Source organism: Atlantibacter sp. MEI4A-1023, assembly GCF_056155425.1.
This window is the reverse complement of record NZ_CM149568.1, coordinates 3,106,076-3,163,746: the sequence shown is the minus strand read 5'-3', so window position 1 is coordinate 3,163,746 and position 57,671 is coordinate 3,106,076. Positions and strand designations below refer to the sequence as shown.

Below are 57,671 nucleotides of genomic sequence, written 5' to 3'. Positions count from 1 at the left end.
AGGTTGCTGATGAAGATGTGTTTTTCGTGATCCGGCAACGCCTGGTAATCGATACGGTCGCGGGAAACGTCCACTTCTTCAGGACGCCAGAAGAAGGAGAGTTGCTTTTCGATCAGCTTTTCGAAGATGTCATATTTTTGCTGATCGTAGCGGGCCACGTTAACCGACTGGCCAAAAAACATCGGCTCCAGTAGCTGGTCGTTTTTGGTCTGTGAAAAGGTGGTGTATGCCATGAATAAGAGTCCTGTCTTACGGAATAAAGGCGGGGAAATCCCCGCCCTGATTTTTTAGATTTTGCACGCGCCGCTTTCGCAGCCGTCGTCCTGAATCGACGGGGCCAGATCGTCCTGCGCATCTTCCGCACCGTCGCGGGTGTTTTGATAGTACAGGGTTTTCACGCCGAATTTATAGGCGGTGAGCAAGTCTTTCAGCAGTTGCTGCATCGGCACTTTACCTGACGGGAAGCGGGTCGGATCATAGTTGGTGTTCGCCGAAATCGACTGGTCGATAAACTTCTGCATGATGCCAACCAGTTGCAGGTAACCGTCGTTGCCCGGCATTTCCCACAGCAGCTCGTAGTTATTTTTCAGCAGCTCATAGTCCGGCACCACCTGACGCAGAATGCCGTCTTTGGAGGCTTTAATGCTCACGTGGCCGCGCGGCGGCTCAATACCGTTGGTGGCGTTGGAGATCTGCGATGAGGTCTCAGACGGCATCAGCGCGGAAAGCGTGGAGTTACGCAGGCCGTGGGTTTTGATTGACTCACGCAGGGCTTCCCAGTCCAGATGCAGTTTCTCGCTGGTAATACCGTCGAGATCCTTTTTATAGGTATCGATCGGCAGAACGCCCTGGCTGTAAGTGGTTTCGTTGAACCACGGGCACGCGCCTTGCTCTTTCGCCAGCTCGTTAGAGGCTTTCAGCAGGTAGTACTGAATGGCTTCAAACGTTTTGTGCGTCAGGTTGTTCGCGCTGCCGTCGGAATAACGCACGCCGTGCTTCGCCAGGTAGTAAGCGAAGTTAATCACGCCGATACCCAGGGTACGACGGCCCATCGCACCGCGTTTGGCCGCCAGAATCGGGTAGTCCTGGTAATCGAGCAGGGCATCCAGCGCGCGCACCGCCAGGGTCGCCAGCTCTTCGAGATCGTCCAGAGAATCGATCGCGCCGAGGTTGAACGCCGACAGGGTGCACAGGGCGATTTCGCCGTTTTCGTCGTTAACGTCTTCCAGCGGTTTGGTCGGCAGGGCGATTTCCAGGCACAGGTTGGACTGGCGCACCGGCGCGACAACCGGGTCAAACGGGCTGTGGGTGTTGCAGTGGTCAACGTTCTGGATGTAGATACGGCCAGTCGAGGCGCGTTCCTGCATCATCAGGGAGAACAGTTCGACCGCTTTAATACGCTGCTTGCGGATGCTGTCGTCTTTTTCGTATTTAGTGTACAGACGCTCGAACTCGTCCTGATCGGCGAAGAACGCGTCATACAGGCCCGGGACGTCGGACGGACTGAACAGGGTGATCTCTTCGCCCTTCAGCAGACGGGTGTACATCAGTTTGTTGATCTGCACGCCGTAGTCCATGTGACGTACGCGGTTGCCTTCCACGCCACGGTTGTTTTTCAGCACCAGCAGGCTTTCGACTTCCAGATGCCACATTGGGTAGAACAGTGTTGCCGCACCGCCGCGCACGCCGCCCTGGGAGCAGGATTTCACCGCCGTCTGGAAGTGCTTATAGAACGGGATACAGCCGGTGTGGAACGCTTCGCCGCCGCGGATCGGGCTGCCCAGCGCACGGATACGGCCCGCGTTGATGCCGATACCGGCGCGCTGGGAAACGTATTTCACAATGGCGCTGGAGGTGGCGTTGATAGAGTCCAGGCTGTCGCCGCACTCGATCAGCACACAGGAACTGAACTGGCGGGTTGGGGTGCGCACACCGGACATGATCGGCGTCGGCAGCGAAATTTTGAACAGCGATACCGCGTCATAGAAACGCTTCACGTAGTCCAGACGAGTTTCACGCGGGTAGTTGGAGAACAGGCAGGCTGCCACCAGGATATACAGGAACTGGGCGCTCTCGTAGATTTCACCAGTAACGCGGTTCTGCACCAGGTATTTGCCTTCCAGCTGCTTCACGGCGGCGTAGGAGAAGTTCATATCGCGCCAGTGGTCGATAAAACCGTCCATCTGCTGGAACTCTTCTTCCGTGTAGTCTTCCAGCAGATGACTGTCGTATTTGCCGAGCTCAATCATCTTCACAACGTGGTCGTAAAGTTTCGGCGGCTCGAACTGGCCGTAGGCTTTTTTACGCAGGTGGAAAATCGCCAGGCGGGCAGCCAGGTACTGGTAGTCCGGCGCGTCGCGGGAGATCAGATCCGCTGCCGCTTTGATGATGGTTTCATGGATATCGGAAGTCTTGATGCCGTCATAAAACTGAATATGGGAGCGTAACTCAACCTGCGAGACCGACACGTTGCTTAACCCTTCCGCAGCCCAGTCGAGGACGCGGTGGATTTTATCCAGATTGATACGCTCCTGACCGCCGTCGCGTTTTGTAACCAGCAGACTCTGATTCATGTTTACCTGTCCGTGAATGTCCGTGAAAAAAGAAATATCCCCCCGTTTATCCACAATCTGGCTTTTGTGGCTAAGCCTGTGGATAAATACTATATATGGGGGCTATGAGATAAGTGAGACGCTATATGGTGAGTATTCTAGTAGGGAATCTTTTCAGAACAAGGGTTGATTTTGATGTTAATTTGCGGTTACGAAACGCAGTTTTTGGCTAAGTGCAGGTGTCATAAGGCCTAAGGGTTCTGTCAATAACTTAGAAAAAAAATTCAAAATTTGATCGAGTGCCGATTTCCTGGTCGCTAAAGTGAATTGCGCAACGGGATGCTGCGCAATCATGAGATCAAAAAACGATTACTGATTCTGATTTTTCGCCTGGGTGTGCAACATATAATTCACATCTACCCCTGGACCAAGGCTAAAACGGTTGGTCAACGGGTTAAAATGTAACCCGGTCATGTGGCGTTCCTGAAGCGGTGTGTTATCCACCCAGTTCAGCAGTTCGGCAGGCTTGATAAATTTCTTAATATCGTGGGTGCCTTTGGGCACCATGCGCAGAATGTATTCAGCGCCAACCACCGCCATCAGCCAGGATTTGCCGTTGCGGTTGAGTGTGGAAAAGAACACGTGGCCGCCGGGTTTCACCAGTTGGGCGCAGGCGTGAACCACCGAGGCCGGGTCCGGCACGTGCTCCAGCATCTCCATGCAGGTCACCACGTCATATTTCTGTGGGTGCTTTGCGGCATGTTCTTCCACGGTTTCCTGGACGTAATCCACCGCCACGCCGCTTTCCAGCGCATGTAAACGCGCCACCTGTAGCGGTTCTGCGCCCATATCCAAACCGGTCACGGTCGCGCCCTGGCGCGCCATGCTCTCGCTCAGGATGCCGCCGCCGCAGCCGACGTCCAGCACGGTTTTGCCAAACAGGCCGCCTGCGCGCTCGGTGATATAGCCCAGGCGCAGCGGGTTAATGCGGTGCAGGGGCTTGAACTCGCCTTCGGTGTCCCACCACTGGGAGGCCACGGCTTCAAATTTGGCGATTTCGCCCCGATCGACGTTATGTGCAACCGGCGGTTTTTCGGCATTCATCAGCGCTACTACTCCTTTGTTCTCAATTAGGTCGAGTATAACAGGCGAAGGCGGCTAATAAACCCTTCGCGCCGGTCATTCGACTTACCGGAATCAGGCGTACTGTGTTATAATTTCCGACCTTTGATTCCGGGACACAGTAGAGGGATAACGGTCAGATGAGCGACCTTGCCAGAGAAATTACACCGGTCAACATTGAGGAAGAGCTGAAAAGCTCCTATCTGGATTACGCGATGTCGGTTATTGTCGGCCGCGCGCTTCCGGATGTCCGAGATGGCCTGAAGCCGGTACACCGTCGCGTACTTTACGCCATGAACGTTTTAGGCAATGACTGGAATAAAGCCTACAAAAAATCCGCGCGTGTCGTGGGTGACGTCATCGGTAAATACCACCCCCATGGTGACTCCGCGGTTTATGACACTATCGTTCGTATGGCGCAGCCGTTTTCCCTGCGTTATATGCTGGTCGACGGCCAGGGTAACTTCGGCTCCGTGGACGGCGACTCCGCCGCAGCGATGCGCTACACCGAAATCCGCATGTCGAAAATCGCCCATGAATTAATGGCCGATCTCGACAAGGAAACCGTTGATTTCGTTGATAACTATGACGGCACGGAAAAAATCCCTGACGTCATGCCGACCAAAATTCCGAATTTGTTGGTTAACGGCTCCTCCGGTATCGCGGTGGGCATGGCGACCAACATTCCGCCGCACAACCTCACCGAGGTGATCAACGGCTGCCTGGCCTATATCGACGATGAAGACATCAGCGTTGAAGGCCTGATGGAACACATTCCGGGCCCTGATTTCCCGACTGCCGCCATCATCAATGGCCGTCGCGGTATTGAAGAAGCGTACCGCACCGGTCGCGGCAAGATTTATATTCGCGCCCGCGCTGAAGTCGAAGCGGATGCGAAAACTGGCCGTGAAACCATCATCGTGCATGAAATTCCGTACCAGGTGAACAAAGCGCGCCTGATTGAGAAGATTGCCGAGCTGGTGAAGGACAAACGCGTTGAAGGCATCAGCGCGCTGCGTGACGAGTCTGATAAAGACGGGATGCGCATCGTGATTGAAATCAAACGCGACGCGGTGGGCGAGGTTGTCCTGAACAACCTGTATTCCCAGACTCAGCTTCAGGTCTCCTTCGGCATCAACATGGTGGCACTGCACCATGGCCAGCCGAAGATCATGACCCTGAAAGAGATCCTGTCGGCGTTTGTACGTCACCGCCGTGAAGTGGTGACCCGCCGTACCATTTTTGAACTGCGTAAAGCCCGCGACCGTGCGCACATCTTAGAAGCACTGGCGATTGCGCTGGCGAACATCGACCCGATTATCGAGCTGATTCGCCGTGCGCCGACCCCGGCGGAAGCGAAAGCAGGCCTGATTGCCCAGCCGTGGGATTTGGGCAACGTGAAAGCGATGCTGGAAGGCGCGGGCGATGATGCCGCGCGTCCGGAGTGGCTGGAGCCGGAATACGGTATTCGCGACGGCAAATACTGGCTGACCGAGCAACAGGCCCAGGCGATCCTCGACCTGCGTCTGCAAAAACTCACCGGCCTTGAGCATGAAAAACTGCTCGACGAGTACAAAGAGCTGCTGACCCAGATCGCCGAGCTGCTGCACATTTTGGGCAGCGCCGACCGTCTGATGGAAGTGATCCGTGAAGAGCTGGAGCTGGTGCGCGATCAGTTCGGCGACAAACGCCGTACCGAAATCACCGCCAACACCGCTGATATCAACATTGAAGATCTGATCAGCCAGGAAGACGTGGTAGTCACCCTGTCGCATCAGGGCTACGTGAAGTATCAGCCGCTGACCGATTACGAGGCGCAGCGCCGTGGCGGTAAAGGCAAGTCTGCCGCACGCATTAAAGAAGAAGACTTTATCGACCGCCTGCTGGTGGCCAACACCCACGACACCATCTTGTGCTTCTCAAGCCGGGGCCGTCTGTACTGGATGAAGGTTTACCAACTGCCGGAAGCGAGCCGTGGCGCGCGTGGCCGCCCGATCGTCAACCTGCTGCCGCTGGAAGCCAACGAACGTATCACCGCGATCCTGCCGGTGCGCGAGTATGCCGAAGGCGTCAACGTGTTTATGGCGACCGCCAGCGGCACCGTGAAGAAAACTGCGCTTAAAGAGTTCAGCCGTCCGCGTACTGCGGGCATCATCGCCGTCAATCTTAATGAAGGCGATGAGCTGATCGGCGTGGATCTGACCTCCGGTAGCGATGAAGTGATGCTGTTCTCCGCGCAGGGCAAAGTGGTGCGCTTCAAAGACGACGCGGTGCGTCCGATGGGCCGTACCGCCACCGGGGTACGCGGTATCCGTCTGATGGACGGCGACAGCGTGGTATCACTGATTGTGCCGCGCGGCGAAGGGGCCATCCTGACCGTGACGCAAAACGGCTACGGTAAACGCACGGCGGCGGATGAATATCCCACCAAGTCGCGCGCCACCAAAGGCGTTATCTCGATTAAAGTCACCGAGCGTAATGGCCCGGTGGTTGGTGCAGTTCAGGTTGATGATTGCGACCAGATCATGATGATCACCGATGCCGGTACTTTAGTCCGTACCCGCGTATCGGAAATCAGCGTGGTGGGCCGTAACACCCAGGGCGTGATCCTGATCCGTACCGCGGAAGATGAAAACGTGGTGGGCCTGCAACGTGTTGCCGAGCCGGTGGATGACGAAGAGCTGGACAGCATCGACGGTAGCGTCGCAGAAGGCGATGATGAAATCGCGCCGGAAGCGGACAACGACGATGATGCGGCTGACGACGCTGAAGAGTAATCGTTAGCAGCCAGTAACAACAGGGCCGGATAATCCGGCCCTTTTTTATTAGTTCATCCTTTCAACAATCATCGCAATGCCTTGCCCGCCGCCGATGCACAACGTCGCCAGGCCGAGAGTCTTATCCCGCGCCGCCAGGGCGTGGAGCAGGGTGACCAGAATCCGCGCGCCGCTGGCTCCGATGGGGTGGCCCAGCGCAATCGCGCCGCCGTTGACGTTCACCTTCTCCATATCGACATCCAGCAACTGGCCGACGGCAAGGAACTGCGCGGCAAAGGCTTCGTTGGCTTCGATTAAATCGATATCCGCCAGCGTTAACCCGGTTTGCTGCAACACGTTTTGCGTCGCAGGCACCGGACCGAGGCCCATCATCGACGGCGCAACGCCGCCGCTGGCAAAGCCACGAATACGCGCTAACGGCGTTAAGCCCGCCGCGCGTGCGGCGTTTTCGTCCATCACCACCAGCGCCGCCGCGCCGTCGTTTATTCCCGAGGCGTTTCCGGCTGTCACGGTGCCATTTTTATCGAATGCCGGGCGTAGCGACGACAGCCCGTCCAGCGTGGTGCCCGCTTTGGGGAACTCATCGACGGCGAACTGGCTTTCCGCTTTACGGCTTTTCACCGTCACCGGCACGATTTCCCTGGCGAATGCGCCAGATTCAATCGCGGCCTGCGCTTTTTGTTGAGAATGCAGCGCGGCTTGATCCTGCATCGCGCGCGTGATGCCGTGGGCTTTCGCGACGTTTTCTGCCGTGATGCCCATATGGTAGCCTTCCGTGGCGCACATCAGGCCATCACGCAGGATCACATCCGAAAGTTCGCCGTCGCCCAGCCGGTAGCCCCAGCGCGCTTTCGCGTTCAGCAGATAGGGCGCCAGGCTCATGTTTTCCATCCCGCCGGCTACCAGCGCCTTCGCGTGGCCTGCCTGAATCGCCTGCGCCGCCAGCGCCACGCTTTTCAGCCCCGAACCGCACACTTTATTCACTGTAAAACCGCAGACCGATTCCGGTAAACCCGCTTTCAGCAGCGCCTGACGCGCCGGGTTTTGCCCCAGCCCGGCCTGTAATACGTTACCCATGATGGCTTCGTCAATCGGCTGCCCGTCCAGCCCGGCGCGGTGTAGCGCTTCCCGAATGACGGTTGCCCCTAAATCTACCGCGCTGACGCCTGCCAGCGCACCATTGAAGCTGCCCATCGCCGTACGTACGGCGCTGACAATAACGGCATTTTTCATGTTCGATTCCTTTTTAAAGTGACGTTAAAACAGCGTCAGCCCGATGACGAAGATGACACCAGAGAACAGCAGGGCGGTGATGCAGTAACCCATGATGTCGCGCACCCCGAGGCCCGCAATAGCCAGTGCCGGTAAAGCCCAGAATGGCTGCGCCATGTTCATCCACTGCTCGCCGTAGGCGATAGCCATCACGGATTTACCCAGGTCGGCACCCAGCGCCTGGGCGGCAGGCATCACAAACGGTCCCTGGATCACCCAGTGACCGCCGCCTGACGGCACGGCAAAGTTGATCAGCGCGGAGCTGAAGAAAGTCATTACCGGGAAGGTGTCTTTATTAGCGACGTTGATGAAGAACTCGGTAATCAGACCGCCGAGGCCGGAGTGTTCCATCATCAACTGGATCCCGGCATAGAACGGGAACTGCACCAGAATGCCTGCGGTGCTGCGGGCGGCTGCGACGATGGCGCGCATATAGGCCATCGGGGTTTTGTGCAGCAGTAAACCGACAATCATAAACATCATGTTGACGGTGTTGATGGTGATGTTGAACCCTTTCTCAGCGAAGTAGAAACCGAGGTAAACAATCCCCAACGCACCGATAATCAGCGCCAGAATGCGGCTCTCTTCCAGGCGTTCCGACGGCGGCGCGTCTTTCGGCAGCGCTTTCTGAAAATCCGGCTCTTCTATCAGCAGTTTCGGATCGACAGACACCACATCGCCCGCTTTCGGCATCATCAGGCGGGTAACGAACGGCATCACCGCAATCAGGCCCAGGGTGATGAAAATATTGAAGCCTGCAAACAGCGTCTGGCCGACCGGCACCAGCCCGGCGATATGCTCAACCGGGTTGCCCGGCGTGGCGGCGAGTAAGGGCATCGAACCCGAAAATCCGCCACCCCAGGTCAGAAAGCCGATATAGGCGCAGGCGATTAACAGCGGATAGTCTGAACCCGGTACGCGGCGGGCCACTTCCCGGGCGAACATCGCGCCGACCACCAGGCCAAAGCCCCAGTTAATCACGCAGGCGACGGAACCGAAAAAGGTCACCAGCATCACGCCCTGTACCGGTGTACGGGCCGCTGACGCGGCGGTACGCAGGATTTTTTTCACCGGGCCGGAGCTGGCCAGCGCGTGGCCGGTCACGATAATCAGCGCCATCTGCATACCAAAGGCCAGCAGATTCCAGAAGCCGTCGCCCCACATTTTCACCATATCGAGCGGGGTGTGCGGCGTCAGCCACAGGGCGATGCCAAAGGTAATTAACGTCAGCAGCATGGCGAAAATCAGCGGGTCCGGCAGATAGCGGCTGACCAGGCGTGTCATCAGGCGGGAAATACGGCCAATCATGACGCACCTCGCTCAGCCATGGTTTTCAGGCCGCTGGATACAGAGAACTCCGCTTCGGTACGGGCGCGAACGGTGTCGACATCCACGCCCGGCGCGGTTTCGATAAGCCACATTTTGCCGTCGATAAACTCAAATACAGCCAGTTCGGTAACCAGCATATTGACCGCATGTTGCGCGGTAAGCGGCATAGTGCAGTGACGCAGGATTTTTGCCGAGCCGTCTTTGGCGCAGTGCTCCATGGCGATAATCACTTTGCGCGCGCCGGTCACCAGATCCATCGCGCCGCCCATACCGGGCACCATTTTCCCCGGCACGACCCAGTTCGCCAGGTTGGCTTCCTGATCGACCTGTAACCCGCCCAGTACGCAGGCATCCACATGGCCGCCGCGGATCAGGGCAAAGGACATGGCGCTGTCGAATATCGCCGCGCCAGGCAGAATGCCGCACGGCTGCCCGCCGGCATTCACCAGGTCCGGGTGCTGTTCAGTCACCGGGCCGAGGCCAAGAAAGCCGTTCTCCGATTGCAGCGTGATATGTACATCGCCAGGTAAATAGTTCGCGACCAGCGTGGGTAAACCAATCCCCAGGTTAACGATGTCGCCATCGTTGAGTTCCAGCGCCACGCGGCGCGCAATACGTTGTTTAGCATCCATGATTAGGCTTCCTGGGAAATGATGTGGTCGATAACCGCGCCTGGCGTGACGACGTGATCGGGGGCGATAGCGCCGACCGGCACAATCTCGTCGGCTTCTACCAGGGTGATATCCGCCGCGAGGGCGATAAGTGGGTTGAAGTTGCGTGCGCTAAGTTGATAGGTCAGATTGCCGAGGGCATCGGCCTGATGGGCGCGGATCAGCGCCAGGTCGGCGCGCAGGGCGCGTTCCAGTAAATATTGTTTGCCATCGAGGGTGAGGAGGTGTTTGCCTTCTTCCACTACGGTACCGACGCCGGTTGGGGTCAGTACGCCGCCCAGGCCCGCGCCGCCGCAGCGGATCTGTTCGATCAGTGTGCCCTGGGGCACCAACTGCACCTCCATTTCTCCCGCGATCATCCGCCGTCCGGTTTCCGGGTTAGTGCCGATATGGGAGGCGATGACTTTCTTAACCCGACCATTAACAATCAACGGGCCAATGCCGACATCCACAAACGCGGTGTCGTTAACGATAAGCGTTAAATCGCGCACGCTGGAGGCCAGCAGCGCATCCACCAGACGGGGCGGGGTGCCTACCCCCATAAAACCGCCGACCATAATTGTCATGCCATCGCGGAAGAAGCGACTGGCCTGCTGTAGCGTGAGTTGTTTCTCTTTCATATGACTTCCCTATGATGACTCCGTAATGGGTACGTAGCGGTAATAGCAAGGGGAGTGCCAGAGAGGAGAGTGGATTCAAATTAATTACAACATACTGTTATAAAAGGGTTTTTATCAGGCGTTGGCGGGCCGTAAGCTGGAAGGAACCAGGCAAGAAATTGCACAGTGTGCAAATAATTGCCTGGCAAAAAACGGTGACTGGCGGGGTTAGTCGATGCCGTATTCCTGCAATTTGTACATCAGCGCGCGGCGGCTGATGCCCAGCTCCAGGGCGGTATGGGTGCGGTTTCCGTCGTGCCTTGCCAGCGCGCTTAGCAGTAGTTGTTTTTCATAGGCTTTCACGGCTTCTTTCAGGCTGCCCTGCATGGCGGTGGGGAGCGTGGCACCTTCCTGCACCATCGAGCCACGCTGAAATTCCAGCGGCAGGTCTTCTGCAAATATCACCACGCCGGTACTCATGATCACCGCGCGTTCCATGACGTTGGCCAGTTCCCGAACGTTGCCAGGCCACGGCCAGGCGTTCAGTAGCGCCAGCGCCTGCGGATCGATTTCGATGATGTCGCGCTGGTTTTCCGACGCGAATTTTTGCGCAAAATGATTGGCGAGCAGGGGAACATCGCCTGGCCGCTGGCGCAGCGGGGGGATTTCCAGATGAATCACGTTGAGCCGGTAAAACAGATCCTCGCGGAACTGGCCCTGCGCCACGCTCTCCGCCAGATTACGGTTGGTGGCAGCCAGAATGCGGATATCGACTTTAATCGTCTGGCTGCCGCCAACCCGCTCAAACTCCCGCTCCTGCAATACGCGTAGCAGTTTAACCTGCAAATTAAGCGGCATTTCGCCAATTTCATCCAGCAGCAGCGTGCCGTGATGGGCGCGTTCAAACAGACCCTGGCGCAGCCCCTGCGCGCCGGTAAACGCTCCTTTTTCATGGCCGAACAGCTCGCTTTCCAGCAGTGAATCGGGCAGGGCGGCGCAGTTAATTTTGATAAACGGCCCGCTGGCGCGGCGGCTGTGGTAGTGAATGGCGCGGGCAATCAGCTCTTTGCCTGTGCCGCTCTCCCCGGAAATCAGCACGTTGGCGTTGCTCAGCGCAATTTTCGCGGTATCCCGGCAGATTTCCATCATGCACGGCGTATTGGTGAGAATATGTCCCCACTGCCAACTTTCGCTCAACGCCTGGTGCAGTTCGCGGATCTCCTCTTTCATCGACTGGAGCTGGAGCGCACGGTTAATCACCATATTCAGCTCTTCGAGATCGAAGGGTTTGATCACATAATCAAACGCGCCCTTACGCAGCGCTTCAACCGCCGTTTCTACGGCGGCATAGGCGGTCATCAACACCACTGGGATTTTCGGGTTGATGGCATGCATTTGCTGAAGGGCCTCAAGGCCGTTTAATTCCGGCATGCGGATATCCATCAACACCACGTCCGGCTGGCTGTCGCGAAACAGTTGCAGCGCTTCGACGCCGTTTCGGGCGCACAGGGTGTGATGACCGGACAGCGTAAAAGCGGTGTTGAGCATCAGACGCACGTTTTCTTCGTCGTCGACAATCAGAATGCGATACATCGGTTTCATAACGGCTGCGTTCCCTGAAAGTGAAGCGGCAAAATTAAGGTAAAGGTCGCGCCATGACCGGGCTCGCTCACCAGGTGGATATCGCCGTGATGGGCATTGATGATCCGCTGGCTAAGCGCCAGTCCAAGCCCAGTCCCCGAGGCTTTGGTCGTGAAAAAGGGATCGAAGATTTTTTTCTGGTGTTCCGGGGCGATGCCGCAACCGTCATCCTGGATCTCAATGGCCTGATGACCGTCATCCCAGCGCAGGGTGCGGATCGTGATGTTGCCGCGGGCGCTGATGGCCTGGACGGCGTTGATCAGGATATTAAGCAGCACCTGTTTAAGCAGTTCGCCGTCAGCGTCAATGGCATCCAGCGACGTGTCGTAGTGGGTAGAGAAATGAATCCGCGCCTCCAGACCGGAGGTTTGAATCAGCACCAGGCATTCGTCAAGCAGCTGATTAAGCCGGACCGGCTGCCAGTGCCCGTGGCGCGGACGGGCGAAATCGAGTAGCTGCTGAATCACCCGGTTAATCGAGTCGATCTCTTTGAGGATCACCGCCAGATACTGCTGATGCTCCACCTTCAAATCATGCTGTTTCAGGATTTGCGCGTAGCCTTTAATCGCGGTCAGCGGGTTGCGCACCTCGTGGGCGACGCCCGCCATCAGCTCGCCCAGGGTGGCCAGGCGTTCAGTCTGGGCCAGCCGCCGCTGGGTCTCTTTACGCGCGGTTAAGTCAGAAAATATCACCAGCGCACCGATGAGTTCGCCCTGGGCATTATGGATTTGGCTGGTGGTCACGCTGATTTCAATGGTGCGTTCCCGCGCCGGAAAGCTGATTTCCAGCGCCACATGGCCGGTGCCCTGTTGCAGCGTTTCCAGCACCGGGCTGTCAAAGCCGGTATCTATAAAAATACTGGAATAGGGTTTGCCGAGCAGCTCCAGTAAGGTGTAGCCGGTAATGTGCTCGGCGGCCGGGTTCATGGTGGTGACCCGTCCCTGTTTATCCACCGCGATCACCCCGTCGGCGGCGTTTTCGATAATCAGATCGTTCAGGGTCTGGGTTTCGCGCAGCGTCTGGGCCAGCATATTGACGCTGTGGCTGATTTTGCCCATCTCGCCGGGCAATTCAGGCAGGCGGGTAGAGTGATCCTGGGCAAGGTTATCCAGGCCGTGGGTAATCACGTCAATACTGGCGCTGAAGCGCCGCGACGCCAGCACGATCAACAGCAGGCTTAACATCAAGCCGACCGACAGCACCACCACAATATTCCAGTCCAGGCGTTCCGCCTGTAGGCTGATATCCTCCGAAAGCTCGTTAGCCCAGATGTAGCCCTGTACCTCGCCGTGGCGAACGACAGGGATCATGGCGTTGAGGATATGGCCGCGCACCTGTTTGCCGGAATAAACGCGCGGCTCGCGGTTCGCCATCACCGACCGGCCCGGATGGTCCGGTGCGATAGTGACGCCGACGTTGCTTTTATACTGGGCTTGCGGCGCATAGGTGATAATGGTATCCAGTTGGCGATGGTAAAATCCCGCGCCGATGCCGGGAAACGCCTGGGCGATGTGTTCGGTTTTCTCGCTGAGCTGCTGATTTAACGCCGCAATTTGCTGCGCGCGGGGCAGCGTCAACGGCTGGCTGAAGGTGTCACCCAGCGCGGCGTCCAGCAGGCGGGTTACCGCCATCAGCTTCTTCTCTTTTTCGGCAATCAACGCCGCCCGCCCTTCGTTATCCACCACGTAGCCCATCGTCAGCACCGGGATCGTGACCATACAAACGGCCATCACGATAAGCTGGTTGCGGAGTTTACGGGGGATGAGTGGCTTGAGAATCTTCCGTAAGTGTGAAAAGCGCACGGCTAAAAATCCCTGTCCCTGAGATACAAAAAACGATTATCGCCGGAATTGCCCGCCGTTTCCCGGCTGGCGTTCAAAATACAGACAAACACTGAAGATTGCGGCTCTGGCGTTTTACGGCTACCTTAACGGCATTATTTCTTTTACTACCTGCCACAGCGACCGGAACCACTTTGAAATACTTCGTCTCCTTTCGCACCACGCTGAAAGTTTCTCGCTATCTTTTTCGCGCCCTGGCGTTATTGCTATGGCTGCTGATCATGCTGTTTTCGGTTTTTTATATTGTCAGCGCCCTGCATGACAAAGAGTCGGAAATCCGCCAGGAATTTAACCTCAGCTTCGATCAGGCGCAGCGCTATATTCAGCGCACTTCGGATGTAATGAAAGAGCTGAAGTACATTGCTGAAAACCGCCTCAACACCCCGGACGGCGCAATATTAAGCGCGGGCAAGCGGGACAACAGCGCCGAAATCCCGGCGTTTATGCCGCTGTGGTCGGATTCCGATTGCAACGCGATGAGCAACGCCTGGCGCGGCTCGCTGCAATCTATGTCCTGGTTCTTACGCTACTGGCGGGATAATTTTTCTGCGGCCTATGATTTAAACCGCGTGTTCCTGGTGGGGACCGAGGACATGTGCCTGGCGAACTTCGGCCTGCGCGACCGCCCGGTAGAGCGTGACAGCATTCTGAAGTCGTTCCATGACCGGATCGTGAAATACCGTAACCAGCCGCAGGAAGAGCACACCAACGGGCTGTACTGGATAGGGCAGGGGCCGCGCCCTGGCGTGGGCAATTTCTACGCCATTACCCCGGTTTACCTGGCTAATCGCTTACAGGCGCTGTTAGGCACCGAGCAGACCATTCGCGTGGAGAACTTTTTTACCCCCGGCAGCCTGCCGATGGGCGTGACGATCCTTGATGAAAACAGCCATCCGCTGATTTCACTGACCGGCCCGGAAACCCGTATCGTTCCCGATCCGCGCTGGGTGCAGGATCGTGCCTGGTTTGGCTATACCGCCGGTTTTAAAGAGCTGATCCTGAAAAAGAACCTGCCTCCGTCCTCCCTGAGCATCGTTTATTCGGTGCCGGTGGATATGGTGCTGGAACGTATTCGGATGCTGATTTTAAACGCCGTGCTGCTGAACGTGCTGGTGGGGATTGTGCTGTTCACCCTGGCGCGGATGTACGAGCGGCGGATTTTTATTCCGGCGGAAGTGGATGCCCAGCGGCTGGAAGAGCATGAGCAGTTCAACCGTAAAATTGTCGCCTCCGCACCGGTAGGGATTTGCATTCTGCGCACCCAGGACGGCTCGAATATTCTCAGTAACGAGCTGGCGCATAACTATCTCAATATGCTGACCCACGAGGACCGCCAGCGGCTGACGCAAATTATCTGCGGCCAGCAGGTTAACTTCGTCGACGTGTTAACCAGCAACAATACCAATTTGCAGATTAGCTTTGTGCACTCCCGCTACCGTAATGAAAACGTGGCGATCTGCGTGCTGGTGGACGTGTCGGCGCGCGTCAAAATGGAAGAGTCATTGCAGGATATGGCCCAGGCCGCAGAGCAGGCCAGCCAGTCGAAATCGATGTTCCTCGCCACCGTCAGCCATGAATTGCGTACCCCGCTGTACGGCATTATCGGCAACCTGGATTTGCTCCAGACCAAAGCCCTGCCGAAAGGCGTGGACCGGCTGGTGACGGCGATGAACAACTCCTCCAGCCTGCTGCTGAAAATCATCAGCGATATTCTCGATTTCTCGAAAATCGAATCCGAGCAGCTCAAGATCGAACCGCGCGAGTTCTCGCCGCGTGAATTAATGAGCCACGTTACCGCCAACTATCTGCCGCTGGTGGTGCGCAAGCAGCTCGGCCTGTACTGCTTTATCGAGCCCGATGTGCCGCTGGCGTTGCAGGGCGATCCGATCCGCATCCAGCAGGTGATTTCCAACCTGCTGAGCAATGCCATCAAATTTACCGATGTCGGCTGCATTATATTGCATGTCGATCAGGCGGACGGTTATCTGCGCTTCAGGGTGCGGGATACCGGCGTCGGCATTCCAGCCAAAGAGGTGGTCAAACTGTTTGACCCGTTCTTCCAGGTGGGGACTGGGGTGCAGCGTAACTTCCAGGGCACCGGGCTGGGCCTCGCGATTTGTGAAAAACTGACCACCATGATGGACGGCGATATCGCCATTGATACTGAACCGGGTCTCGGCAGCCAGTTTACGGTGCGTATTCCGCTGTATAAAGCGCAGGCTATGCCGGTTGATGGCGTCGAGGGGCTGACCGATAAGCGCTGTTTACTGGCGGTACGCAATGCCTCTTTGCAAACCTATCTGGAATCGTTGCTTGAGCATAGCGGTATCCGCGCGCAGCGTTACGACGGGCAGCGTGCTGATGTCGACGATGTACTCATTACTGACGATGTGTTCGACGACGAGTGGGAAGGGCGGGCGACCATTGTTTTCAGCCGTCGCCATATTGGCGTACCGTTTGAGCAAAGCCCCGGCGTGTGGCTGCAAAGCGTGGCTGCGCCGCATGACCTGATTGCGCTACTGGGCCGTATTTACAGTATCGATATCGGCGCGACAGGGATTAATGGCGCGTTGCCCGCCCCAACCGGCGTTAACGAGCAGAACGATGACATGATGATCCTGGTGGTAGACGATCATCCAATCAACCGACGTTTACTGGCCGATCAGCTGGGTTCGTTAGGCTATCAGTGTAAAACCGCCAACGACGGCGTGGACGCGCTCAGCGTGCTGGCGAAAAACCATATCGATATCGTATTAAGCGACGTCAACATGCCGAATATGGATGGTTATCGCCTGACACAGCGTATTCGCCAGCTCGGGTTGACCCTGCCGGTGGTGGGCGTCACGGCAAACGCATTGGCGGAAGAGAAGCAGCGTTGTATTGAATCCGGGATGGACAGCTGTCTGTCAAAACCGGTGACGCTGGATGTGCTGAAGCAGACGCTGGCGCTGTATGCGGATCGGGTTCGTAAAGCACGTAAATAAAAAAAATGCCCTCCATCGGGAGGGCATTTGAGGACTTACTCTTTATCCGATGGCGCGAGCGTCACCGAAGAGAGGTAGTTCAGCAGGGCAATATCGTTATCCACGCCCAGTTTCATCATCGCCGACTTCTTCTGGCTACTGATGGTTTTAATACTGCGGTTAAGCTTTTTAGCAATCTCCGTCACCAGGAAGCCTTCAGCAAAGAGACGCAGTACTTCGCTCTCTTTCGGTGACAGGCGTTTGTCGCCGTAGCCGCTGGCGCTGATTTTCTCCAGCAGGCGAGACACGCTCTCCGGGGTGAATTTCTTGCCTTTTTGCAGCGCGGCCAGGGCCTTCGGCAGGTCCGTTGGCGCACCTTGCTTCAGCACAATCCCTTCAATGTCCAGCTCCAGCACGGCGCTTAAAATCGCCGGGTTGTTATTCATCGTCAGCACGATGATGGACAGATTCGGGAAATGGCGTTTGATGTACTTGATCAGCGTAATGCCGTCACCGTATTTATCTCCCGGCATCGAGAGATCGGTGATGAGCACGTGCGCGTCGAGCTTAGGCAAATTGTTAATCAGTGCTGTGGAGTCTTCAAACTCGCCGACAACATTCACCCATTCGATTTGTTCCAGAGATTTACGAATACCGAACAGTACAATCGGATGATCATCGGCAATAATTACGTTCATATTGTTCATGTAATAGGCTACCTTGCTACAGCAAGCGATTGACGTAGGCGTCAATGTCACTGATATCTTTTTCAATACCTGGAGCATCCTTCTCACGAATATTATGCTCCAGCGTTTCACATAACTGCTTGCCGGGGACAAGATTGAGCATGGCGAACACACCTTTCAGGCGGTGCGCCGTCTGAGCCAGCGCAGCAAAATCGCTTGTCGCTGCCTCAGTATACAATCTCTTCACATCGTCCGGTACTGTGTCGACAAACAGGGCGTAATAGCCGCTGGCGTGAAGTTGAGCATTTTCATCACCGCCCAGAGGAGATTCCGGGCTGGCTTCCTGCGCCAGTTGCTCTTCTATTAGTTGTAGCACCGCTTCCTGCAAAGCTGCGCTGATATTAAAGTTAACACGCAGTTTACCCGGTGCTAACTGTTGTACGCGGTCCTCATCATCGCTTAAAAGCAGGCCGGTTGCTGTAAGATTTGACGGATTATCAGTTAAGAAAATATCAAACTCTTGACTTATCAGCCGTTCGTCAGGGGTGATGCAACTCGCGCCCCAGCTTTCCAGCAGGCGAACCACCACCGCGCGCACTTCATTAGATGTAACATCTACCATCGCGACGACATCATCCAGCAAACGCTCTTCGTCTTCTTCTTGCTTCGATTCCACCGCCATATTGAGATGCAACGAATAGCGCGTCCCCAGCTCATTACGCGATTTAATATTCAGATAACCACCTAGCTGTTTCGCCAGTTGGTTACACAGGTAAAAGGTGAGCCCATTGGCTTTACCGAAGCGGTCGGCAGAGGTGTCGTTGAGGAACGGGAAATGAAGGTTATCGATTTCCTGCGCGGTCAGCCCCTGTCCGGTATTCAGAATACGCAACGTCAGGCGCTCGTTCGCCGACTCTTCCTGGCTGACTTCGAGGGTGATTTTGCCAATATCGGTGGTGGTCACCGCGTACTGCAACAGCATCAGCAGGATCTTTTTCAGCGCACCGCGATCCCCGTAACGGCTTTCATTGGCGGCCAGTTGGTTCTTGACCAGCAGTTGCAGGCCTTTGCGCTTGGCGGCGGGCAGGACCTGCGGCACAACCTCGTCGATCACTTCCTGGATGGAGAACTCGCTCTGCATGGTTTTCCAGCTTTCGGTTTCCAGCAGATTTAACAGCTGAATTTCATCCACCAGCCGCACGATTTCATCGGCATGATTGACCAGGGCACGGTTGTCAGAACTGGCAGCCAGCCCCGCCTGTTCTGCCAGCTTCATAACCGGCGTTTTTAACGCTTCACCAATATGTTGCATAAACGCCGCACGGCCCTGCTGGTTTTTCTCATACAGGCGCTGCGCCTGTTTGAGTTTCTTATTCACCAGGATTTCCCGATCCTGCTCGCGGATCACGAAAATTTGCGTGCGGGGCACCACCTGGCTGCGGAACTGGCGGATCTCATACAGTTCATTATTGATGGTCGCCTGAATCACGCCCTGGTGCTGATCGGCCATTGCGGTAATGTTTTGCAGGTTTAAATGCGGCAACAGATGATCGGCGATACCGTTGCTGATCAGCGTGCGGTTTGACTCCAGATCGTGCACCAGCAGGCCAAGCGGCAACAGCGTAACGATCTCTTCATTCAGCGCACGCAGCTTTTTCATCTCTCCCTGCCAGGCGTTCGGCACGTTGTTTTCAACCCGGCGTGTCGGCTGGTTGCGGAACGTGGTGTAGCCGAACAGCGCCAGCGCCAGCAGGCCAATATTCAGCAGCAGCGGCAACAGGATATTTTGCAGCGTTTCCATCAACAGCGTGCCGAAGGGGACTTCCCACACCAGCTTCAGATGGGTGGAATTCAGCGGCGAGGTGATCTCAATGCGTGAGCTGTTGAAATTAATGGTGACGCTGTCGGGATCTTCCCGGTCATTGCCGGCCTGGACGCTTTGGGTGTTGTCCTGGTCGAGACGGAAACTGTCCAGCGCCATACCCGGCGGGATCAAATCATTAATCGGTAAGTCAAACGCCACCACCGTCGCCAGATGGCCGGGCTGGTTAAACGTGGTGCGCAGGGTAAAGTAGTGGCCGTTTTGCCAGGCGAGGCGGCGCAGGGCGGAGAAACTTTCACGTTCATCCAGCGCGTTAGCCTGTTGCAGCATCTCTGCACGGCGAGAATCAACGACGTTGCTGATCGACCCCTCTTTAAAGCCGGTGGATAAATCTTTTAACGGCAGGGTAGAGACCAGAATCATGCTGTTATCCTGGCCATTCAGATAATACATCGACCAGGGCACGTTCTCAGCGCCCCACAGGGTGTCCAGGTAATTTGATATCCGTTGGGTCATCTCCAGCGTTGAGCTGTCGTGCGAGCCGAAAATCAGCGCCTCGGTTTTGCGGCGCGGTTTTTCGAGGTAGTAAACGTCCTGGCGCAGACGGGTTTCCTGTAATCCCTCGTTCGCCGGCGAGGTGGAAGGCGCGATGTTGTCGTAAATCTGCCATGTGGCGTAGCGGTAGGTATCGATGCGCTTGTGCAGCGCATGGGTGATATCGACGATTTGATAGCTTTTATCTTTAAGCCAGGTGTTGACGGCGCTCTGAGTAATCACCCCCATGGTGACCAGCAAGACCACGATAAGCAGAAGAAAAAAACGCGTGATGCTGCCCGGCATCAAAGAAAACTTGTTGGGGATCATTGTGTCTGACTGACTCATTATCGTGTGTTGTCCGCTGGCTAAAGGCGTAATAAAAAGCGTATAGCGTCGGTTCCATGACGCGATCGCGGTAGCAAGCGGCAGGCGCGCGCAAAGATACCGACACCGCAGTATAAAGCGAACAGCGTGATTTTCCAGACCAGTCGTGCGAAAGCGGGTGCGTTGAGCGGATCCGCAGCAAGTAAAATAAAAGCAGAATAAAAGAAATAACGTACTGGAATTAATAATTAAAAGACAAAGGCAAACGTAGCGGTAATAGCACAAATAATCAAAGTGAGGCGGTGGAATAAATTAAGAGACCGCATTATTACGCAGCAAGCTTATCCATAGACGCGGTGGGGCGTAGCACAGATTTAATCAATTAACGTAAAGAAGCGTAAAAAAAACCGGATGCGAGCATCCGGTTGAAATAGGGGTGAAACTGACATTCAGGATCGAATGACGGTAATAAATAAAGTTAATGATGATAGCGATATCTATTTTAGTGAGGAATAGAGAAAAGGTTTTATCATTCAGTGCGGTAAAAAGGCTTTTTGTTTAACTTATTGTTATTATTGAAATATTGATATTTTTTGATTATCAGTGCGATAATTTTTAGCTTTTCGTGCTAAAAAAAGTTCCCTGATTTTTACATGTTGTTACACCTATAATGCAAAATGAAACACCTTAAAAGTTTTAGTATCATATTCGCATTGGATTAATCTGGATTTGTTTTGGACAATGGGTTCGCCGACTGATTAGAGGATTAATCAGTAAGCAGTGGTAATAAGAAAAGGCATATATAAAGGCATATAACAGAGGGTTAATAACATGAAAGTTAAAGTCCTGTCCTTATTGGTACCGGCGCTGTTAGTCGCGGGTGCTGCAAATGCGGCTGAAATTTATAACAAAGACGGCAACAAACTGGACCTGTACGGTAAAGTAGACGGTCTGCACTATTTCTCTGATGACGATGGTTCTGATGGCGATCAGACTTACATTCGTCTCGGCTTCAAAGGCGAAACCCAGGTTAACGACCAGGTCACCGGTTACGGTCAGTGGGAATACCAGGTCCAGGGTAACACCACTGAAAGCGAAAACAACGCCTGGACTCGTCTGGCATTCGCGGGTCTGAAAGTGGGCGACGCAGGTTCTTTCGACTACGGTCGTAACTACGGTGTTGTTTACGATGTGACTTCCTGGACAGACGTTCTGCCGGAATTCGGCGGCGACACCTACGGTTCTGACAACTTCCTGCAATCCCGTGCTAACGGCGTTGCTACTTACCGTAACACCGACTTCTTTGGTCTGGTTGACGGCCTGAACTTTGCTCTGCAATACCAGGGTAAAAACGGCAGCGTGAGCGGCGAAGACTTCGGCGGTCGTGGCGTACTGAAACAGAACGGCGACGCGTACGGCGCATCCGTAACTTACGATCTGGGCGCTGGCTTCGGTATCGGTGGTGCGATGTCTTCCTCCAAACGTACTGCTGACCAGAACAACCTGGCGGGCATCTACGGTAACGGCGACCACGCAGAAACCTATTCTGGCGGCCTGAAATATGACGCCAACAACCTGTACCTGGCCGCACAGTACACCCAGACTTACAACGCAACCCGTTTCGGTGGCGACTCCAGCGCTGCTGCTTACGGTTTTGCTGACAAAGCGCAGAACTTCGAAGTGGTTGCTCAGTACCAGTTCGACTTCGGTCTGCGTCCGTCCGTGGCTTACCTGCAGTCTAAAGGTAAAGACATCTCCAACGGCGTAGCCAACTACGGCGATCAGGATCTGCTGAAATATGTTGATGTAGGTGCGACTTACTACTTCAACAAAAACATGTCCACCTATGTTGATTACAAAATCAACCTGCTGGATGAAAACCAATTCACCCGTGATGCCCGTATCGCGACTGACGATATCGTAGCGCTGGGCCTGGTTTACCAGTTCTAATCCCGACCAGTCTGTATCAAGGGAGCCTGCGGGCTCCCTTTTTTTATCCCGCTTCCCGACAATTTTCGAATTTTGTTGTACCCTGCGGGCCTCAACAAAGGGGTAGCAATGAATGAGACGTTTATCAGGGCTTTGCATGGGATGGGTGGCCGCCGTTCTTGTGCTTTCAGGATGCGATAACTCGCAGCAATCGGCTGCACCCGCCCAGCGGGCCGTGGTGCTGGAAGGCAAAACCATGGGGACATTCTGGCGGGTGAGCCTCGCGGGCGTGGAACCCTCACGCGAAGCGGCGCTACGCGAAAAGATTCAAGCCCAGCTCGACGACGACGACCGGCTGCTCTCTACCTGGAAAAACGATTCGGCGCTGATGCAGTTTAACCATTCCGCCAGCACCGATCCCTGGCCGGTGAGCGAAGCCATGAGCGATATCGTCACGCTGGCGCTGCGCATCGGCCATAAAACCCAGGGCGCGATGGACATTACCGTGGGGCCGCTGGTGAATTTGTGGGGCTTCGGCCCGGACAAACAGCCGGTGAAAACCCCGTCAGACGCCGATATCGAACAGGCGAAAAACCGCGTCGGCATTGAGCATCTGAAAGTGATTCAGTCGGCAGGCGCGCAGTATCTGCAAAAAGATCTTCCCGATCTTTTTGTCGACCTCTCTACCGTGGGTGAAGGCTATGCCGCCGATCATCTGGCGCGCCTGATGGAACAAGCAGGCATTAACCGCTATCTGGTCTCAGTGGGCGGGGCGCTGGTCAGCCGGGGCACCAATCCCGAAGGCCGGTCGTGGCGGGTCGCCATCCAGCAGCCGACGGATCGGGAAAACGCCGTGGCGGCGGTAGTGGATATTAACGGCCACGGCATCAGCACCGCCGGGAGCTATCGCAACTATTACGAACTGGATGGCAAGCGCTTGTCGCACGTGATCGACCCGGCCACCGGGCATCCGATCCAGCATACGCTGGTGTCCGCCACGGTGATCGCTCCCACGGCGCTGGAAGCAGACGGCTGGGACACCGGGCTGATGGTGCTGGGGCCGGAAAAAGCGAAAGCGCTGGCGCTGGAGCAAAAGCTGGCGGTATATCTGATTGTGAAAGAGCCGAAGGGTTTCTCTACCTGGATGTCGCCGCAGTTCGAAACCTTCCTGCTGTCGCAGAAAAATTAAAAAGCAAGAAACTGAGTTTTTTGGCGCAGCCTTACTGCCAGAGTAGGGCTACCTTTAAAGAGGAGCGAGCCATGAAACAATCTGTCTACCACACCGACGATGCGCGCTGGCAGGCGGTGGAAACCCGCGATGCCCGTGCCGATGAGCAGTTCGTGTTCGGGGTTATCACTACCGGCATTTTCTGTCGTCCGTCCTGCCGGGCGCGCCATCCCCTGCGCCAGAATGTGCGTTTCTGGCAGGACGCCGACGCCGCGCAGGCCGCCGGGTTTCGGCCCTGCAAACGCTGCCAGCCGGAAAAAGCGCCGCTGCGCCAGCAGCGCGTCGCGCTGATCCGTAAAGCCTGCGAATTGCTGGATGCCAGCGAGGAAGCCCTCACGCTTGACGCCCTGGCGCAGGAGATGGCCATGAGCCCGTACCATTTTCATCGCCTGTTCAAATCGGTTACCGGATTAACGCCCAAAGCCTGGCAAACCGCCCGGCGCAATCAGCGGCTGCGCGATGCCTTAACTCACGGCGAGGCGGTGACGCCCGCGCTGTATCAGGCGGGTTTTGGTTCCGGGAGTAATTTTTATCGCGGTGCCGACGCCACGCTGGGCATGACGGCGAAACAATTCCGCAGCGGCGGCAAACAGCTGAGCCTGCGCTACGCTCTGGTGGATTGCCATGTCGGGCGTTGCCTGGTGGCGCAAAGCGCGCGCGGGATCTGCGCGGTACTGTTAGGGGATGACGACGAGCAGCTTGAGGCGGAACTGGCCGGGCTGTTTCCGCTGGCTGAGCGCCATCTGGCACAGGACGATTTTAGCGATATTCTCGAAAAGGTCGTCGCTTGCATTCATGCGCCAGAAAACCGCCTTGACCTGCCGTTAGATTTCCAGGGCACGCTGTTCCAGCAACAGGTCTGGGAAGCGTTGCGCGCTATTCCGGCGGGGGAAACCGTCAGTTATCAAACGCTGGCGGCGCAGGTGGGCAAACCCAATGCAGTGCGTGCCGTGGCCAGCGCCTGTGGCGCGAACCGGCTGGCGATTATCGTGCCCTGTCACCGGGTGATCCGCCAGGACGGGCAGCTTTCAGGCTACCGCTGGGGCGTAGCGCGTAAAGCGGCGCTACTGCATCATGAAGCCAAAAAGGAGACCTGATGCTCGATCTGTTTGCTGAAGATGAACCCTGGCAGGAGCCGCTGGCACCCGGCGCGGTGATCCTGCGCCGCTTCGCCCGCCAGGACAGCGCCCAACTGATGGCGGCGATTAGCGAGGTTGCCGCTCAGTCGCCGTTTCGCCATATGGTGACGCCCGGCGGTTACACCATGTCGGTGGCGATGACCAATTGCGGTGCATTAGGCTGGACCACCGACCGGCGCGGCTATTTGTATGCGCCCGTCGATCCGCAAACCGGCAACCCGTGGCCCGCCATGCCAGAAAGCTTTCAGCGCCTGTGCGACGTGGCATCCCAGGCGGCGGGTTATCCTGACTTCACGCCAGATGCCTGCCTGATCAACCGCTATCAACCGGGGGCAAAACTGTCGCTGCATCAGGATAAAGACGAACCCAACCTGGCCGCACCGATTGTCTCGGTTTCACTGGGATTACCGGCGGTATTTCAGTTTGGCGGCCTGACGCGCAGCGCGCCGCTACAGCGGATCATGCTGGAGCACGGCGACGTGGTGGTATGGGGCGGTCCATCACGCCTGTTTTACCACGGGATCCAACCGCTAAAAGAGGGGGAGCATCCCCTGGCTGGCGGCTACCGTTACAACTTAACCTTCCGCGCCGCAGGGCATTACGAATAAAAATAAGAATTATTCTTGCCGTCGCTCGCCAGCCGTTTACACTGCATGCCTGATTGATTTTCTGCTGTGGATTGCTGCTATTTATGGAACTCCTGCTGGTCGTCTGGCGTCAGTATCGCTGGCCTTTTTTGATGGTGATGGCGCTGAGCCTTGCCAGTGCCGCATTAGGCATTGGGCTTATCGCGTTCATCAACCAACGCTTAATCGAAAACGTCGATATCTCCCTGGCGGTATTGCCTGAATTCCTCGGTCTGCTGCTGCTGTTGATGGCGGTGACGCTGGCCTCGCAGTTAGCGCTGACCACCCTCGGCCACCATTTTGTCTACCGCCTGCGCGGTGAGTTTATCAAACGTATTCTCGACACCCCGGTTGAGCGGGTGGAGCAACTCGGCAGCGCCTCGCTGCTGGCGGGGCTGACCAGCGATATCCGCAATATCACCATCGCCTTTGTGCGTTTGCCGGAACTGGTACAGGGCATCATTCTGGCGATTGGCTGCGCCTGGTATCTGGCGGTACTGTCGCCGAAAATGCTGGTGATCACGACTATCTGGGTGGCGATCACCATCTGGGGCGGATTTATGCTGGTGGCGCGGGTTTACCGCCATTTGGCGATCCTGCGTGAAACCGAAGACAAACTGTATAACAACTACCAGACCGTGCTGGAAGGGCGTAAAGAGCTGGCGCTTAACCGCGAGCGGGCTGAACATATCTTCGATAAGGTCTACCAGCCGGATGCCAAAGAGTATCGCCACCACATCGTGCGCGCCGACACCTTCCACCTCAGCGCGGTGAACTGGTCGAACATTATGATGCTGGGGGCGATTGGCCTGGTGTTCTGGATGGCGAACAGCCTCGGCTGGGCGGATACCAACGTGGCGGCGACCTTTTCGCTGACGCTGCTGTTTCTGCGTACTCCGCTGCTGTCGGCGGTGGGCGCGCTGCCAACCTTGCTGACCGCCCAGGTGGCGTTCAATAAGCTGAATAAATTCCAACTCGCGCCGTACAAACCGGAGTTTGCCCATCCGCAGCCGCGCGCGCCGTGGCAGACCCTGGAGCTGCGCAATGTGGAATTCCGCTACGGCGATAATTCATTTGCCGTGGGCCCGATTAACCTGACCCTTCATCGCGGCGAGCTGCTGTTCCTGATCGGCGGCAACGGCAGCGGTAAGTCCACTCTGGCGATGCTGCTGACCGGGCTGTACCAGCCGGTAGCCGGTGAGATTTTGCTTGATGGACAGGTGATTAGTGCCAACAACATGGACGAGTACCGCAAACATTTCTCGGCGGTGTTTACCGATGTCTGGCTGTTCGACCAGTTACTTGGCCCACAGGGCCAGGCCGCCAGGCCAGAGCTGGTGGATCAGTGGCTGCAACGCCTACAAATGTCGTCGAAGCTGGAACTGGATAACGGCAAGATCCTCAATCTTAAGCTGTCGAAAGGGCAGAAAAAGCGCGTGGCGCTGCTGCTGGCGCTGGCGGAAGAGCGCGACATCATTCTGCTGGACGAATGGGCCGCCGACCAGGACCCGCACTTCCGCCGTGATTTTTACCAGGTTCTGCTGCCGTTAATGCAGCAAATGGGCAAAACCATTTTCGCCATCAGCCATGACGATCACTACTTTATCCACGCCGACCGGCTGCTGGAAATGCGTAACGGGCAGTTGAGCGAGCTGACCGGCGACGAGCGCGACAGCGCCAGCCGTGACGCGGTCGCCCGCACCGGCAGTTAAGCCGCGCGTTCACGAAAAAAGCCAGCATTCGCTATCGATGCTGGTTTTTTTTTATCCGCTTGTCCTCGCCGTTTAGTAAAATTTACAAAGCGCCCGCTATGCTTAACGGATCGTAAACAGACGAAGGGGCGGGATAGCCCTGCTGAATTTTCTTTTCATGGAATGCGCGACTTATGGTCTCTACAACCCCGTATAACGTAAAACAGCGCGCCGAAGACCGGCTGCAAATCCTCACATTGCTGGCGGCGGATAAAGCGGTCACTCAGGGCATACTCGGCAAACTCGCGCCGGGGCATCACGATGCCGAGCAGGTGCTGGAAGCGATTGATAATATCGCCTTACGGGTGCAGCGCCTGCCTGCGCCGGATCTCGCTGATACCCTGGAATCTCTGCCGTCGGAAGAACGCCACGCCATCTGGCGATTGGTGGGCGATGAAAAGCGCGGCCACGTTCTGCTCGAAGCCTCGGATAACGTCTGGGACGATCTGATCGACGAGATGAGCGACCAGGCATTGATCGACGCCATCAGTACCCTGGATATCGACGAACAGATTTATATCGCCCAACACCTGCCGCGCAATTTGATCGGTCGCCTGTTGACCTCGCTCCCGGCCCGCGAGCGCGCCAGGGCGCGCCAGATGCTGATGTACGATAAAAACAGCGTCGGCGCGATCATGGAATTTGAGGTGATCACCGTACGCCCGGAAATCACCCTGGCGACGGTACAGCGCTACCTGCGTCGGTTGGGCAAAATGCCGCACAACACCGACAAACTGTTTGTGGTCAATCGCGATAACACCCTGATTGGCGAACTGGAGTTAACCACTATTTTACTCAACCGCCAGCAGGCGGTGGTGTGCGACGTGATGGACGCCAACCCGGTGATCCTGACGCCGGAAGTTCGCGACGAGGATGCGGCGCGTATTTTCGAACGCGATAACCTGGTGAGCGCTGCCGTGGTGAACGAGCGGGGCAGACTAATTGGCCGTCTGACCATCGATGAGATCGTAGATGTGGTATACGAAGAAACCGATAACGATCTGCGCCGAATGGGGGGCTTAAGCACCGAAGAGGACGTGTTCGCACCGGTAGCCAAAGCGGTAAAAACCCGCTGGGCGTGGCTGGCGATTAACCTTTGCACCGCGTTTATCGCCTCGCGGGTCATCGACGGATTTGAACATACTATCGCGCAACTGGTGGCGCTGGCGTCATTGATGCCTATCGTGGCGGGGATTGGCGGCAATACGGGCAATCAGACCATTACCATGATTGTGCGCGCTCTGGCGCTGGGGCAAATCCAGCCGGGCAATATTCACTTCCTGATGCTGCGTGAAATCGGTGTGGCGCTGATTAATGGCCTGGTGTGGGGCGGCATAATGGGCGGCGTCACCTGGTGGCTGTACGACGACCGGGCGCTGGGCGGGGTCATGACGCTGGCGATGATGCTCAATTTACTGGTGGCAGCGATCATGGGCGTGCTGATCCCGATGATCATGACCCGCTTAGGGCGCGACCCGGCGATTGGCTCCAGCGTGATGATCACGGCGATCACCGATACCGGTGGGTTCTTTATTTTCCTCGGGCTGGCGACGCTGTTCCTGCTGTAAAAAAGGGCCGCATTTGCGGCCCAGTTGCTTATTCGGCTAAAGAAGGGACTGCCTGTTGCGCGAGCTTCGCGGCAAGCATGGCTTCCAGTTTGTCCTGATCTTCAGCGAACAGGCGGATCCCTTCCGCCAGCTTATCCACCGCCATAGCATCCTGATGATGCTGCCAGTAGAACTCGGCTTCGCTAATCGGCGATGGACGGTTTTCCACCGCCACATCGGCGCTCAGTTTCGCCTCAACGCTGCCTTCCCGTGCGTCCAGTTCGCTTAACAGGGCAGGGGAAATGGTCAGGCGATCGCAACCGGCCAACGCCAGCACCTGCTCCGTTTTGCGGAAACTGGCGCCCATAATCACCGTCGGATAACGATGCGCTTTGTAGTAACGGTAGATATCCCGCACCGACACCACGCCAGGGTCGCTTTCTGCCTGGTAAGTTTCCTGCGGCTGATGCTGTTGATACCAGTCGTATATCCGCCCGACGAACGGCGAAATCAAATACACCCCTGCTTCGGCGCAGGCGCGGGCCTGTGCGAAAGAGAACAGCAGCGTCAGGTTGCAATTAATCCCTTCGTTTTCCAGTTCTTCGGCGGCGCGAATGCCTTGCCAGGTGGCGGCAAGCTTAATCAGAATGCGCGATTTATCGACGCCCTGTTGCTGATACAGGCGGACAAGCTTACGCGCTTTGGCGACACACAGCCCGCGATCGAACGAGAGGCGCGCATCCACTTCAGTTGAAACGCGCCCCGGCACATGCTTAAGCAGTTCCAGTCCAATATTCACCGCCAGCTTGTCGCTGGCGTTGATGATCTGCGTTTCACGGTTGCCGCCCTGTTGAACGGCGAACTGGATCGCGTCGTCGATGAGCGGTTGATAGTGAGGAATGGCCGCCGCCTTGAGGATCAGCGACGGATTAGTGGTAGCGTCCTGCGGTTTAAAACGGCGAACGGCCTCGATATCGCCGCTGTCCGCCACCACGGTAGTGATACGTTTGAGTTCATCTAACTGACTCATGATCAAGATCCTTTCAGAGCTCAGAGGTTAAGCGGCAGCCGGAGATTACGCAGACTTGCCCAGATTCTCGTAATACGTGATTTTTTCGACTTTCGGCGCGGAGCGTCCGCCTTCGAATTCCGACGCCAGCCACACGTCAACGATATTCTTCGCCAGTTCCGGGCCGATCACGCGTGCGCCCAGGGTCATTACCTGCGCGTCATTGCTTTTACGGGCGCGTTCGGCGGAATACGTGTCGTGGCACTGAGCCGCGCGCACGCCGGGGACTTTGTTAGCGACAATCGCCATCCCGATGCCGGTACCACACAGCAAAATGCCGCGCGGGTAGGTGCCATCGCCGATGGCGCTGGCGAGGTTAAAGGCGATATCCGGGTAAATTAACGGGTTGTCGCCGACGTCATGGCTGAAATCGACGACTTCAATGCCTTTCGACTGCAAATGGGACTTCACCAGATTCTTCAGCTCCGTCGCTGCATCATCAGCACCAATCGCAATTGTTAACATAGTGGTTTCCTCACATCAGGGTACAGGGGAAGTTTGGCTGTTCATCTGAACGGTTTCTATTCATGTGAACAATCTCTGGCTGGATAAAAAGTAGCTTTTAATAAACATAAGTTCAACACATTTTCATATGAACAGTGAAAAATGACTTCTTCTACCTCTTTTTAGGGTGTTAAGCCTCGCGTATCGCTCAAAATAGACATTTTGAGGGCGATCACAATTTCATTGGATGCTCATTTGCACAAATCTTATGAACTGTTAATGTTCATTTGTCATGTAGCGAAAATGTGAATAGGAAACGCCAATAGATATGGAACGGGGCTTATCCATAATCGCGATTTATAGACAACACCCATTTTCCTCTGATCCCACCGGTAACCCGATTTACCCGGAAGGAGAGACACTGTGACCAGCACTCATCAAAACGTAGCGACTGACGTAGAAAAGTCAGCCATTCGTAAGATCTCGATTCGTCTTGTGCCATTTGTTGCTCTGATGTTCTTTATTAACTTCCTCGACAGGACGGCCATCTCGTTTGCTGGCCCTAACGGCATGATGGATGACCTGGGTATTCAGGTCGCACAGTTCGGCCTGGCCTCCGGGATTTTCTTTATCGGCTATATTTTGCTGGAAGTGCCCAGCAACCTGGCACTGCACCGCTACGGCGCGCGTCGCTGGCTGGCGCGTATCATGGTTTCCTGGGGTATCGTTTCGCTGTTATTCACCTGGGTGAGTAATGTCGAAGGGCTGTATATCCTGCGGTTGCTGCTCGGTGTGGCGGAAGCGGGCTTCTTCCCTGGCGCGATCTTCTTCTTAAGCGCCTGGGTTCCGGCGCGTCACCGCAGCAAAATTCTGGCGCTGTTCTATCTGGCGCAGCCGCTGACCGTGGTATTCGGCGCGCCGCTGGCGGCCTGGTTTATCAATCAACATGGCTTGTTCGGGCTGGAAGGCTGGCGCGTGATGTTCCTCGGGGTGTCGGTGCCGGCTATCGTGGTAGGTATCATCGCCTGGTTCTATCTGATCGATAAGCCGAACGACGCCAAATGGCTGACGTCGCAGGAGAAAGAGTGGCTTAACAACGAGCTGGCGCGTGAAGACGCTCAGAAATCCAGCGCCGCTAACCACAGCCTGCGCTCGGCGATGTCCAACGCCCGCGTCTGGGTGCTGTGCCTGATCTACTTCGGCTTCGTGTACGGCCTGTATGCGCTGGCGTTCTTCCTGCCGACCATCATCGGCGGCTTCCAGAGCCAGTTCAACGTTACCTTTGGCGTGATGCAGAAAGGGCTGATCACCGGCGCGCCGTATCTGGTTGCGGCCATCGTGATGTACTTCTGGTCGCGTGATGTCTCCCGTCGCGGCTGCAAAACCTGGCATATCGCCATTCCAGCCCTGGTCGGCGCGATCACCGTGCCCACCGCGCTGTATATGGAAACGCCGTTTGCCACCATGGTGGTGATCTCGTTAACCGCCAGCGCCATCTTTGCGGCACTGCCAAACTTCTGGACCTTACCTACCCAGTTCCTGTCGGGCGCCTCTGCGGCGGCGGCGGTGGCGTTAATCAATACCCTCGGCAACGTGGCCGGTTTCTCGGCGGGCTACATCACTGGCGCGTTGCATGACGCCACGCACAGTTATCTGGTGCCGATGATGGTGGTAGGCGGATTTATGCTGCTGTCGGCGATTATGATGCTGGTGTTAAGCCGCATTCCCCACACAAAGCCCGCCGCTGATGTGAAGATGAAACGAGCAGGAGAGCACTAATATGACATGGCTATTTAATAATCCCTCCGAATTTGCCAAAGAGATGGTGGCTGGTTTTGTCAGCGCCAACGCTGAAATCGTGCGGCAGGTGCCGGGCGGGGTTATTCGTAATACCCAAAGTCAGCCAGGGACGGTGGCGATTGTCATCGGCGGCGGCTCGGGCCATTACCCGGCGTTCGCCGGGCTGGTGGGGCAGGGGCTGGCGCACGGCGCGGCGATGGGCAACCTGTTTGCCTCGCCGTCGGCCCAGCAGATTTGTTCGGTGGCGAAAGCCGCTAATAACGGCGCAGGCGTGCTGTTAGCGTTCGGCAACTACGCGGGCGACGTACTGCACTTTGGTCTGGCCCGTGAACGGTTGATTGCCGAAGGCATTCCCTGCGAATTGATCGCCGTGACCGATGACATCACCAGCGCATCGCAAAATGAAATAGAAAAACGCCGCGGCGTGGCGGGGGATCTGGTGGTGTTTAAAGCCGCCGCCGCCGCCGCCGAAAAGGGCGCGTCGTTGCAGGAGGTGCTTGCCATCGCCCAACACGCCAACGACCGCACCCGCACCATCGGCGTGGCGTTTTCCGGCTGTACTCTGCCGGGGGCTGAACATCCATTGTTTACCGTGCCGGAAGGGCAGATGGGCTTTGGGATGGGCATCCACGGCGAGCCGGGTATCCGCGAAATGGCGGTGCCGGGGGCCGGTGAGCTGGCCGATATGCTGGTGGAACATTTGCTCAACGAATTACCGCCAGGCGTCAGCGCCAGGGGCGCGCGGGTTGGAGCGATCCTCAACGGCCTCGGCTCGGTGAAATATGAAGAACTGTTCGTGGTGTGGCACGGCGTTCAGCAGCGCCTGATCGAGCAGGGTGTGATGCTTGCCGATGTGCAGGTGGGCGAATTCGTTACCAGCTTCGATATGGCAGGGCTGTCGCTGACTCTCGCCTGGTTTACCGACGAGCTGGAAGCGCTGTGGCTGGCACCGGCCTATAGCCCGGCCTTTAAACGCGGCTCGGTGATTGTCGCGCAGCCGTTACAGGCCAGCGACAGCGGCGAATGCCAGCAGGACACGGTGCCGGACGCCTCTGACGTATCGCGTGAAGCCGCCGTTCGCGTCGTCGCGATGGTGGATGCGCTGGCCGACGTGGTGATTCAAAACGTAGAAGAGTTAGGCCGTATCGATGCTATCGCGGGCGACGGCGACCACGGTATCGGTATGGAGCGCGGGGTACGCGCGGCACGGGACAGCGCGCATCGCTGCCTGGCGCTGGGCGCAGGGGCGGGCACGGTATTACAGCAGGCCGCCGACGCCTGGGCCGACCAGGCAGGCGGCACCTCCGGCGCAATCTGGGGCGTGATTTTAAACACCATCGGCACCGGGATCGGCAATCAACAGCGCCCGGATGCCCGCGTAGTGGCCCAGGCGGTCAACGATGCCGCCCACGGCGTGATGCATTTCGGCAAAGCCAAACCCGGCGATAAAACCCTGGTGGACGTGTTGCTGCCGTTTAGCGACGCGCTGATCGCGGAAGTGAATAACGGTTTACCGCTGGCCCAGGCCTGGAACAACGCCGCCCGCCACGCTGAGCAATGTGCCAAAGAGACCGCGCAACTGCTGCCGAAGATGGGTCGCGCCCGTCCGCTGGCGGAACGCAGCCTGGGCACGCCCGACGCCGGTGCGGTTTCTTTGGCGATGATCGTCACGGCGGTGGGCAACTGCTTTACCTCTGTCCCGGACAGCGCAAAAGAGGGGGCGGTATGTCAGTGAAACTGACGCTCGGCGTGAGCCTGAAAATGTATTTTGGCTATCAGCAAACGATGGAATGGAGCCAGCAGGTCGCGGAAATCCTTCGCCAGCACCCGCTGCTGAGCGCCTGCCCGCACGCCACGCTGTTTACCTTTCCGTCGGCACCAGCGATCGAGGGTACGCTGCGTACATTTAACGGCACCGCCATGAAGATCGGCACGCAAAACATCGCGCCCGCTGAACCTGGCGCGTGGACCGGAGAAACCAGCGCGGCGATGGTTAGCGAGATGGGCGGGAAGTTTGTTGAAATCGGCCACGCCGAACGTCGCCGTCATTTTCATGAGGACGAGGCGGTGATTTGCCGCAAAGTCCAGTTAGCGCTGGAGAATGGCTTAACGCCGGTGATTTGCATCGGCGAGCCGGAAAAAATGAGCCTCGACAGCGCCACCGCTTTCGCTATCCAGGAAGCGGACGTGATTATCCATTTTCTGCAACAGCACGCCCTCACCGGGGACTTAATTTTTGCCTGGGAGCCGCAGTGGGCTATCGGCGCGCCGCAACCGGCTTCCCCCGACTACATTCAGACCGTATGCGCAGGGTTGCGGGCGCATCTCTCAGCGCTGCCGGGCGATCACCGCGTGATTTATGGCGGCAGTGCCGGGCCGGGATTGCTGACCCAGCTGTGGCCGCACGTCGACGGGCTGTTTCTGGGCCGCTTCGCCCATCAGCCCGCCGCGATGCAGGCCATCCTTGATGAAGCCTACACCCTGTTAACGCATGCCGAAAATCAGGAGAGCGCATGAAACTTGGACTCAGTACTTACGCTTATTTCTGGCAACTGTCAGATAAAGCGCCCAAACCGATGAGCCTGTTTGAGGCTGTCGACGACAGCGCGCGTCTTGGCGCGACGGTGTTCCAGATTTGTGATTATCCGCAAATTACCGGCTGGTCATCCAGCGAACGGGCGCGCCTGGCGCAACATGCCGCGCGGGCCGGCATTACCCTTGAGCTTGGTACCAAAGGCGTCATGCCTGCGCACCTGCAACGCTACCTGGCGATTGCTGGCGAGCTGGATTGCGCCCTGCTGCGCACCATGATCAACAGCCCGGAACATCGTCCGACGCTTAGCGAAGCCCAGCGCAGCGTGGAAAGCGTGCTGCCGTCGTTTGAAAACCAGGGCGTGGCGATCTGTCTGGAAACCTATGAACAGGTGCCTACCGACGACAATATCGCGCTGGTGAAAGCGATTAACTCAGGGCTGGTCGGCATCTGCCTCGACCCGGCTAACTGCGTCGCCAGCCTGGAGGCACCAATGGACGTGGTGGCGAAAACCGCGCCTTACGTCCTCAACTGGCACGTCAAAGATTTCGCCTTCTCGCGCCGCGACGGCTGGGTGGGCTTTACTCTTGCGGGCGCGAAGCTCGGCGAAGGGTTGCTGCGCTACGATGAGATTTACCAGCAAATCGAGCCGCAAACCCGCGGCATTAACCAGATTATTGAGCACTGGTTGCCCTGGCAGGGCGACGGTGAATGTTCCTGCCGCGTCGAAGCGGCCTGGACTGAACACAACATGAAGTATCTGCTTGATAAACAAACCTCCAATCATTCCTCAACGATATCCAGGGAGTCACATCATGTCTGCTGAATTGAAAACTATTACCGTAATCGGTGCGGGCGGCAAAATGGGGATGCGTATTTCGGCGAATTTCCAGAAGAGCGACTATCACGTGTTTTACTGCGAAAACTCGCCCGCTGCGCAGCAACAGGTTACCGATCAGGGCCGTGAGCTTTCCGACGCGCAGTCCGTCGTGCCGGTGAGCGACGTGGTGATCCTGGCGGTGCCGGATATTGTGCTGGGCAAAGTGTCTGAAGCCGTGGTGCCGCAGATGAAACCGGGCGCAGTATTGCTGACCCTCGACCCGGCAGCGGCCTATGCGAACCTGATCGCCCAGCGCGACGGCATTGAATACGCGGTAGCGCATCCGTGCCATCCGTCGGTGTTCCTCCAGCGCTACACCAAAGAAGAACATGCCGATGCCTTTGGCGGCGTGGCGGCGGTGCAGCACGTGGCGGCCTCTTATGAAACCGGCAGCGATGCGCAAAAAGCCGAACTGAGCAAGGTGATCAGCTGCATGTATGGCCCGGTCGAGCAGGTGCACTGGGTGACGGTGAAGCAACTGGCGTATCTGGAGCCGACGCTGGTAGAAACCGTGGCCTGTATGGTCGGCGCATTTATGAAAGAAGCGCTGGATGAAACCGTCAAACACAGCGGCGTGCCGGAAGAAGCGGCGAAAGCGATGCTGTACGGCCATATTCAGATTGCCCTGGCCGTGGCGTTCCGCGCCACCAACCCGTTCTCCGACGCCTGCATGATCGCCATGGAATATGGCCGCGAGAAAATTGTGAAGCCGGACTGGAAAGTGATTTTTGAAGAGCAGGAGCTGGATAAAGTTATTGCCCGGATGCTGAAAATCGATAGCATTAAGCGTTAAGCCACAGGCTCTGCCGCGATCCGCGCGGCAGAGCATTGTTTCATTAAATTAATGTTTCTCTGATATAATTTTCTGCACCTTACAGGTCTTTTCTTTCCCGTCAATGGAGAACGCGCCTCGCATGGATAAATCCAGCCAGAGTCAGGATTTTGAACTACTCACCGAGATCGCTATTGCGTACTACTGCGATGAGGTGACTCAGGAAGAGATCGCGAATCGATTTGGTTTTTCCCGCATTAAAGTTGGCCGCCTGCTTAAGCGCGCCAAAGAAGAGGGCATTGTCGAAATCAATGTCCGCTACCATCCGGTGTTCAGCACCCAGCTTGAAAAGCAGATGCAGGAGCGTTTCCCGATTAGCCGCGCGTTAATCGCCCTCGACCATAACGACGAAGACGAACAGCGCCGCCAGGTGGCTGCGTTAGTCTCCGGTTATCTCGCCAACAACCTGCGCGACAATATGGTGGTAACCGTCGGCCAGGGCCGCAATGTGGCGGCGGTGGCGGAATACACCAGCCCCATTCAGGCGAAAGATTGCCGCTTTATTTGCGGAATTGGCGGCACGCACCGCACCGGCGACGTGATTAACGCCGACCACATCAGCCGTCTGTTGGCCAAAAAATTTGGCGGCAGCAGCGAGTCGCTGTACGCGCCTGCCTATGTGGAAAACCCGGAACTGAAAGCCGCGCTGATGCGCAATGGCACCATCAAAGAGACCCTCGATCGCGCCCGCAAGGCGGATATTGCGCTGGTGGGCATCGGCGATATGAACGAGAACAGCTATATGGTCAAGCTGGGCTGGTTTACCCCGCAGGAAATTAACGACGCCAGCCTGAATCAGGGCGTCACCGGGGATATCGCGGGTTATGATTTCTTTAACGCCCAGGGCAAGCACGTCAATACCGTTATGGACGACCGCGTCATTGGGTTGAGCGTGGAAGAGCTGCGCCAGATCCCGTGCGTGATTGCCATCGCCTCGGAGAACACGAAAGCAATGTCGATTATGGGCGCGTTGCGCACCGGGGCGATTGATGTTATCGCCACCAGCGCGCGCAACATCCGCACGATTTTGAGTATGACGCAGTAAGCTATCCTGTTAATCACGTCTCTATGAGAAAATGCCAGTCACTGAGGTGACTGGCATTTTTTATGGCCTGTTTCTGGCGGGTTAAGAATTAGAATCCAGTCACAAAATTGAACGCTGCTTTAATGCGGGACTTCGCTTTCCCGAAACGTCATGCAATCAAAAAAAAGAAGCTTTTTAATATGTTAATTGCGGCAAAGCGCAGGCGGTGCCAGACAGTATAGATTTACTCTATAGTGCGTTTATCGAAGCAATTATCCTGCCAGCCTGCCGTTTATTAATAATGGAGGCGTCATAAATTACAGGATAAATATAATGGAACGGTTAAAGCTTTCCGAAAAAATCTGTTATGCGATAGGCGGGGGATTCGCCTCAAACCTTAGTTTTTATGCCATGCTGGTTTTTTTTATTACCTATGCGTCGGACATTTATGGCGTTAATCCCGCCACCGTTGGCGCTATTACTCTGGCCGCAAGGGGTATCGATGCTTTTATCGACCCGATAATGGGCGCTATAGGCGACCGAACCCGAACGAAGCTGGGCAAATACCGTTTCTGGATCATCACGTCGGCACCGGTTTTAGGGGTGACTACGTGGCTGGTATTCGCTTCACCTGACCTTTCACCGACCGGGCGCGTCATCTATATTGCCGCGATTTACATGCTCTATTCTATTGCCTCAACCGGCGCCAATATTCCCTACCATTCATTAACCGCCTATATAACGGATAAGGTCAGTGAGCGTAGTAATATCGTTCTGTTAAAGCAATTTACCGGAATTATTGCCCAGTTTATCGTTAGCGCGGGTGGGATAGTGATACTTTCAGCGTTTAGCCACAATAATGGCGCAACGGGTGAACCGCTAGTTGATGCCAGCAGTTATCGCTATTTAGGCGTTTTATTTGGCGTGGTGACGACGCTGGGTTTTTGGCTATGCGCCTGGGGAGCCCGCCATCAGGATAACTGGACGCGTATTCAGCAGGATCAAGCCGCATTAACTATCCGGGAAAGTGAAGACAGCGGGAATATCGTTGTAGAGGTATTTAAGCAGTTATCACTGGCCTTTCAACGCCGATCGCTGGGGTGCCTGGCATTGGCCTCAGCGGCAAATACCTTATCGCTCTCTATTATGGCGGGCGTTACGGTACAGTTTTATATCTGGGTTTTGCACAGTTCACGCCTGGTGGCTACAGGGGCGTTGCTTAATATGTTTTTCGGCGCGTTAATGTACCTGGTGGTTAAATTCCTGGTGCAGCGTTATGGCAATAAAACGGCATTTGTTATGGCCTGTTGTATCGCGATTATTCCCTCCCTGGTGTTATGGCTGACATTCGATCCCAACCATGTCTCATACACTATTTTTATGCTCGCGCTGCTGATGGCGTTTTGTCAGGCCGGTTCGTTAATTACCTGGATGATGGTGACGGATTGCGCCGACGAGCTGCGCTGGAAAACAAAGAAAAATGCCGCCGGCATCGCCTCTGCCTCACTGACGTTTTCGAATAAATTGGGCTCAGCCGTTGGCGCGTTTGTATTGGGATGGATGCTGCAATTAATTGGATATATGCCGGGGATGGAAAGCCAATCGGAGGGGGCGCTCACCGGGCTGACCTTTTTAATGGTCATGACCCCCGTCTGCGGGCAGTTAATTTCATTATTCGCCATGATTTTTTATCCGCTTAACCGCAAAAATCATAAAGATATCTGCATGAAACTACTTGGCTCGGGAGAATAATATGAAAGCCGTTATGCTAATGTTTGATACGCTTCGTCGCGATCAATTACCGCCCTATAACCCTGACGCTTTTCCATTGCCTAATTTCACAAGGCTGGCAAAAAAGACGGTACGTTTCGACAATTATTATGTGGGGTCAATGCCCTGTATGCCCGCGAGGCGCGATCTTCATACCGGTAGATTAAATTTTTTGCATCGCAGTTGGGGGCCGCTTGAGCCGTTCGATGATTCTATTTTTGAAATGATGAAGAAAAAGGGAATTTATTCTCATCTTATCACCGATCATCAACACTATTGGGAAGATGGCGGCGCAACCTACCATAATCGCTATAGCAGCTATGAGTTTGTCCGGGGTCAGGAGGGGGATTTATGGAAAGCGAAATTAGGATTTAGCGGCGTCGACCAGCTGAATAGCTGGCAAAAAGCCGAGCCGCTCCGGCAAAATATGATCCTGCATGACCGTATTAACCGCAGCTATTTTAAAGAAGAGCAGGATTATCCGCAGGCGCGTTGCTATCAACGTGGACTGGAGTTTCTTGCAGAAAATTACCAGCAGGATAACTGGCTGTTACAGATTGAAAGTTTTGATCCCCATGAGCCATTTGCGGTTCCCGACCGCTTTAAACGAATGGTCAGTCCTGATTTAGTGGGCAATGACGACGACTGGCCAGAATACAGCTCAACCGAACGCATTAATAACCCGCAAAAAGTCGCTCGTGCCGCGCAGCATTACCAGGCGCTGATGCTGATGTGCGATGAATATCTGGGCAAAATACTCGACTTCTTTGATCGCCACGATCTCTGGAAAGACACGCTGCTGGTGGTAAATACCGATCATGGTTTTTTACTTGGCGAGAAAGAGTGGTCGGGTAAAAGCGTTATGCCGGTCTATAACGAAATTGCCCATGTACCTTTCTTTATCTGGGATCCAAAATGCGGAATAGCGAATGAAAGCCGTAGCGAATTAGCGCAGATGCATGATCTCTCTGTCACCTTGCTTGACTATTTCGGTATTGAAAAAACGGCCGGGATGACGGGGCAATCCTTATCAAAAATCGTCGCCACGCGTCAGGCGATAAAGTCTGACGCCCTGTTTGGTTATTTTGGCGCGCATGTCTCTATAACCGATGGAAGATATGTCTATATGCGCGGCAGCCAGCTGCCTGAAAACCAGCCACTGTATGAATACACGCTGATGCCAACGCGGATGCGCCGTAGGTTTAACGCCGACGAACTCAGGCAGACCACACTGCATCCCGGTTTCTCGTTTACGCAACACCTACCCGTTTTAAAAGTGCCCGGCTCCGCAGGGTTTTATAGCTCTTATGCCCACGGCAATTTACTTTTCGACCTCAACGACGATCCGCGTCAGGAACATCCTCTGAAAGATCCTGAACGGGAAGCTGTTTTATTGAAAAAGCTGGCGCAGGCCCTGACCGCCGCACAGGCACCCGTTGATGAATGGCGGCGTTTAGGTATTCCTGAAGACATTAACCTGATTACGCCTGTTTTTATTGCAGATGAACATCAACACCGACGTCAGGTACTTAACCAGCATCTTGGACGCCTGGCGGATATCAACATGCATCCAGATACAAAAGCATTGCTGCTTGAGATTGCGGCCGCGCCGGGTGGTAAAGTCTTTTTGAATGACGTTGCCCGTACCTTTAGCGGCGATTTTTTGAAAAGGGAAATGCTGATGCAGCGTTATGCCACAGGTAGCTATGAATCCAGCTTGAGTGCGCTTTTCAATAAACCTTATTAAATCCCGAACCTTGCCCTTGTTTAGGCAAGGGCATAGCGTCGTGCACATGCTGGTGCTTATAAACAAGGCCTTTCTAACGTGAAATGGACGCAACAGGGTAAACGGCCCGATTATCGGTTTTCTTTGGCGAATGAGCGAACCTTCCTGGCATGGATTCGTACAGCCCTGGCGCTGCTGGCGGGCGCGGTGGGGATTGAACAACTGATTGTTCATAACGTCCCCAACGATAACGCCTTTTCATGGCATGTATTGTCGCTAATGCTGGCAGCAGGAGCGGCCTTTCTTAGCGTGGCGGGCTGGCTGCGCTGGCGGAGCAACGAAATCGCGATGCGAAACGAGCACGACCTGCTCTATTCGCCTGTATTGCTGACGCTATCATGCTATCTTTTGGGGATTGTGATATGGGTTATCTGTCTGATATACCTGCTTTAAAAGGTAATTCTGATCATGTCTGATCATGGCCTCCAGCCTGAGCGTACGCTGTTATCGTGGGGGAGAACATGCTGCTTATTTTTTACGGTAGCCCTGCTTTTTTTTCGTTATGGCGTGATATTACGTCATCGCTTTTATTTGATACCCGCGACTGTACTGATGCTGGCTGCAAGCGCTCACCTGTGGGTAAACAAAACAACGCGTTTTTACCCGAAGAGTTCAGGCTCTGCAAACAGCCTTGCGCGCAAACATATCGCAACAGGGCTGTTTAGCCTTGCGCTGTTTATTGCCAGCATCTGCTTTTGTATTGAACGCGGTATTGCTCTGCTTCTTTAAGGTGGCCAGTATGTATCTGCATAAACTTATTTTTCAGTTCAAAATTCTGGTCGATAAAAAAACGTTCACCGCAGCCGCCGAGGCGCTCTTTATCTCTCAGCCAACGCTGACGCAAAATATGAAACGGCTCGAATCCGCGCTCGAAGCTCCTCTGCTTATCCGCGGCGGCAAAAACATTTCTCTGACGGTCTATGGCGAAAGCCTTTATCAGCATGCCTGTCTGTTAGACCGCAACTATCAAAAAGCGATGCTGGATATTGATGCCATCAAGCGCAATCACCGGCAAACGTTAGTGCTGGAATGCGGGCATGCATGGAGTCATGGGGTATTGTTTAACTTAACCAGAACGTACATGGCCCAGTATCCTCACGTGCGTATTGTTATTAAGAGCTGTAACTCGGCAACCGGACAAACTCACCTGTTGAAAGGGGAGTGCGATTTGGCGTTAGGCGCAATCCCCGCGCCGGAAAAGCGGATCTCGGCCATAAACTATGTACCGGTCTTTACCACGCAATTTAAGCTGTTTTGTTCAGGCGAGCATCCCTGGGCGAAAGTTCCTCACATCACGGAAAAGCAACTGAGCCAGTGCGACTGGATCGTATTGAAACACGGCGAGGATGAAGGCGAATTTAACGATCCGCTTTTATATCAAATTCCGCCGGAGTCGATTCGTTTTGAGGTTTATTCGGTGTCGAATGCCATGGCGCTGGTTGAGCAAAGCCAATGTATTCTGGCGTTGCCTCTACAGCTTGAACAAGAAGCCCACAGAAGGGGGCTCGTCACGCTTGATACGGCAAGGGAATTACCGTCGTTTCAAACCGGGGTGATGTATATCAGCGATGTACTTAAATACCCGCACAAAAAGGATTTTATCGAAACGATTATGACAAAAGATGCCGAACGCCTCAGGCGATCGGCATCTTCAACATGACGCCTGTCAGATTTTAGAACAGTACCGAGTAATTCACCCCAAACGTACGCCCGCGACCTTTATAGGTATACAGATCGGCGGCACCGTAAGTGGGGCTGTACAGCCCTGGCGCACGTTGTCCCCAGGTGGTGGTGTAGTCTTCATCCAGCAGGTTTTCCACGCTGAAGCTCACTTTACCCACCGGCAGGTTATAGCTGCTCAGCACATCAATGGTGTTATAACCGTCGATTTTCTTCCCGGCACTGTCGGTTAAGTCAAAGGTTTGCTGGGTCTGCACGCGCAGGCTCCAGTCGCCTGGCGCCCAGCCAACATACGCGGTGGCTTTAGACGGGCTGGCGGCATCGACGGTCAGTTTTTCCCATTTCCCTTCCTGTTTGGTTTCCGATTTGATCACGTTAAAGGTCGCACCGGTGCTCCAGTCGCTGTCGGTAAAGAAGTAATCCACCGCGCCTTCAAGCCCGTAAATTCGGCGTTCGTCATCATCCAGATTGATGGTCATGTCGGTTTTGTTAATGGAAATGGTTTTGTCCGACAGGGAATAGTACGCCGCCAGTTGGGTGCGCAGATTATCCCCGGTATAGCGCCAGCCGAGCTCATATGCGTTCACTTTGATGCCGTCCAGCGTGGAGTCGTTAACGTTGACGCTATTCAGCAACTGGTAATGGCCATTATTCAGGCGGTAAGTGCCGGAGCCGTAATACTTCGCCAGATCCGGGATTTCAAAGCCCTGAGAGAAGTTAAACCAGGTTTGCTGGCGTTCAGTCAGGTGCGCCAGCAGACCGGCGTTAAACAGGAAGTTGTTGTAGTCGGTTTTGCCGCCGGGCACCGCGTCCGCAGAGGTCGCTGCCCCGGTAGCGATGGCCTGCTGCTGGGCGTAGCCGATGAAATCATCCACTTTGTTTTCAGTGTGCTGGTAACGCACACCGCCGCTCAGGGTAAAGATGTCGTTAATGTCATAGCTGGTCTGGAGGAACGGCGCGAGGTTAGTGATGCTGTAGCTCGGGTAGCGCCCCACGTTATAGCTATTTTCCAGCGTCATCCCGCCGGACTGCTGGGCTTTCGCCAGATCGAAGAATTGCTGGTTGGCGTCGAAAGTTTCATGTTCAGCGTCCACGCCGTAAGTCAAATTCAGGCTGTCGAATAAGGTACTGTTAAGCGTTAGCTTGCCGCCGTAAAAATCGGTTTTCTGCTGGGAGGCACCAATACTGGTGACGCCGGTGCGGCCCAGAGTGGGGAACGGATAAAACGTCAGGGACTCATCGCGATAATAAATCTGCGCCACCAAATCCTGGCCCCAGAAATCGGTGTTGGAATATTGCAGATTGATTAAGTGACGCTCGGTTGCCGGAATACGGTCAGAATCGAGATTGCTGGCGTTATAGGCGTTGCCCTGGCCGGTAACGGCGGAGAAGTTACGGCCCAGGTACAGGCCGTGGTCGCCATCCGCCTGGCTTTTGTAATACTGCGTGGTGAGCTGCAACTGCTGGGTTTCATTAATATTAATCGTCCCGGTGCCCATCACGTCCAGACGGTCGGAATACTGTAAGCCAGTCTGGGTATTATCGATGATGACTTCATCACCGTTGCCGTCATACCAGCCGCCAAATCGCTGGTAGGAGACGGACATGCGGCCCGATGCGTTATCGTTGCCACCGCTCACCGCCGCCGCGACGTTTTCATCGTGATCGTTATGGCTGTTGAAGCCGCTTTTCCCGCCCAGTTGCAGTTCTACTTCCTGCTCCGGCTGGCCTTTTTTGGTCACGATATTAATCAACCCACCGGTGCTACCGCCGCCATACAGTGATGTCGCGCCGGAAATGACTTCGATGCGCTCGATGTTAAACGGATCGATGGCATCCAACTGGCGGCTGTCGGTACGCGACGAGTTCAGGCGCACGCCGTCAACCATCACCATCATCGAACGTCCACGCATATTCATGCCGTAGTTGGTGCGGCCCTGGCTGCTGACGTCCATCCCGGGGATCAACTGGGCGAGGATCTCTTTGATCTCTTTCCCGCCCTGCATCTGTTGTTCGATTTCCTGCTTTTCGATCACCCAGGTGGTTTGCGCCATATCGGTGGCGCTGCGATGCGCGCGGTTGGCGGAGACGACAAGAGTATCTTCTTTGGTATCAGCAGCGAAAGCGGGCGTGGAGAGCATGGCGAGCAGCACGGGGTTCAGCACCCAGCGGGTACGGCGGTTGGCTATCATCAGTTGTTATTCCGTTAAGTTAAGTGCCTTGCCCCGATAAAAGGCGCAGCACAAGCAGTTGCAGAAGCATTGATTTGAATTGGTAATTATTCTCATAATGATATTTATTACATTTACAAAGACAAGCGTTTTTGCAATATTTGCTTGCAAATCTCTGTTCATATTTCCTTGTTTATTGAGGGGTTATCCAACTCGCCGGACCTCTAAGGACTCATCGCTATGGCCGCCAGCTATCGACTCTTCAACCTCACGCTGAAATCACGACATCACATCACGCCTTCACTGCTGCGCTGCGTATTTACCGGCGATGATGTGGCGCAGATGAAGCATGACGCGCCGGATCAGCGCATCAAACTGTTGTTCAGTGAAAACGGTGAGTTTCCGCCGGGATTAGGGAAGGGGGAAAACTGGTACCAGGATTATCTGGCGTTGCCGAAAGAGATGCGTCCCGTGATGCGGACCTATACACTCCGAGCCTTGCGCCGCGATGCACGGGAAATGGACGTCGAGTTCGTACTGCATGGGGAAAAGGGTCCGGCATCGCGCTGGGCCACGCACGCATGCCCTGGCGAGCGCCTGCTGGTAGTTGCACCGGATGCGGCATTTGATGGCGACAGCGGCGGCTACGAGTGGCTGCCGCCTGTGCAGGTAAACCAGGCGTTGCTGATTGCCGATGAAACCGCGCTGCCTGCCGCCCTGGGGATTCTTGAACAACTGGCGAAATCCGCGCATCCGCCTGAGGTTCAGGCGTTTATAGAAGTGCCGCATAAAGAAGATATTCACGACGTAAGCGCGTTTAGTTTTGCCCGCGTGCGCTGGATTGCGCGCGAGTCCGATCGCTTCGGCGACGCACTGCTGGATGCGGTTAAAGCGAACGTGAATATTCCTCACTGGGCGCAGTGCCAGGCGCAGTCGCTGGCCTCCAGCAGCTTACTGGAAGATGACATCTGGGAGCGCGCAGAAGGCAAAAAACCGTTTTACGCCTGGGTCGCCGGCGAGTCGTCGACCGTGAAAAAGCTGCGTCGCTATCTGACCGGCGATCGCAACCTTGATAGGGCCTGCGTGAACTTTATGGCCTACTGGAGCAACAAATAACGTTACGCCTCCAGCGGCGCAATCAACTCCGCTCCCTGATTTCTGATATTCCCGACGCTGCGCGTTACCGGATGCCAGGTAAAATCCCCCGCCGAAACTGCGCCTTTTTGGGCTATCTCTTCCGCTTCTTTTCCGCCGATATCCTGGCTCATCCACGCCAGCGCGGCTTCCGGCGTCAGGACCAGTGGGCGTCGGTCGTGGATATCAATCAGCCCCTTATCTGCGGCTGCGGTAACAATCAGAAAGCCTTCGTTTTCATCGCCGCGCTCAAACGGCGTACTGCCGATGGCAGCGAAAAACAGCGGTTTCCCATCCTGACGATAGATAAAATACGGCTGCTTTTTATCGCCTTCTTTTTTCCATTCAAACCATCCGTCGGCGAAAACAATCGCCCGCCCATGCTGCCACAGCGGCTTGAACATGCGGCTGGTTGCAGCGGTTTCGACTCGCGCGTTGATCAACGGCGCTTTGTTCCACCAGCCCGGCGCGTAGCCCCAGTGGACGGGATCGAGATGCAACTGCTCATCGCGCTCGTTTAACAACAGCACTTTGGTGCCTGGCGCAACGTTGTAGCGGCCAATGGGTTCAGGATCGTAAGGGATATCGCGTTCGAGTTGTTCAGCCAACTGGCTGAGATAGGCTTCACGCGTTTGCGCCTGGGCGAAACGTCCGCACATAGTGACCTCCCGTGTTTAAGGGAAGTATAAGTGCCAAATCGCAGGCATAAAAAAACCAACCGCAGTGGGTTGGTTTTCTTAGGGAATTTTGGTCGGCACGAGAGGATTTGAACCTCCGACCCCTGACACCCCATGACAGTGCGCTACCAGGCTGCGCTACGTGCCGATTTGTGGTCGCTAATACTACCTGTTTCCACGCTGATTGCAAGGGCGCGCTTACCGAGTGATTTATAATTAATCAATCAGTTAGCGATAAACCGTTTTTCGTCAGTCAGCACCTGCAACAGCAAACCTAGCTGCGGTTTGGTTTCCTTCACTTTTTCACCGGCTGGATTATAAATCTGGTATTTGCCGCTGTTTTCCAGAACGACCGTCTGTTCCGGCGTGGTTATCGCCAGCGTCAGGGCATCCGCGCTGACCACCCAGTTGTTCTTACGCGTTGGTGCAAACAGGTCTTCGCCCTGGGAATATTCATTGGCGCTGGTGCGTACGTGCAGCAGGCGCTGCATCAGCGTGGTCATCACGTCCTGGTGATCGGTCAGCTTACCCACGCGCTGTGCAGGCGTGCCCGGCCAGTGAACCACCAGCGGCACTTGCAGATGCGAGCGCGACCAGTCAAAGCTATCGCGTTGTTCGCCCAGCGGCACGCCGTGGCCCGCCGTGACAATCACCACGGTATTTTCCAGTTTGCCTTTACTTTGCAGCGACGCCAGAATCCGCTGAATTTGGTTATCCACATCGCTGACGGCGCGGCCATAACGGCGAGCGAAGTCTTTTTGCTGGGTGTCCTCAGGCAGGTTAGTGCCGTTCAGCGCCACCCAGGAGAACCAGCGGTTATCTTCAGATGCATACTGATTCAGCCAGTTGACCCAGCGTGAGGCCGTCTGTTCATCGGACTGGTTCTGCGCCGCAGGCAGCGAGAAATCAGACAGCAGCGCCTGGCGGTACAGCGAACTGTTAAAGCCGTCAGAGGCGAACAGGCCCAACTGATAACCCTGTTGGTTCAGCGCGGTAATTAGCGCAGCCGGAATACGCGCCGACAATACGCCATCCATATACGCAGGCGAGATGCCGTAGAACAGGCCGAATATACCGTTATCAGTGGCATTGCCGGAGCTCATATGCTGGGTAAAGTTAACGTTCTGTGCGGCGAACTGCGCCAGGGCAGGCATCTGCTGCTCGAAGCGCGAATAATTAAGCCCGTCAACAGTAATCAACAGCACGTTGTAGCCCGCGCCTAAATCGCGATAGCGCAGTTCGCTCAGCGGGTACTGCACCGACACCGCTTCCGGATTGCCTTGCTCCACCAGGCGGCGCTGGTACTCCGCCGCATCCAGCAGACCATGTTTCTCAAGAAAGCGCCGCGCGGTCATCGGATAGGAGAGCGGCAGGTTAGCGCGCTGCATGGTAATCGGACGATAGAAATTGGCGTCGGCCCAGATATAAGCCACGTGGGTGACGATAAACGACACGAAAAAGAAAATCGCCACCGGGCGCGCATAATGCCGACGACGCGAGAGACTGCGCAATTTCTGCCAGCTCCATGTCGCAAACAGCATCTCAATCAGTAAAATCACCGGCACGCTGATAAACATCAACTGCCAGTCGCGGGCCATCTCGCTCTGATCGGGGTTGATTACCAGCTCCCATACCACCGGGTTGAGGTGTAAGTGGAAGCGGGTAAATACTTCGCTGTCAATCAGCAGCAGCGTCAGGCCAGTGGTGGCCAGAATGGCGGATAAAAAGCGCATCAACCGCTGCGACATCACAATGAAGGTCAGCGGGAACAGGATCAGCAGGTAGCCGGCGAACACCAGAAAGCTAAAGTGCCCGGCCAGGCTGATATACGAATAGACGCGCCCCACCAGGGTAGTGGGCCAGTCGGCGACAAACAGATAGCGGCTACCGACGGCCATAGCCATCAGAATATTAAACAGGGCGAACCAGTGCCCCCAGCTGATCATCTGGGAGACTTTTTCACGGTAGCGCTGACGGTTAGTCACCATAACGTATTAACTGTATTCCTTAGTGCGCGTCGTCTTCACGAACCGAAGACTTTAGCGCCTCGGCAAACGAGTGAGCAAGCGCCTGGCGCTGGGACGGACTGATACTGGTATTGATAAGGTTGGTCACCATATTGCCGAGCACCATCAAAGACAGGTCGGTCGGCGCCTTATGCTTTTCCAGCACGTTCACCATTTCTGTAAGCAGCGCTTCAACGCGTTCATCACTATAGCGGGAGAGTTGTGGCATAAATCTACGTCAGTTAAGTTCGAGAAAGTCCGATATATTACCGTAGCAACGGTAATATTTCCCCATTTTTATCAGCAGTTGCAGCGGACGTCGGTCAGTGGTTGAATACCGCCCGGCCTAAAAGGAGAGTTTATCATGAGTCTGGATATCGACCAGATTGCAATACACCAGTTAATTAAGCGTGATGAGCAGAATCTGGAGCTGGTGCTCCGCGATTCGCTGCTGGAGCCGAATGCCGCCGTGGAAGAGATGATGGCGGAGCTGCATCGCGTTTATAGTGCGAAAAACAAAGCCTATGGCTTATTTAATGAAGAGAGCGAGCTGGCGCAGTCGCTGCGTCTGTGCCGTCAGGGCGAAGACGATTTCCTGGGCTTTAGCCGCGCCGCCACCGGGCGTCTGCGCGATGAACTGGCGAAATACCCGTTTGCCGACGGCGGCATCGTGCTGTTTTGCCACTACCGTTATCTGGCGGTGGAATACCTGCTGGTGGCGGTGCTGAATAACCTCAGCAGTATGCGGGTTAATGAAAATCTGGATATCAGCTCAACCCATTATCTGGATATCAACCATGCAGACATCGTGGCGCGCATCGATCTCACTGAGTGGGAAACCAACCCGGAATCGACCCGTTATCTGACTTTTCTGAAAGGACGGGTAGGGCGCAAGGTCGCCGATTTCTTTATGGATTTCCTCGGGGCCAGTGAAGGCCTGAACGCCAAAGCGCAAAACCGCGGTTTGCTACAGGCGGTGGATGACTACACGGCGGAAGCGCAGCTGGATAAAGCCGAGCGCCAGAACGTGCGTCAGCAGGTTTACAGCTACTGCAACGAACAATTGCAGGCGGGCGAAGAAATCGAACTGGCATCGCTGTCGAAAGAGCTTTCTGGCGTTAGCGAAGTGAGTTTTGAGGCGTTTACCGCCGAGCAGGGCTATGAACTGGAAGAGAGTTTCCCGGCGGATCGCAGTACGCTGCGCCAGTTAACCAAATATGCTGGTAGCGGCGGCGGGCTGACGATTAATTTCGACGCTATGTTGCTGGGCGAGCGTATTTTCTGGGACCCGGCCACCGACACGCTGACCATCAAGGGCACTCCGCCAAATCTGCGCGACCAGCTTCAGCGCCGCACGTCTGGCAAATAAAGGCCAAAAATAAAGGCCAAAAAAAACGCCGCATTACGCGGCGTTTCTTCAGACCAGCCCGGCAATTACGCGCGAACGAAGTCGATGTGTTGCAGTTTCGGCTTGTAAGCGTGACGCTGTACGGCCTGAACTTTAACTTTTACTTCTTTACCATCAACAGCGATAGTCAGAACTTCGCTGTAGAACTCAGGCTTAGCCTGCATGTTCATAACCTGGTCGTGGTCCAGTTCGATGGCAATTGCAGCGTCTTCACCGCCATAAATGATGGCCGGGAATTTGTTCGCTGTGCGCAGGCGGCGGCTCGCACCCTTACCCTGCTCTTTACGTACTTCTGCGTTGATAGTAAACATTAACTTTTCTCTTCTTTAATTCCTGTCGCAGGCGACCCAGCGACAGGCAGATTATCTGCTTTGCGGATGCAAAAGCGGGCGGGATTATAGCCATAACCGCCCCTGGCTTCAATGAAAACCGCCGCTAACCGCGTAATTCGTTGGCGCGGCGGTAGCGGCCCTGATAGTCGAACACCTTTTCCCGCACCTGCCAGAAGCGATCTTTCATCCGTGCCACTACAAAGTCTGGGTGGCGCAGCAGCGCGTGTTGCGCCGCGATATCCGCCGCCGTGATCCAGCGCAGCGGTATGCCAGGCGTGCGGGTATGAGGGCGCAAAAACAGATGTTCAAAGGCGGTGCGCTGCGCGGGCGTGTGCAGACGGAAGCGCTCACTGACATCCGCGCCGTCTTCGTCGTAATAGGTGGCTTTAAGCCACTCGCCCTTCGCATCGCTGCCGCTTTGTAACTGCATCCCGCTACAGCGCAGCACCAGCGCGTCTTTCAGCTTCAGCGCTGCTTTTAACATATCGTCGGGGTCAACCAGAATGGTATCGCACTGGTGGCAACGGCGGGCGGCGATATCGTTTTCCGCATTGCATTGCGGGCAGTTTTTGAAACGAAAGCGGTAGTCGCACTGTTCGCGATTGCCGTCGTCATCCTCCAGCACGCCCTGGCAGCGCCGCCCGAAATGCTCAATCAGCGTACCGTCTGCGGTGGTTTTTCCCCAGAATGTATTGGCGAAGCCGCAGCCTGGGCAGAACACCTGCACCGGCACATTGTCCGAGCCTTTTTTTGCCGTGCCGACTTCCGGGGTAAACAGATCGTGCGGGTTGCCTGCGTAATCAAGGATTAAACAGTCGGTTTTGCCCTCAAACAGCCGCAGCCCACGCCCGACGATTTGCTGATACAAACTGACCGACTCGGTCGGGCGCAGAATCGCTATCACGTCGACATGGGGCGCATCGAAACCGGTCGTCAGTACCGACACATTCACCAGATAGCGAAAGCGGCGTGCTTTGAAATCATTAATCAGCAGGTCGCGCTCCGGGCCGGGCGTTTCGCCGGTGATCAGCGCCGCTTCTCCGGCAGGCAGCAGGCCAGTGATTTCCCTGGCGTGTTCGACCGTGGCGGCGAAAATCATCACCCCCATGCGGGTAGCGGCGAAATCGACGATCTGGCTGATGATATGCGGCGTAATTCGCCGCTGTTTTTTCAGCTCCAGATTAAGATCTGCCTCGCTGAAAATCCCGTTCGCCTGCGGCTGAAGGCGGCTGAAGTCGTACTGCACCACCGGCATATCCAGCCGTTCCGGCGGGGTGAGGTATCCGTGTTTGATCATGTAGCGCAGCGGCAGTTCATAGATGCAGTCGCGGAACAGGGCGTTCTGGTCGCCGCGCACCATGCCGTGATAGTGGTACTGATAAATCCAGCCTTTACCGAGCCGGAACGGTGTGGCGGTCAAGCCCAGCAGGCACAGCCGTGGATTGCTCTGGCGCAGATGGCGCAAAATCTGCTGGTACTGGCTGTCGTTATCGTCGCTGATGCGGTGGCACTCATCGACAATCAGCAGCGAGAACTCGCCCTGAAACTCATCGAGATTGCGCGCCACCGACTGCACGCTGCCGAATACCACTTTGGCCTGGCTCTGCTTGCGCTTCAGCCCGGCGGAGTAGATATCCGCCTCCAGCCCGAGGGCGCAATATTTGGCGTGGTTTTGCTCCACCAGCTCTTTGACGTGCGCCAGTACCAACACGCGCCCGCGCGCAACCCGCGCCAGTTCGGCGATAACAATGCTTTTCCCCGCGCCGGTCGGCAGGACAATCACAGCGGGTTCAGCGGATTTTCGAAAGTGGGCGAGGGTGGCGTCTACCGCCTCGCGCTGATAGGGTCGTAGCGTTAACATTGCGTGCTTTTCAAATTCATTAGCGTGCGAAACATCATTTTAATCTTGAGCGAGTCCGTTAGCCCGCTATACTGACCGGTCTTGATGATTTCTTTCATTACCAGCCCATGCTGGACCGCGTTTAACAGGCAAAAAACTTCAATGCGACTTGATAAATTTATCGCCCAGCAGCTCGGCATCAGCCGCGCTATTGCCGGGCGTGAGATTCGCGCCAGCCGGGTAACCGTTGATGGCGAACCCGTAAAAGATACCGCGTTCAAACTGAAACCCGAACATGATGTGGCCTACGAGGGCAACTCCCTGGTGCAGCAGACCGGCCCGCGCTATTTTATGCTGAACAAACCCCAGGGCTACGTCTGCTCCACCGACGATCCGGATCATCCCACCATTCTTTATTTCCTGGATGAACCGCTGGCGCACAAACTGCATGCCGCCGGGCGTCTGGATATCGATACCACCGGTCTGGTGTTGCTGACCGATGACGGCCAGTGGTCCCATCGTATCACGTCGCCGCGCCATCACTGCGAGAAAACCTATCGCGTAACGCTGGAATCGCCGGTGGCCGATGATACCGCCGAACGGTTCGCGAAAGGCGTTCAGTTGCATAACGAAAAAGATCTCACCAAACCGGCCGTGCTTGAAGTGATGACGCCGACGGATGTGCGTCTGACCATCAGCGAAGGCCGTTACCACCAGGTGAAGCGCATGTTTGCCGCAGTAGGGAATCACGTGGTGGAACTGCACCGCGAGCGTATCGGCGCAATTGAACTGGATGAAGATTTAGCGCCGGGCGAATACCGCCCGCTGACCGAAGACGAAATAGCCAGCGTTGGCTTGCCGTCACGTTAAATTCAGGAGAGTGGAGTGACCACCCGACAAAATTCTTCGATGGGGATCGTCGTCATTCTTGGCCTGTTAGCCATGCTGATGCCGCTGTCTATCGATATGTATCTGCCGGCGTTGCCGGTGATTTCCCAGCAGTTCGGCGTGCCTGCAGGCAGCGCCCAGATGACGCTCAGCACCTATATTCTGGGTTTCGCGGTGGGGCAGCTGTTTTATGGCCCGATGGCGGACAGCCTGGGCCGTAAGCCGGTGATCCTCGGCGGTACGCTGGTGTTTGCCGTGGCGGCGATTGCCTGCGCGTTATCCCAGACTATCGATCAGCTGATCGCTATGCGTTTTCTCCACGGCCTGGCGGCGGCAGCGGCAAGCGTGGTGATTAACGCCCTGATGCGTGATATCTATCCCAAAGAGGAGTTCTCGCGCATGATGTCGTTTGTCATGCTGGTCACGACCATTGCCCCGCTGGTGGCCCCGATGGTGGGCGGTGCGGTGCTGGTGTGGTTCAGCTGGCACACCATTTTCTGGATCCTTGCGGTGGCGGCGCTGATTGCTTCAGCAATGATCTTCTTCCTGATTTCGGAAACGCTTCCAGCAGAACGGCGGCAGAAATTCCATTTCCGCACCACAATAGGCAACTTTGCCTCGCTGTTTCGCCATAAGCGCGTGCTCAGCTATATGCTTGCCAGCGGCTTCAGCTTCGCCGGGATGTTCTCATTCCTGAGCGCCGGTCCGTTTGTCTATATCGAAATCAACCACGTCTCGCCACAGGATTTCGGCTATTACTTTGCGTTGAATATCGTGTTCCTGTTTGTGATGACGATATTTAACAGCCGCTTTGTGCGCCGCATCGGGGCGCTGCGTATGTTTCGCACCGGGCTGTTTATTCAGTTTGCGATGGCGGTGTGGATGGTGGTCAGCGCGCAGTTTAACTTCGGCTTCTGGGCACTGGTGCTGGGTGTGGCGGCGTTTGTCGGCTGTATTTCTATGGTGGCGTCTAACGCCATGGCGGTGATTCTGGATGAGTTCCCGCATATGGCGGGCACGGCATCGTCGCTGGCGGGGACGTTCCGTTTCGGCATCGGCGCGATTACCGGCGCGTTGCTCTCGATGTTCACCTTCAATTCCGCCTGGCCGATGATCGGCTCTATCGCGTTTTGCGCGACCTGCTCAATTCTTTTCTACCTCTACGCCAGTCGTCCCAAAAGACACCGTTAACTGCCACTCAAGGGGTACGAAAACTACCCCTTTCTTAATCCATATCAACGAATAAATTCCCCGTCTCCGTACAATTTGTTTCGTGAATGTAAATGTAAAGGTCTTAAAAAGTCATTTTTTTGTAGTCAAAAAAGGTTGAGTTAGATCGCGTTACAGGTTACATATAGCGCCGAAATGAGATGTGCCGCACAAAAATAAAAGGTTGCCGATGAATGAGTAACCGAAATTATTACTACAGTGTAACCGTTTTCTATGTTGATCATGTTACGTTTCATCAACATTGTGTTAACCTGTATGTAAAGTGATTGTGATTTTTTGCTCTTGCTGGGGAAGTATTATGAATACGTTACAACTTTCCATCGTCCATCGCTTGCCTAATAGCTATCGTTGGTTGACGGGTTTCGCAGGTTCAAAAGTTGAACCGATTCCGCAGTGCGCGCAAAGCGAAGACGATTGCCTGGTCGGCCTGAAATTGCTCAGCCCGGTAGATAACGCGTGGCAGGTAATGAATAAATTAAGCCAGGCGTTAACCGATATCGAAGTGGATTGCGCCGTGCTGGAGTGTGAAGGCGAGCCATGCCTGTTCGTGGACCGTCAGGATGAATTCGCGGCGACCTGCCGTTTGAAAAACTTTGGCGTTGCGATTGCCGAAACCTTTTCTGGCCAAAATCCTTTCTGAGGATCAGCGCAGCGTAAGCAGCTGGCGGGTATAATCTGCCGCCGGCGAGGCAAACACCTGCCCGCACGGCCCCTGCTCAACCACTTCTCCCTGCTTCAAGACCACCACTTGATGACATAGCGAACGCACCACGTCCAGATCGTGGCTGATGAACAACCAGGCCAGGCGGTGCTTCGCCTGGAGTGATTTCAGCAACGCCAGGATTTGCGCCTGAACGGTTCTGTCGAGGGACGAGGTCGGTTCATCCAGCACCATCAAATCTGGCTTTAGGATCAGCGCGCGGGCAATGGCGATGCGCTGGCGCTGGCCGCCGGAAAACTCCGCCGGATAACGGTGACGGGTTTCCGGGTCAAGCCCCACTTCCTGCATGACCTCTATCACCTGGGCTTCACGCTGCTGGGCGGTCAGTTCAGGATGATGGACCCGCAAGCCCTCTTCAATAATTTGCAGCACATCCAGACGGGGATTGAGCGAAGAGTTCGGGTCCTGAAACACCACCTGGATGCGATGGCGCACCGGTAACATCTGTTTGCGGTTCCACTGGTGCAGCGGCTGCCCGTCGAACCAGATTTCGCCCTGGGAAGGGATGAGCCGTAACAGCGCCAGGCCGGTGGTGCTTTTGCCTGAACCGGATTCGCCCACCAGACCCAGGCTTTCACCGGCCCGCAATTCAAAACTCAGATTACGCAGTGCGTAGTGATGCCCCACAGTGCGGCGGAAAATCCCGCGCCGCAATGGAAACGCGACCTGTAAATCCGCTATCCGCAACAGCACAGGGCTGTCGGCGGGGAGGGCGACCGGATCGCCCTCGGGCTCAGACGCCAGCAGTTTTTGGGTATAAGGGTGGCGCGGCTGGCTGAACAGCGGGCGGGTCGCGTTTTGCTCCACGCACTGGCCGTTTTGCATCACCGCCACGTTATCCGCCAGTTTTTTCACGATATTTAGGTTATGAGTAATAAACAGCAGGCCCATATTCAGCTCGCGTTTCAGCTCATCCAGCAGTTGCAGGATTTGCGCCTGCACCGTGACGTCCAGCGCCGTGGTGGGTTCGTCGGCGATCAGCAATTGTGGCCGGGTCAACAGCGCCATCGCAATCATCACGCGCTGACGTTCGCCGCCGGAAAGCTGATGCGGGTAATCCTTCAGGCGGCTGGCGGGCTGGCGAATGCCTACGCGCTCCATACAGGTGAGTATTTCTGCCCGCGCCGGGTGGCGACGCATTCCCCGGTGCAGCGAAAGCACCTCATAAAGCTGCTTTTCGATGTTATGTAGCGGGTTAAGCGACACCATTGGTTCCTGGAAAATCATGGCGATTTTATTGCCGCGCACCTTACGCAGTTGCGCTTCGCTGGCGTGCAGCAGGCTTTGCCCCTGAAACTGAATATCGCCCTGCGGGTAAACCGCAGGCGGCGATGGCAGCAGGCGCAGAATCGACAGCGCGGTCACGCTTTTGCCGGAGCCGGATTCGCCTACCAGCGCCAGGGTTTCGCCCGCGTTGATGCTGAGTGACACATTGTCCACCACCCGGCGTTCAACGTTATTCTGACGAAACGCGATGGAGAGCCCGTCGATGGAAAGCAGGGGAGCCGTCATATTACGCCACCTTACTGGGGTCGAAGGCGTCGCGCACCGCTTCGCCGATAAAAATAAGCAGTGACAGCAAAATAGCCAGTGAGAAAAAGGCGGTGATGCCAAGCCACGGGGCCTGTAGATTATTCTTGCCCTGTAACAGCAGTTCACCAAGCGACGGCGAGCCCAGCGGCAGACCGAAGCCGAGGAAATCCAGCGAGGTCAGCGTGGTGATAGAACCGCAGAGAATAAACGGTAAAAAGGTCAGGGTCGCCACCATAGCGTTAGGCAGCATATGCCGCCACATAATGGCGCGATCGCTAACGCCCAGCGCCTGAGCCGCGCGAATATAATCAAAATTACGGGTGCGCAGAAATTCCGCACGCACTACGCCCACCAGGCTCATCCAGCCAAAAATTACGGTGATTGCCAGCAGCCACCAGAAATTGGGCTGCACCACGCTGGACAGTAAAATGATTAAAAACAGCGTCGGCATTCCCGACCACACTTCGATAAACCGCTGCCCCCACAAATCGACTTTACCGCCGTAGTAGCCCTGGATCGCGCCCGCCGTTACGCCAATCACGCTGGAGCACAGCGTCAGCATCAGCCCGAATAAAATCGAGATGCGCGTGCCGTAGAGAATGCGCGCCAGCACATCACCGCCGTTAGCATCGGTGCCCAGCCAGTTCTGGCTGGATGGCGGCGAAGGGAAGGGCAGATCGGTGGCGTAATTGATCGCGTTCGCCCCGAAGCGAATCGGCGCCCACAGCACCCAGCCTTGCTGTTCGATGCGCTGCGCCAGCCACGGATCCTGATAGTTTGCCCGGGTCGCCAGCGGGCCGCCAAAATCGCTTTCGCTGTAGTTAACCAGCGCCGGAAAAAACCAGCGATCCTGATAATGCACGACTAACGGGCGGTCATTCGCGATCAGTTCAGACGCCAGGCTTAAAACGAAAATCACCATGAAAATCCACAGCGACCAGAAACCCCGGCGGTTGCGACGGAATCGCGCCCAGCGCGCCTGGTTTACGGGGCTTAAGCGACTCATCCGCGTCCCTCGAAATCAATACGCGGATCGACCAGCGTATAGGTGATATCGCTGAGAATATTCAGCAGCAGGCCGATCAGCGTAAAAATATACAGCGTGCCGAACATCACCGGGTAATCCCGCGACACGGTGGCTTCATAACCTAACAGCCCCAGCCCGTTGAGTGAGAACATCACTTCAATCAATAACGAGCCGGTAAAGAACATGCTGATAAACGCCGCCGGAAAACCGGCGATTACCAGCAGCATGGCGTTACGAAACACATGGCCGCGCAGGATCTGTTTCTCGCCCAACCCTTTGGCGCGGGCCGTGACCACATACTGCTTGCGGATCTCATCGAGAAACGAGTTTTTGGTCAGCATGGTTAACGCCGCAAAGCCGCCAATCACCGTTGCCAGCACCGGCAACGTGATATGCCAGAGATAATCGCTGATCTGCTTATACCAGGGCAGGCTGTCGAAGTTGGCTGACACCAGGCCGCGCAGCGGGAACAGATCGAACCAGGTGCCGCCCGCGAACAACACAATCAGCAATATGGCGAACAGAAACGC

General features: G+C 55.6%; 46 protein-coding genes and 1 tRNA gene (2 of these 47 running past the window's edge). 24 read left to right on the top strand and 23 right to left on the bottom strand.

Going from position 1 to position 57,671, the window contains the following annotated elements:
* The 3 genes from nrdB to ubiG all read right to left on the bottom strand — a co-directional run.
* Positions 1-233, bottom strand: the start of a protein-coding gene (nrdB, locus tag ACVV26_RS15085) for a class Ia ribonucleoside-diphosphate reductase subunit beta (RefSeq protein ID WP_165459955.1). Its footprint begins 898 nt before the window's first position; only the first 233 of its 1,131 coding nucleotides appear in the window; its start codon is at positions 231-233; its stop codon lies beyond the left edge, outside the window.
* A gap of 54 nt (positions 234-287) precedes the next feature.
* On the bottom strand, positions 288-2,573 hold the full coding sequence (nrdA, locus tag ACVV26_RS15080) for a class 1a ribonucleoside-diphosphate reductase subunit alpha (RefSeq protein WP_312978320.1): 2,286 nt from the start codon (positions 2,571-2,573) through the stop codon (positions 288-290).
* Between the two features lie 348 nt (positions 2,574-2,921).
* Positions 2,922-3,656 (bottom strand): bifunctional 2-polyprenyl-6-hydroxyphenol methylase/3-demethylubiquinol 3-O-methyltransferase UbiG, encoded by a 735-nt coding sequence (gene ubiG / locus ACVV26_RS15075; protein ID WP_474798048.1) that lies wholly within the window; start codon positions 3,654-3,656, stop codon positions 2,922-2,924.
* 158 nt (positions 3,657-3,814) lie between these two features.
* On the opposite strand from ubiG, the gene gyrA reads away from it, so the two are divergent.
* Positions 3,815-6,451 (top strand): DNA topoisomerase (ATP-hydrolyzing) subunit A, encoded by a 2,637-nt coding sequence (gyrA, locus tag ACVV26_RS15070; RefSeq protein WP_474798046.1) that lies wholly within the window; start codon positions 3,815-3,817, stop codon positions 6,449-6,451.
* A gap of 48 nt (positions 6,452-6,499) precedes the next feature.
* Here the strand turns inward: gyrA and ACVV26_RS15065 are convergent, their stop codons facing one another.
* From ACVV26_RS15065 to atoS, 6 genes are all read right to left on the bottom strand, one after another.
* On the bottom strand, positions 6,500-7,684 hold the full coding sequence (locus ACVV26_RS15065; protein WP_474798044.1) for an acetyl-CoA C-acetyltransferase: 1,185 nt from the start codon (positions 7,682-7,684) through the stop codon (positions 6,500-6,502).
* 24 nt (positions 7,685-7,708) lie between these two features.
* Positions 7,709-9,031 (bottom strand): TIGR00366 family protein, encoded by a 1,323-nt coding sequence (locus tag ACVV26_RS15060; RefSeq protein ID WP_474798042.1) that lies wholly within the window; start codon positions 9,029-9,031, stop codon positions 7,709-7,711.
* Positions 9,028-9,684, bottom strand: a complete 657-nt coding sequence (locus ACVV26_RS15055; RefSeq protein WP_474798040.1) for a 3-oxoacid CoA-transferase subunit B — start codon at positions 9,682-9,684, stop codon at positions 9,028-9,030. Before ACVV26_RS15055 ends, ACVV26_RS15060 begins: the two co-directional genes overlap by 4 nt.
* Before the next feature lie 2 nt (positions 9,685-9,686).
* A complete protein-coding gene (atoD, locus tag ACVV26_RS15050; protein WP_474798038.1) occupies positions 9,687-10,343 on the bottom strand; it encodes an acetate CoA-transferase subunit alpha in 657 nt (218 codons plus the stop codon).
* Positions 10,344-10,550: 207 nt separating this feature from the next.
* Positions 10,551-11,924: an acetoacetate metabolism transcriptional regulator AtoC gene (gene atoC, locus ACVV26_RS15045; RefSeq protein ID WP_474798036.1), complete on the bottom strand. Its 1,374-nt coding sequence runs from the start codon at positions 11,922-11,924 to the stop codon at positions 10,551-10,553.
* Positions 11,921-13,681, bottom strand: a complete 1,761-nt coding sequence (gene atoS / locus ACVV26_RS15040) for a two-component system sensor histidine kinase AtoS (RefSeq protein ID WP_474798034.1) — start codon at positions 13,679-13,681, stop codon at positions 11,921-11,923. Before atoS ends, atoC begins: the two co-directional genes overlap by 4 nt.
* A gap of 257 nt (positions 13,682-13,938) precedes the next feature.
* Here atoS and rcsC point away from each other — a divergent pair, with 257 nt between their 5' ends.
* Positions 13,939-16,788, top strand: a complete 2,850-nt coding sequence (gene rcsC, locus ACVV26_RS15035) for a two-component system sensor histidine kinase RcsC (RefSeq protein ID WP_474798032.1) — start codon at positions 13,939-13,941, stop codon at positions 16,786-16,788.
* A 35-nt stretch (positions 16,789-16,823) separates the two neighbouring features.
* Here rcsC and rcsB read toward each other — a convergent pair whose 3' ends face one another.
* A complete protein-coding gene (gene rcsB, locus ACVV26_RS15030; RefSeq protein ID WP_125291583.1) occupies positions 16,824-17,474 on the bottom strand; it encodes a response regulator transcription factor RcsB in 651 nt (216 codons plus the stop codon).
* Positions 17,475-17,490: 16 nt separating this feature from the next.
* Positions 17,491-20,157, bottom strand: coding sequence for a phosphotransferase RcsD (gene rcsD / locus ACVV26_RS15025; RefSeq protein ID WP_474798030.1), 2,667 nt, complete (start codon positions 20,155-20,157; stop codon positions 17,491-17,493).
* Positions 20,158-20,967: 810 nt separating this feature from the next.
* Here rcsD and ACVV26_RS15020 point away from each other — a divergent pair.
* The 6 genes from ACVV26_RS15020 to mgtE all read left to right on the top strand — a co-directional run bounded on the left by ACVV26_RS15020 (position 20,968) and on the right by mgtE (position 28,377).
* Positions 20,968-22,086 carry a porin OmpC gene (locus ACVV26_RS15020; protein ID WP_474798028.1) on the top strand — a complete coding sequence of 373 codons (1,119 nt, stop codon included), beginning with the start codon at positions 20,968-20,970 and terminating at the stop codon, positions 22,084-22,086.
* A 136-nt stretch (positions 22,087-22,222) separates the two neighbouring features.
* Complete coding sequence (gene apbE / locus ACVV26_RS15015) at positions 22,223-23,254, top strand: FAD:protein FMN transferase ApbE (RefSeq protein WP_474801863.1); 1,032 nt, start codon at positions 22,223-22,225, stop codon at positions 23,252-23,254.
* A 71-nt stretch (positions 23,255-23,325) separates the two neighbouring features.
* A complete protein-coding gene (gene ada / locus ACVV26_RS15010) occupies positions 23,326-24,390 on the top strand; it encodes a bifunctional DNA-binding transcriptional regulator/O6-methylguanine-DNA methyltransferase Ada (protein WP_474798026.1) in 1,065 nt (354 codons plus the stop codon).
* A complete protein-coding gene (gene alkB / locus ACVV26_RS15005) occupies positions 24,390-25,040 on the top strand; it encodes a DNA oxidative demethylase AlkB (RefSeq protein ID WP_474798024.1) in 651 nt (216 codons plus the stop codon). The genes ada and alkB overlap by 1 nt, the downstream gene beginning before the upstream one ends.
* An 83-nt stretch (positions 25,041-25,123) precedes the next feature.
* Positions 25,124-26,770 carry a multidrug ABC transporter permease/ATP-binding protein gene (locus tag ACVV26_RS15000; RefSeq protein ID WP_474798022.1) on the top strand — a complete coding sequence of 549 codons (1,647 nt, stop codon included), beginning with the start codon at positions 25,124-25,126 and terminating at the stop codon, positions 26,768-26,770.
* 173 nt (positions 26,771-26,943) lie between these two features.
* Positions 26,944-28,377: a magnesium transporter gene (gene mgtE / locus ACVV26_RS14995; RefSeq protein WP_474798020.1), complete on the top strand. Its 1,434-nt coding sequence runs from the start codon at positions 26,944-26,946 to the stop codon at positions 28,375-28,377.
* A gap of 28 nt (positions 28,378-28,405) precedes the next feature.
* On the opposite strand, the gene tal is transcribed toward mgtE, so the two are convergent.
* Both tal and rpiB read right to left on the bottom strand, forming a co-directional pair.
* A complete protein-coding gene (gene tal / locus ACVV26_RS14990; protein ID WP_474798018.1) occupies positions 28,406-29,386 on the bottom strand; it encodes a transaldolase in 981 nt (326 codons plus the stop codon).
* Between the two features lie 45 nt (positions 29,387-29,431).
* A complete protein-coding gene (gene rpiB / locus ACVV26_RS14985) occupies positions 29,432-29,890 on the bottom strand; it encodes a ribose 5-phosphate isomerase B (protein WP_312978352.1) in 459 nt (152 codons plus the stop codon).
* A 402-nt stretch (positions 29,891-30,292) separates the two neighbouring features.
* Here rpiB and ACVV26_RS14980 point away from each other — a divergent pair, with 402 nt between their 5' ends.
* The 11 genes from ACVV26_RS14980 to ACVV26_RS14930 all read left to right on the top strand — a co-directional run bounded on the left by ACVV26_RS14980 (position 30,293) and on the right by ACVV26_RS14930 (position 42,154).
* Positions 30,293-31,648 (top strand): MFS transporter, encoded by a 1,356-nt coding sequence (locus tag ACVV26_RS14980; protein WP_312978354.1) that lies wholly within the window; start codon positions 30,293-30,295, stop codon positions 31,646-31,648.
* Between the two features lies 1 nt (position 31,649).
* The gene (locus ACVV26_RS14975; protein ID WP_474798016.1) at positions 31,650-33,404 is read left to right on the top strand and encodes a dihydroxyacetone kinase family protein; all 1,755 of its coding nucleotides are present in this window, start codon (positions 31,650-31,652) and stop codon (positions 33,402-33,404) included.
* Positions 33,395-34,186 (top strand): triose-phosphate isomerase family protein, encoded by a 792-nt coding sequence (locus ACVV26_RS14970; protein WP_474798014.1) that lies wholly within the window; start codon positions 33,395-33,397, stop codon positions 34,184-34,186. The genes ACVV26_RS14975 and ACVV26_RS14970 overlap by 10 nt, the downstream gene beginning before the upstream one ends.
* On the top strand, positions 34,183-35,028 hold the full coding sequence (locus tag ACVV26_RS14965; RefSeq protein WP_474798012.1) for a sugar phosphate isomerase/epimerase family protein: 846 nt from the start codon (positions 34,183-34,185) through the stop codon (positions 35,026-35,028). Before ACVV26_RS14970 ends, ACVV26_RS14965 begins: the two co-directional genes overlap by 4 nt.
* Entirely contained in the window at positions 35,018-35,875 is an 858-nt protein-coding gene (locus tag ACVV26_RS14960) for a phosphogluconate dehydrogenase C-terminal domain-containing protein (RefSeq protein WP_474798010.1), read from the top strand. The genes ACVV26_RS14965 and ACVV26_RS14960 overlap by 11 nt, the downstream gene beginning before the upstream one ends.
* A gap of 121 nt (positions 35,876-35,996) precedes the next feature.
* Positions 35,997-36,959, top strand: coding sequence for a sugar-binding transcriptional regulator (locus ACVV26_RS14955; protein WP_312978364.1), 963 nt, complete (start codon positions 35,997-35,999; stop codon positions 36,957-36,959).
* A 312-nt stretch (positions 36,960-37,271) separates the two neighbouring features.
* A complete protein-coding gene (locus tag ACVV26_RS14950) occupies positions 37,272-38,690 on the top strand; it encodes an MFS transporter (protein ID WP_474798008.1) in 1,419 nt (472 codons plus the stop codon).
* Position 38,691: 1 nt separating this feature from the next.
* The gene (locus tag ACVV26_RS14945; RefSeq protein WP_474798006.1) at positions 38,692-40,455 is read left to right on the top strand and encodes a sulfatase; all 1,764 of its coding nucleotides are present in this window, start codon (positions 38,692-38,694) and stop codon (positions 40,453-40,455) included.
* A 78-nt stretch (positions 40,456-40,533) separates the two neighbouring features.
* Positions 40,534-40,887, top strand: a complete 354-nt coding sequence (locus tag ACVV26_RS14940; protein WP_474798004.1) for a YidH family protein — start codon at positions 40,534-40,536, stop codon at positions 40,885-40,887.
* A 15-nt stretch (positions 40,888-40,902) separates the two neighbouring features.
* A complete protein-coding gene (locus tag ACVV26_RS14935; RefSeq protein WP_474798002.1) occupies positions 40,903-41,223 on the top strand; it encodes a DUF202 domain-containing protein in 321 nt (106 codons plus the stop codon).
* On the top strand, positions 41,195-42,154 hold the full coding sequence (locus ACVV26_RS14930) for a LysR family transcriptional regulator (protein ID WP_474798000.1): 960 nt from the start codon (positions 41,195-41,197) through the stop codon (positions 42,152-42,154). Before ACVV26_RS14935 ends, ACVV26_RS14930 begins: the two co-directional genes overlap by 29 nt.
* Positions 42,155-42,167: 13 nt before the next feature.
* On the opposite strand, the gene ACVV26_RS14925 is transcribed toward ACVV26_RS14930, so the two are convergent.
* A complete protein-coding gene (locus ACVV26_RS14925) occupies positions 42,168-44,366 on the bottom strand; it encodes a TonB-dependent siderophore receptor (RefSeq protein ID WP_474797998.1) in 2,199 nt (732 codons plus the stop codon).
* Between the two features lie 219 nt (positions 44,367-44,585).
* On the opposite strand from ACVV26_RS14925, the gene ACVV26_RS14920 reads away from it, so the two are divergent.
* Positions 44,586-45,461 (top strand): siderophore-interacting protein, encoded by an 876-nt coding sequence (locus ACVV26_RS14920; RefSeq protein WP_474797996.1) that lies wholly within the window; start codon positions 44,586-44,588, stop codon positions 45,459-45,461.
* 2 nt (positions 45,462-45,463) lie between these two features.
* On the opposite strand, the gene ACVV26_RS14915 is transcribed toward ACVV26_RS14920, so the two are convergent.
* The 4 genes from ACVV26_RS14915 to ACVV26_RS14900 all read right to left on the bottom strand — a co-directional run bounded on the left by ACVV26_RS14915 (position 45,464) and on the right by ACVV26_RS14900 (position 48,391).
* A complete protein-coding gene (locus ACVV26_RS14915) occupies positions 45,464-46,138 on the bottom strand; it encodes an SOS response-associated peptidase (RefSeq protein ID WP_474797994.1) in 675 nt (224 codons plus the stop codon).
* An 89-nt stretch (positions 46,139-46,227) separates the two neighbouring features.
* Positions 46,228-46,304 (bottom strand) — tRNA-Pro (locus tag ACVV26_RS14910).
* Between the two features lie 76 nt (positions 46,305-46,380).
* Positions 46,381-48,144, bottom strand: coding sequence for an LPS biosynthesis-modulating metalloenzyme YejM (gene yejM / locus ACVV26_RS14905; RefSeq protein ID WP_312978375.1), 1,764 nt, complete (start codon positions 48,142-48,144; stop codon positions 46,381-46,383).
* A 19-nt stretch (positions 48,145-48,163) separates the two neighbouring features.
* Entirely contained in the window at positions 48,164-48,391 is a 228-nt protein-coding gene (locus ACVV26_RS14900) for a YejL family protein (protein ID WP_125291603.1), read from the bottom strand.
* A 135-nt stretch (positions 48,392-48,526) separates the two neighbouring features.
* Here ACVV26_RS14900 and yejK point away from each other — a divergent pair, with 135 nt between their 5' ends.
* Positions 48,527-49,531, top strand: coding sequence for a nucleoid-associated protein YejK (gene yejK, locus ACVV26_RS14895; protein WP_474797992.1), 1,005 nt, complete (start codon positions 48,527-48,529; stop codon positions 49,529-49,531).
* A 65-nt stretch (positions 49,532-49,596) separates the two neighbouring features.
* Here the strand turns inward: yejK and rplY are convergent, their stop codons facing one another.
* Positions 49,597-49,881 carry a 50S ribosomal protein L25 gene (gene rplY / locus ACVV26_RS14890; protein ID WP_312978379.1) on the bottom strand — a complete coding sequence of 95 codons (285 nt, stop codon included), beginning with the start codon at positions 49,879-49,881 and terminating at the stop codon, positions 49,597-49,599.
* A 124-nt stretch (positions 49,882-50,005) separates the two neighbouring features.
* On the bottom strand, positions 50,006-51,763 hold the full coding sequence (gene radD, locus ACVV26_RS14885) for a DNA repair helicase RadD (RefSeq protein WP_474797990.1): 1,758 nt from the start codon (positions 51,761-51,763) through the stop codon (positions 50,006-50,008).
* Positions 51,764-51,904: 141 nt separating this feature from the next.
* Between radD and rsuA the strand changes: the two genes are divergently transcribed.
* From rsuA to ACVV26_RS14870, 3 genes are all read left to right on the top strand, one after another.
* A complete protein-coding gene (gene rsuA, locus ACVV26_RS14880) occupies positions 51,905-52,612 on the top strand; it encodes a 16S rRNA pseudouridine(516) synthase RsuA (protein WP_474797988.1) in 708 nt (235 codons plus the stop codon).
* 15 nt (positions 52,613-52,627) lie between these two features.
* Positions 52,628-53,821, top strand: coding sequence for a Bcr/CflA family multidrug efflux MFS transporter (locus tag ACVV26_RS14875; protein ID WP_312978385.1), 1,194 nt, complete (start codon positions 52,628-52,630; stop codon positions 53,819-53,821).
* A 337-nt stretch (positions 53,822-54,158) separates the two neighbouring features.
* Positions 54,159-54,500 (top strand): YejG family protein, encoded by a 342-nt coding sequence (locus ACVV26_RS14870; protein ID WP_125291609.1) that lies wholly within the window; start codon positions 54,159-54,161, stop codon positions 54,498-54,500.
* Between the two features lie 3 nt (positions 54,501-54,503).
* Here ACVV26_RS14870 and yejF read toward each other — a convergent pair whose 3' ends face one another.
* The 3 genes in view from yejF to ACVV26_RS14855 are tightly spaced (at most 1 nt apart) and all read right to left on the bottom strand, a layout consistent with a single transcriptional unit that may run on beyond the window.
* Positions 54,504-56,093: a microcin C ABC transporter ATP-binding protein YejF gene (gene yejF / locus ACVV26_RS14865; protein WP_474797986.1), complete on the bottom strand. Its 1,590-nt coding sequence runs from the start codon at positions 56,091-56,093 to the stop codon at positions 54,504-54,506.
* 1 nt (position 56,094) lies between these two features.
* A complete protein-coding gene (locus ACVV26_RS14860; RefSeq protein WP_474797984.1) occupies positions 56,095-57,120 on the bottom strand; it encodes a microcin C ABC transporter permease in 1,026 nt (341 codons plus the stop codon).
* Positions 57,117-57,671, bottom strand: the 3' portion of a protein-coding gene (locus ACVV26_RS14855; RefSeq protein WP_474797982.1) for a microcin C ABC transporter permease YejB. The gene runs 543 nt beyond the window's last position; 555 of the gene's 1,098 nt are visible here — the last part of the coding sequence; the start codon falls outside the window, past its right edge; the stop codon is at positions 57,117-57,119. The genes ACVV26_RS14860 and ACVV26_RS14855 overlap by 4 nt, the downstream gene beginning before the upstream one ends.

Bases quoted from the DNA above. Each gene is read 5' to 3' on its own strand.
- nrdA (WP_312978320.1), bottom strand. From the start codon at position 2,573: ATGAATCAGAGTCTGCTGGTTACAAAACGCGACGGCGGTCAGGAGCGT.
- ubiG (WP_474798048.1), bottom strand. From the start codon at position 3,656: ATGAATGCCGAAAAACCGCCGGTTGCACATAACGTCGATCGGGGCGAA.
- gyrA (WP_474798046.1), top strand. From the start codon at position 3,815: ATGAGCGACCTTGCCAGAGAAATTACACCGGTCAACATTGAGGAAGAG.
- ACVV26_RS15065 (WP_474798044.1), bottom strand. From the start codon at position 7,684: ATGAAAAATGCCGTTATTGTCAGCGCCGTACGTACGGCGATGGGCAGC.
- ACVV26_RS15060 (WP_474798042.1), bottom strand. From the start codon at position 9,031: ATGATTGGCCGTATTTCCCGCCTGATGACACGCCTGGTCAGCCGCTAT.
- ACVV26_RS15055 (WP_474798040.1), bottom strand. From the start codon at position 9,684: ATGGATGCTAAACAACGTATTGCGCGCCGCGTGGCGCTGGAACTCAAC.
- atoD (WP_474798038.1), bottom strand. From the start codon at position 10,343: ATGAAAGAGAAACAACTCACGCTACAGCAGGCCAGTCGCTTCTTCCGC.
- atoC (WP_474798036.1), bottom strand. From the start codon at position 11,924: ATGAAACCGATGTATCGCATTCTGATTGTCGACGACGAAGAAAACGTG.
- atoS (WP_474798034.1), bottom strand. From the start codon at position 13,681: ATGGTCACGATCCCGGTGCTGACGATGGGCTACGTGGTGGATAACGAA.
- rcsB (WP_125291583.1), bottom strand. From the start codon at position 17,474: ATGAACAATATGAACGTAATTATTGCCGATGATCATCCGATTGTACTG.
- rcsD (WP_474798030.1), bottom strand. From the start codon at position 20,157: ATGAGTCAGTCAGACACAATGATCCCCAACAAGTTTTCTTTGATGCCG.
- ACVV26_RS15020 (WP_474798028.1), top strand. From the start codon at position 20,968: ATGAAAGTTAAAGTCCTGTCCTTATTGGTACCGGCGCTGTTAGTCGCG.
- apbE (WP_474801863.1), top strand. From the start codon at position 22,223: ATGGGATGGGTGGCCGCCGTTCTTGTGCTTTCAGGATGCGATAACTCG.
- ada (WP_474798026.1), top strand. From the start codon at position 23,326: ATGAAACAATCTGTCTACCACACCGACGATGCGCGCTGGCAGGCGGTG.
- alkB (WP_474798024.1), top strand. From the start codon at position 24,390: ATGCTCGATCTGTTTGCTGAAGATGAACCCTGGCAGGAGCCGCTGGCA.
- ACVV26_RS15000 (WP_474798022.1), top strand. From the start codon at position 25,124: ATGGAACTCCTGCTGGTCGTCTGGCGTCAGTATCGCTGGCCTTTTTTG.
- mgtE (WP_474798020.1), top strand. From the start codon at position 26,944: ATGGTCTCTACAACCCCGTATAACGTAAAACAGCGCGCCGAAGACCGG.
- tal (WP_474798018.1), bottom strand. From the start codon at position 29,386: ATGAGTCAGTTAGATGAACTCAAACGTATCACTACCGTGGTGGCGGAC.
- rpiB (WP_312978352.1), bottom strand. From the start codon at position 29,890: ATGTTAACAATTGCGATTGGTGCTGATGATGCAGCGACGGAGCTGAAG.
- ACVV26_RS14975 (WP_474798016.1), top strand. From the start codon at position 31,650: ATGACATGGCTATTTAATAATCCCTCCGAATTTGCCAAAGAGATGGTG.
- ACVV26_RS14970 (WP_474798014.1), top strand. From the start codon at position 33,395: ATGTCAGTGAAACTGACGCTCGGCGTGAGCCTGAAAATGTATTTTGGC.
- ACVV26_RS14965 (WP_474798012.1), top strand. From the start codon at position 34,183: ATGAAACTTGGACTCAGTACTTACGCTTATTTCTGGCAACTGTCAGAT.
- ACVV26_RS14960 (WP_474798010.1), top strand. From the start codon at position 35,018: ATGTCTGCTGAATTGAAAACTATTACCGTAATCGGTGCGGGCGGCAAA.
- ACVV26_RS14955 (WP_312978364.1), top strand. From the start codon at position 35,997: ATGGATAAATCCAGCCAGAGTCAGGATTTTGAACTACTCACCGAGATC.
- ACVV26_RS14950 (WP_474798008.1), top strand. From the start codon at position 37,272: ATGGAACGGTTAAAGCTTTCCGAAAAAATCTGTTATGCGATAGGCGGG.
- ACVV26_RS14945 (WP_474798006.1), top strand. From the start codon at position 38,692: ATGAAAGCCGTTATGCTAATGTTTGATACGCTTCGTCGCGATCAATTA.
- ACVV26_RS14935 (WP_474798002.1), top strand. From the start codon at position 40,903: ATGTCTGATCATGGCCTCCAGCCTGAGCGTACGCTGTTATCGTGGGGG.
- ACVV26_RS14925 (WP_474797998.1), bottom strand. From the start codon at position 44,366: ATGATAGCCAACCGCCGTACCCGCTGGGTGCTGAACCCCGTGCTGCTC.
- ACVV26_RS14920 (WP_474797996.1), top strand. From the start codon at position 44,586: ATGGCCGCCAGCTATCGACTCTTCAACCTCACGCTGAAATCACGACAT.
- ACVV26_RS14915 (WP_474797994.1), bottom strand. From the start codon at position 46,138: ATGTGCGGACGTTTCGCCCAGGCGCAAACGCGTGAAGCCTATCTCAGC.
- yejM (WP_312978375.1), bottom strand. From the start codon at position 48,144: ATGGTGACTAACCGTCAGCGCTACCGTGAAAAAGTCTCCCAGATGATC.
- ACVV26_RS14900 (WP_125291603.1), bottom strand. From the start codon at position 48,391: ATGCCACAACTCTCCCGCTATAGTGATGAACGCGTTGAAGCGCTGCTT.
- yejK (WP_474797992.1), top strand. From the start codon at position 48,527: ATGAGTCTGGATATCGACCAGATTGCAATACACCAGTTAATTAAGCGT.
- rplY (WP_312978379.1), bottom strand. From the start codon at position 49,881: ATGTTTACTATCAACGCAGAAGTACGTAAAGAGCAGGGTAAGGGTGCG.
- radD (WP_474797990.1), bottom strand. From the start codon at position 51,763: ATGTTAACGCTACGACCCTATCAGCGCGAGGCGGTAGACGCCACCCTC.
- rsuA (WP_474797988.1), top strand. From the start codon at position 51,905: ATGCGACTTGATAAATTTATCGCCCAGCAGCTCGGCATCAGCCGCGCT.
- ACVV26_RS14870 (WP_125291609.1), top strand. From the start codon at position 54,159: ATGAATACGTTACAACTTTCCATCGTCCATCGCTTGCCTAATAGCTAT.
- yejF (WP_474797986.1), bottom strand. From the start codon at position 56,093: ATGACGGCTCCCCTGCTTTCCATCGACGGGCTCTCCATCGCGTTTCGT.
- ACVV26_RS14860 (WP_474797984.1), bottom strand. From the start codon at position 57,120: ATGAGTCGCTTAAGCCCCGTAAACCAGGCGCGCTGGGCGCGATTCCGT.